The sequence below is a fragment of the Psychrobacter immobilis genome (assembly GCF_904846225.1).
GTDB classification, from domain to species: Bacteria; Pseudomonadota; Gammaproteobacteria; order Pseudomonadales; family Moraxellaceae; genus Psychrobacter; species Psychrobacter immobilis_F.
The window spans coordinates 1-57,671 of sequence record NZ_CAJGZJ010000005.1; the positions used below are offsets into that span (position 1 = coordinate 1).

49 protein-coding genes (1 of these 49 running past the window's edge) are annotated in these 57,671 nt (G+C 42.8%); 24 read left to right on the top strand and 25 right to left on the bottom strand.

What is annotated here, in order from left to right:
• Positions 1–500: 500 nt before the first annotated feature.
• The 4 genes from JMX48_RS05215 to tolQ form a co-directional block, all read right to left on the bottom strand.
• Entirely contained in the window at positions 501–1,793 is a 1,293-nt protein-coding gene (locus JMX48_RS05215) for a PD40 domain-containing protein (protein WP_201535176.1), read from the bottom strand.
• Positions 1,794–2,034: 241 nt separating this feature from the next.
• The gene (locus tag JMX48_RS05220; protein ID WP_227687908.1) at positions 2,035–3,042 is read right to left on the bottom strand and encodes a cell envelope integrity protein TolA; all 1,008 of its coding nucleotides are present in this window, start codon (positions 3,040–3,042) and stop codon (positions 2,035–2,037) included.
• Positions 3,043–3,102: 60 nt separating this feature from the next.
• A complete protein-coding gene (gene tolR, locus JMX48_RS05225; RefSeq protein ID WP_201535177.1) occupies positions 3,103–3,561 on the bottom strand; it encodes a protein TolR in 459 nt (152 codons plus the stop codon).
• Complete coding sequence (gene tolQ / locus JMX48_RS05230; RefSeq protein ID WP_201535179.1) at positions 3,558–4,298, bottom strand: protein TolQ; 741 nt, start codon at positions 4,296–4,298, stop codon at positions 3,558–3,560. Before tolQ ends, tolR begins: the two co-directional genes overlap by 4 nt.
• Positions 4,299–4,735: 437 nt before the next feature.
• Between tolQ and JMX48_RS05235 the strand changes: the two genes are divergently transcribed.
• The 3 genes from JMX48_RS05235 (at position 4,736) to JMX48_RS05245 (ending at position 10,738) form a co-directional block, all read left to right on the top strand.
• Positions 4,736–6,046: an NCS2 family permease gene (locus JMX48_RS05235; protein ID WP_413786348.1), complete on the top strand. Its 1,311-nt coding sequence runs from the start codon at positions 4,736–4,738 to the stop codon at positions 6,044–6,046.
• Positions 6,047–6,761: 715 nt separating this feature from the next.
• Positions 6,762–10,034 (top strand): bifunctional proline dehydrogenase/L-glutamate gamma-semialdehyde dehydrogenase PutA, encoded by a 3,273-nt coding sequence (gene putA / locus JMX48_RS05240; RefSeq protein WP_201535183.1) that lies wholly within the window; start codon positions 6,762–6,764, stop codon positions 10,032–10,034.
• Between the two features lie 11 nt (positions 10,035–10,045).
• On the top strand, positions 10,046–10,738 hold the full coding sequence (locus JMX48_RS05245; protein ID WP_201535185.1) for a 1-pyrroline-5-carboxylate dehydrogenase: 693 nt from the start codon (positions 10,046–10,048) through the stop codon (positions 10,736–10,738).
• A gap of 147 nt (positions 10,739–10,885) precedes the next feature.
• Here the strand turns inward: JMX48_RS05245 and JMX48_RS05250 are convergent, their stop codons facing one another.
• A complete protein-coding gene (locus tag JMX48_RS05250; protein ID WP_201535188.1) occupies positions 10,886–12,058 on the bottom strand; it encodes a cupin domain-containing protein in 1,173 nt (390 codons plus the stop codon).
• Positions 12,059–12,205: 147 nt separating this feature from the next.
• Here JMX48_RS05250 and JMX48_RS05255 point away from each other — a divergent pair, with 147 nt between their 5' ends.
• Positions 12,206–12,388: an NF038104 family lipoprotein gene (locus tag JMX48_RS05255; protein WP_201535190.1), complete on the top strand. Its 183-nt coding sequence runs from the start codon at positions 12,206–12,208 to the stop codon at positions 12,386–12,388.
• On the opposite strand, the gene JMX48_RS05260 is transcribed toward JMX48_RS05255, so the two are convergent.
• Positions 12,385–12,984, bottom strand: a complete 600-nt coding sequence (locus JMX48_RS05260) for a DUF2238 domain-containing protein (protein ID WP_227687909.1) — start codon at positions 12,982–12,984, stop codon at positions 12,385–12,387. The genes JMX48_RS05255 and JMX48_RS05260 overlap by 4 nt on opposite strands.
• 63 nt (positions 12,985–13,047) lie before the next feature.
• Positions 13,048–14,451: an adenylosuccinate lyase gene (purB, locus tag JMX48_RS05265; protein ID WP_201535193.1), complete on the bottom strand. Its 1,404-nt coding sequence runs from the start codon at positions 14,449–14,451 to the stop codon at positions 13,048–13,050.
• Between the two features lie 241 nt (positions 14,452–14,692).
• On the opposite strand from purB, the gene JMX48_RS05270 reads away from it, so the two are divergent.
• Together JMX48_RS05270 and JMX48_RS05275 are read left to right on the top strand one after the other, a co-directional pair.
• Positions 14,693–15,091: a hypothetical protein gene (locus JMX48_RS05270; RefSeq protein WP_201535196.1), complete on the top strand. Its 399-nt coding sequence runs from the start codon at positions 14,693–14,695 to the stop codon at positions 15,089–15,091.
• 160 nt (positions 15,092–15,251) lie between these two features.
• Positions 15,252–16,094 (top strand): hypothetical protein, encoded by an 843-nt coding sequence (locus JMX48_RS05275; protein WP_201535199.1) that lies wholly within the window; start codon positions 15,252–15,254, stop codon positions 16,092–16,094.
• 7 nt (positions 16,095–16,101) lie between these two features.
• On the opposite strand, the gene mnmA is transcribed toward JMX48_RS05275, so the two are convergent.
• Entirely contained in the window at positions 16,102–17,313 is a 1,212-nt protein-coding gene (gene mnmA / locus JMX48_RS05280; protein ID WP_201535202.1) for a tRNA 2-thiouridine(34) synthase MnmA, read from the bottom strand.
• 263 nt (positions 17,314–17,576) lie between these two features.
• Between mnmA and ispF the strand changes: the two genes are divergently transcribed.
• The 7 genes from ispF (at position 17,577) to JMX48_RS05315 (ending at position 24,084) form a co-directional block, all read left to right on the top strand.
• Positions 17,577–18,077, top strand: a complete 501-nt coding sequence (ispF, locus tag JMX48_RS05285) for a 2-C-methyl-D-erythritol 2,4-cyclodiphosphate synthase (protein WP_201535205.1) — start codon at positions 17,577–17,579, stop codon at positions 18,075–18,077.
• Between the two features lie 188 nt (positions 18,078–18,265).
• On the top strand, positions 18,266–18,616 hold the full coding sequence (gene grxD, locus JMX48_RS05290) for a Grx4 family monothiol glutaredoxin (RefSeq protein ID WP_025653310.1): 351 nt from the start codon (positions 18,266–18,268) through the stop codon (positions 18,614–18,616).
• Between the two features lie 213 nt (positions 18,617–18,829).
• A complete protein-coding gene (locus JMX48_RS05295; protein WP_201535206.1) occupies positions 18,830–19,369 on the top strand; it encodes a hypothetical protein in 540 nt (179 codons plus the stop codon).
• A gap of 240 nt (positions 19,370–19,609) precedes the next feature.
• Positions 19,610–21,508, top strand: a complete 1,899-nt coding sequence (gene mnmG / locus JMX48_RS05300; RefSeq protein WP_201535207.1) for a tRNA uridine-5-carboxymethylaminomethyl(34) synthesis enzyme MnmG — start codon at positions 19,610–19,612, stop codon at positions 21,506–21,508.
• Between the two features lie 178 nt (positions 21,509–21,686).
• The gene (locus tag JMX48_RS05305; RefSeq protein ID WP_201535208.1) at positions 21,687–21,896 is read left to right on the top strand and encodes a ChaB family protein; all 210 of its coding nucleotides are present in this window, start codon (positions 21,687–21,689) and stop codon (positions 21,894–21,896) included.
• A 130-nt stretch (positions 21,897–22,026) separates the two neighbouring features.
• Positions 22,027–22,986 (top strand): AEC family transporter, encoded by a 960-nt coding sequence (locus JMX48_RS05310; protein ID WP_201535209.1) that lies wholly within the window; start codon positions 22,027–22,029, stop codon positions 22,984–22,986.
• 66 nt (positions 22,987–23,052) lie between these two features.
• Complete coding sequence (locus tag JMX48_RS05315; protein WP_201535210.1) at positions 23,053–24,084, top strand: ornithine cyclodeaminase family protein; 1,032 nt, start codon at positions 23,053–23,055, stop codon at positions 24,082–24,084.
• Positions 24,085–24,269: 185 nt separating this feature from the next.
• On the opposite strand, the gene JMX48_RS05320 is transcribed toward JMX48_RS05315, so the two are convergent.
• From JMX48_RS05320 to katG, 5 genes are all read right to left on the bottom strand, one after another.
• Complete coding sequence (locus JMX48_RS05320; protein ID WP_201535211.1) at positions 24,270–24,422, bottom strand: hypothetical protein; 153 nt, start codon at positions 24,420–24,422, stop codon at positions 24,270–24,272.
• 45 nt (positions 24,423–24,467) lie between these two features.
• Entirely contained in the window at positions 24,468–25,472 is a 1,005-nt protein-coding gene (locus JMX48_RS05325) for an LLM class flavin-dependent oxidoreductase (protein ID WP_201535213.1), read from the bottom strand.
• Between the two features lie 260 nt (positions 25,473–25,732).
• A complete protein-coding gene (locus tag JMX48_RS05330; protein WP_201535216.1) occupies positions 25,733–28,363 on the bottom strand; it encodes a membrane-bound PQQ-dependent dehydrogenase, glucose/quinate/shikimate family in 2,631 nt (876 codons plus the stop codon).
• A gap of 198 nt (positions 28,364–28,561) precedes the next feature.
• Positions 28,562–29,491, bottom strand: a complete 930-nt coding sequence (locus JMX48_RS05335) for a LysR substrate-binding domain-containing protein (RefSeq protein WP_201535219.1) — start codon at positions 29,489–29,491, stop codon at positions 28,562–28,564.
• Between the two features lie 441 nt (positions 29,492–29,932).
• A complete protein-coding gene (gene katG / locus JMX48_RS05340; RefSeq protein ID WP_201535543.1) occupies positions 29,933–32,122 on the bottom strand; it encodes a catalase/peroxidase HPI in 2,190 nt (729 codons plus the stop codon).
• Positions 32,123–32,923: 801 nt separating this feature from the next.
• On the opposite strand from katG, the gene JMX48_RS05345 reads away from it, so the two are divergent.
• The 5 genes from JMX48_RS05345 to JMX48_RS05365 all read left to right on the top strand — a co-directional run bounded on the left by JMX48_RS05345 (position 32,924) and on the right by JMX48_RS05365 (position 39,208).
• Positions 32,924–34,573, top strand: coding sequence for an AmpG family muropeptide MFS transporter (locus tag JMX48_RS05345; RefSeq protein WP_201535222.1), 1,650 nt, complete (start codon positions 32,924–32,926; stop codon positions 34,571–34,573).
• 65 nt (positions 34,574–34,638) lie between these two features.
• Entirely contained in the window at positions 34,639–35,499 is an 861-nt protein-coding gene (prmC, locus tag JMX48_RS05350) for a peptide chain release factor N(5)-glutamine methyltransferase (protein WP_413786349.1), read from the top strand.
• Positions 35,500–35,640: 141 nt separating this feature from the next.
• Positions 35,641–36,435 carry a HesA/MoeB/ThiF family protein gene (locus JMX48_RS05355; RefSeq protein ID WP_201535228.1) on the top strand — a complete coding sequence of 265 codons (795 nt, stop codon included), beginning with the start codon at positions 35,641–35,643 and terminating at the stop codon, positions 36,433–36,435.
• A gap of 76 nt (positions 36,436–36,511) precedes the next feature.
• On the top strand, positions 36,512–37,864 hold the full coding sequence (locus tag JMX48_RS05360) for an ABC1 kinase family protein (protein WP_201535230.1): 1,353 nt from the start codon (positions 36,512–36,514) through the stop codon (positions 37,862–37,864).
• 93 nt (positions 37,865–37,957) lie between these two features.
• On the top strand, positions 37,958–39,208 hold the full coding sequence (locus JMX48_RS05365) for a YbfB/YjiJ family MFS transporter (RefSeq protein WP_201535232.1): 1,251 nt from the start codon (positions 37,958–37,960) through the stop codon (positions 39,206–39,208).
• 8 nt (positions 39,209–39,216) lie between these two features.
• Here JMX48_RS05365 and JMX48_RS05370 read toward each other — a convergent pair whose 3' ends face one another.
• Positions 39,217–39,705: an Lrp/AsnC family transcriptional regulator gene (locus JMX48_RS05370; protein WP_201535234.1), complete on the bottom strand. Its 489-nt coding sequence runs from the start codon at positions 39,703–39,705 to the stop codon at positions 39,217–39,219.
• Between the two features lie 218 nt (positions 39,706–39,923).
• Between JMX48_RS05370 and leuA the strand changes: the two genes are divergently transcribed.
• Both leuA and JMX48_RS05380 read left to right on the top strand, forming a co-directional pair.
• Complete coding sequence (gene leuA, locus JMX48_RS05375) at positions 39,924–41,702, top strand: 2-isopropylmalate synthase (protein ID WP_201535236.1); 1,779 nt, start codon at positions 39,924–39,926, stop codon at positions 41,700–41,702.
• Positions 41,703–41,956: 254 nt separating this feature from the next.
• Positions 41,957–42,577 (top strand): hypothetical protein, encoded by a 621-nt coding sequence (locus JMX48_RS05380; RefSeq protein WP_201535238.1) that lies wholly within the window; start codon positions 41,957–41,959, stop codon positions 42,575–42,577.
• Positions 42,578–42,735: 158 nt separating this feature from the next.
• Here the strand turns inward: JMX48_RS05380 and accC are convergent, their stop codons facing one another.
• From accC to JMX48_RS05405, 5 genes are all read right to left on the bottom strand, one after another.
• A complete protein-coding gene (accC, locus tag JMX48_RS05385) occupies positions 42,736–44,097 on the bottom strand; it encodes an acetyl-CoA carboxylase biotin carboxylase subunit (protein WP_201535240.1) in 1,362 nt (453 codons plus the stop codon).
• A 158-nt stretch (positions 44,098–44,255) separates the two neighbouring features.
• Complete coding sequence (accB, locus tag JMX48_RS05390; protein ID WP_201535242.1) at positions 44,256–44,690, bottom strand: acetyl-CoA carboxylase biotin carboxyl carrier protein; 435 nt, start codon at positions 44,688–44,690, stop codon at positions 44,256–44,258.
• 250 nt (positions 44,691–44,940) lie between these two features.
• Entirely contained in the window at positions 44,941–46,308 is a 1,368-nt protein-coding gene (locus tag JMX48_RS05395) for an MATE family efflux transporter (RefSeq protein WP_201535245.1), read from the bottom strand.
• A 318-nt stretch (positions 46,309–46,626) separates the two neighbouring features.
• Positions 46,627–47,670, bottom strand: a complete 1,044-nt coding sequence (locus tag JMX48_RS05400; protein ID WP_201535247.1) for a hypothetical protein — start codon at positions 47,668–47,670, stop codon at positions 46,627–46,629.
• A 141-nt stretch (positions 47,671–47,811) separates the two neighbouring features.
• The gene (locus JMX48_RS05405; RefSeq protein ID WP_201535256.1) at positions 47,812–48,303 is read right to left on the bottom strand and encodes an EVE domain-containing protein; all 492 of its coding nucleotides are present in this window, start codon (positions 48,301–48,303) and stop codon (positions 47,812–47,814) included.
• Positions 48,304–48,538: 235 nt separating this feature from the next.
• Here JMX48_RS05405 and hemW point away from each other — a divergent pair, with 235 nt between their 5' ends.
• Positions 48,539–49,885: a radical SAM family heme chaperone HemW gene (gene hemW / locus JMX48_RS05410; RefSeq protein WP_201535258.1), complete on the top strand. Its 1,347-nt coding sequence runs from the start codon at positions 48,539–48,541 to the stop codon at positions 49,883–49,885.
• 80 nt (positions 49,886–49,965) lie between these two features.
• Here hemW and JMX48_RS05415 read toward each other — a convergent pair whose 3' ends face one another.
• A complete protein-coding gene (locus tag JMX48_RS05415) occupies positions 49,966–50,106 on the bottom strand; it encodes an entericidin A/B family lipoprotein (RefSeq protein WP_201535260.1) in 141 nt (46 codons plus the stop codon).
• A gap of 250 nt (positions 50,107–50,356) precedes the next feature.
• On the opposite strand from JMX48_RS05415, the gene JMX48_RS05420 reads away from it, so the two are divergent.
• Positions 50,357–50,917 (top strand): tRNA (cytidine(34)-2'-O)-methyltransferase, encoded by a 561-nt coding sequence (locus JMX48_RS05420; RefSeq protein WP_201535262.1) that lies wholly within the window; start codon positions 50,357–50,359, stop codon positions 50,915–50,917.
• A 73-nt stretch (positions 50,918–50,990) separates the two neighbouring features.
• On the opposite strand, the gene JMX48_RS05425 is transcribed toward JMX48_RS05420, so the two are convergent.
• From JMX48_RS05425 to JMX48_RS05445, 5 genes are all read right to left on the bottom strand, one after another.
• Entirely contained in the window at positions 50,991–51,305 is a 315-nt protein-coding gene (locus JMX48_RS05425) for a TusE/DsrC/DsvC family sulfur relay protein (protein WP_201535546.1), read from the bottom strand.
• A 35-nt stretch (positions 51,306–51,340) separates the two neighbouring features.
• The gene (locus JMX48_RS05430) at positions 51,341–51,670 is read right to left on the bottom strand and encodes a hypothetical protein (RefSeq protein ID WP_201535264.1); all 330 of its coding nucleotides are present in this window, start codon (positions 51,668–51,670) and stop codon (positions 51,341–51,343) included.
• A gap of 181 nt (positions 51,671–51,851) precedes the next feature.
• Entirely contained in the window at positions 51,852–52,175 is a 324-nt protein-coding gene (locus JMX48_RS05435; RefSeq protein WP_201535266.1) for a hypothetical protein, read from the bottom strand.
• Between the two features lie 80 nt (positions 52,176–52,255).
• Positions 52,256–52,690, bottom strand: coding sequence for a sulfurtransferase complex subunit TusD (gene tusD, locus JMX48_RS05440; protein ID WP_201535269.1), 435 nt, complete (start codon positions 52,688–52,690; stop codon positions 52,256–52,258).
• Between the two features lie 67 nt (positions 52,691–52,757).
• Positions 52,758–53,789 carry an NADP-dependent oxidoreductase gene (locus JMX48_RS05445; protein ID WP_201535271.1) on the bottom strand — a complete coding sequence of 344 codons (1,032 nt, stop codon included), beginning with the start codon at positions 53,787–53,789 and terminating at the stop codon, positions 52,758–52,760.
• A 429-nt stretch (positions 53,790–54,218) separates the two neighbouring features.
• Here JMX48_RS05445 and glnE point away from each other — a divergent pair, with 429 nt between their 5' ends.
• Complete coding sequence (gene glnE / locus JMX48_RS05450; RefSeq protein ID WP_227687910.1) at positions 54,219–57,086, top strand: bifunctional [glutamate--ammonia ligase]-adenylyl-L-tyrosine phosphorylase/[glutamate--ammonia-ligase] adenylyltransferase; 2,868 nt, start codon at positions 54,219–54,221, stop codon at positions 57,084–57,086.
• A 242-nt stretch (positions 57,087–57,328) separates the two neighbouring features.
• A protein-coding gene (locus JMX48_RS05455; protein WP_201535273.1) for a branched-chain amino acid transaminase crosses the window boundary here: on the top strand, positions 57,329–57,671 show its 5' end (the start). It continues 587 nt past the right edge of the window; only the first 343 of its 930 coding nucleotides appear in the window; the start codon lies at positions 57,329–57,331; the stop codon falls past the right edge of the window.

Below are 57,671 nucleotides of genomic sequence, written 5' to 3' on the forward strand. Positions count from 1 at the left end.
GTAAGTCATGGTCTTTATGACAACAATTAGGTTTGATTATTAGTTTATAACACTTTTAAGTGGGCTTGGCTATAGTAGAAATACCTTTAACAGGAATGGGGCTGTCGACGAATTGAAAAGATTGGCAACCTGTAAAGAATAGGGTTGTGGTTAATATACAGGTTAACGTTAATGATTTCATAATAGTATCTCAAAAAGAGGTCAGCAATATTAGAATAGTGCTGATCATAAAAATAGTATGGCAGGCAATCATTTTTTTATAGTAAAGTAAAAATACTGCTGAATACAAAAAAATATCTGTCTTCAATATATGTATCTATTATGTACGCTCAAATACAATAATAATAGAGAGTAAGCTAAATTATTAAGTAGTATTCATCAGAAACTCTATAAAAATTATGGGATAGTTTTAACGCGTGTCATCATTAAAAAAGCGCCCGACAATTTATCGGGCGCTTTTTTGTGCTTCATTGAGCAGTAAATATGACGTGCTGAATAAATTATTTAGGACTAGATGACCATACTGGTGAGCGGATGACACCTTGTCCAGATTTACCAAATGACTCGCCACCATTAAGTGATTTGATGGTTAAAATGCCTTTACCACCTTGAGTGGAGGCATAGACCACGCGTTTACCATTGGGTGAAAAGCTTGGCGCTTCATCAATACCGGTATTGCCCAAATTGGCAGTTACTGCACCGCTACTATTCATTATGGCAGCTGAGCGACCACTTAAAAAAGCGATTTGAGAGCCATCACTACTGAATTGAGGACTGGTGGCATAACCACTATTTGATACTTTGGTCGTACGTCCTGAACCAAATTCATAACGATAAATCTGCGGTTTATTAAATCCTGCCCGATCACTGACAAATACAAAGGATTTGCCGTCAGGTGCATAATTTGGCTGTACTTCGCTGCTAGGCCAACTGGTGAGTTTTTTAGGCTGTCCACCGCTGGCGCTCATCTCATAAATATCAGCGCTACCTTCAAAGCTGCTTGAGAATAGTATTTTGCTACCATCAGGTGAAAACGAGGGACTTAAATTGCTACCTTTAAAAGGCGTTAATGCACTTGCTCCGCCGCCACTAACGTTTTGGACGTAGATGACAGGGTAGGATTTATCACGTTGTACGGAGTAGGCGATACGATTACCATCTGGCGACCATGTTGGTGAAAATATAGAACCTGCAACCTCGGTAATGGTCTTAGCATTTTCACCATCGGCATCCATAACTTTCAAGCGCGAGACTTTGTTTTTTCCAGCGCCAACTTCTTCAATATAGGCAATACGCCCTGAAAAATCCCCTGGAATGCCAGTAACAAGCTCATACACTTTATCGGAGATGACATGTCCTGCATAACGCATGCTTTCTTTATTATTATCCGCCGTTAAGCTTTGTTTGCCTTCAATAACGCGGCCAGATTTTACATCAATCACTTCGTAATCGGTCACTATTTTTCCGCGATTGCTGCGCGTACTACCGACGACTAGATAAGGAATCCCCATGCTTTGCCAAACGGGTAATGAACCTGCCAGCTCGCTACTATTATGCGGCTGCTGAGGTAGGTTTTGACTGGTGGCTTTGAGTTCGGTCTTACTCAAGTCGCTTAAAATGATCGGTGATAGAATAGAATCGCCAGCAAATGGCACAAAAGCGATTTGGCTTTGTTGGACAGGAATTTCATAATCCAGCTCTAAAACAACAGGTGCAGCAAACAAGCTAGGAGAAATAAGTAGAGTTGAGGCGCTGGTAAGTAAAGAGGCTAGTAGTTTCTTATGAGTACGCATGAGTTATTTGAGCTCCTAAAATAGTATTGTTGTCATTTTTATAAGGGACGAGCCAGTCATTACGATAAGATCATATATTATGCGGTAAAAGCTGCTTAACGTAACGTTATCAACAATATAAGATGTGAGCAACTTATACCGTTCAAAAAGAATAGGATTTGTAGAAGAACGAGTGCAAGTACGACGCCTTGTAGGCTAAACGAGTTTCACAAAACCAATCGTATTTTTTGGTTTGGTATTATTAATTGCTGCCCTTAAATTGTATCGTAAAGGTAGGATATTTAGGGTCGTCGGCATCAATCGGTAATCTGCCAGTTTCTAACACCGCTTGTTTGGCAGCTTCATTGACGGCGCTATCAGGCCCTGAAGCAGAGACGTTGACTATACTGCCGCTAGCATTGACAGTGATGGTTAAAGTGGCACTCTGAGTTGAGCCTTTCCCTGCTGTAGGTGGATTATAGTTGCGTTTGATTAAGCCAATAATTTCACTGTTACTTGCGCCCCGATTACCACTTGAGGCCGATTGGCTGCTACCTTTAGAGCTGCTAGACGTTGTCGTATCGCCAGAGATGCTAGATTGACCGTCTGACAGATTAAAGTTTTTACCCGAGCTACCAGTGGTGATTTCTATATTACGATCACTTGCGGTAGGGCGTGTAATCTTAGGCTGCGTGTTTTGCTTCATACGGTAATTGCCGAGCCGCTCTTGCTCTTCTGTTCGCTGCTCTCTTTTGTCGTTTTCAACTTGATCGTGCTCTTCTGTCACCGATTCATCTAGTTGCGCCGCCCATTCAGCCATCCGCTGTTCATAATCTTGATTTTGCTCAAGCAAGCGTTGATGCTGTTCTTCACTCATCAGCATAGGGCGACCAGAGGCATCATTAGATCGTGTAAAGACGGGGACGCGCTGAGAGCTTGTTTGATTGGGATTTTGTGTGCTAGCGCTACCATCAAAATTCTCAGTTTGCATCGTGCTGGTTGCACCACTTTCAGCCTGCATTGCACTGGCCGCTGCTGCACGATTGGCCAAAACCTGTCCTTGCATCTCAGCCAGTTGCTCAGGTGAAACCATAACAGTTTCAATGCTGCCAGTCGGCTCTACTTCAGTGTGCTGATAGGTATAAATGAGTATCCCAATCACAAGACCATGTGCCAGCAAACTGAGTAGCGTGGGCAACGTAAGCCCATTGCCTTCAGGTTGAGTTGGCACATAAACGATAGGCGCATTATACATAATAGGGATACTCAAGGACGAGGTTCATCAAATCATCTGCTTTATTATAACAAGTTGTGCTAGGAATAAGCGTCATTACAGTGAAGGTGTAGGCAGTGGCGCACCTGTCAATAGACCAACCTTTTGAATGCCTGCTTGTTGCAAAGTTGCCATCAGTGTCATGATAGCGCCATATTGATTGTTTTGGTCAGCATTAATCATGACTTGTAAAGGCTGAGCACCAGCATCGCTACTTTGCGTTTGCAGATTGGATAGAGTGTCAATCAGTTCAGGTTCGCTAATAGGCAAGTCGATATTATTTTCATAACTGATAAAAATCTCGCCGCTATCGGTTAAAGAAACAATGACTGGGAGCTGACTTTGGCTCATGGTGTTGGTCTGCTCTTTTGGCAAATCAACATCGACACCCGTAATCAGCATTGGTGCTGTGACCATAAATATCACGAGCAGCACCAACATCACGTCGATATAAGGAACAACGTTCATCTCCGCATTTAGTGCTTTTTTTTCACGGCGATAGGGACTTTGTTTCATAACCCTGTCACCTGACTGCTATTAGTTTGGGTGTCTCGACTGGCTATATTTTCTCGACTAACGATGCTTTCTGCACTGGTTTCACGCTGGAGCATGCCTGTCATTTCATCACAAAATAACGCACGCGAATCATATAAGCGACTAGATTTGGCCGTGAAGTGATTATAGGCGAGGACAGCAGGAATAGCGGCAAACAAACCCATGGCAGTAGCGATTAATGCTTCAGCGATGCCGGGAGCGACAGAGGCCAGCGTTGCTTGTTCAGTTTGAGACAACCCTAAAAAGGCATTCATGATGCCCCAAACGGTGCCAAATAAACCAACATAAGGCGCTACTGAGCCAATACTCGCTAGTGTGGTTAATCCTGACTCTAATAGTTGTTGCTGACGTCCTAAGCCGACTCGTAGCTTACGCTCAACACCATCGATGATGTCGTCTTTAGGCTGGCGCTTCTTATGCATTCTTAAGTATTCAGAAAACCCAACATAAAAGATTTGCTCAAGTCCTTGGCGTTCAGGCGAGCCTTGTACACCTTGATACAGTTTGGCCAAATCTTCACCTGACCAAAACCAAGTCTCAAACTGTTGATCGAAGTTTTTGGCCGTACCGAGCCGCGCACTCATACGAAAAATAATCACCCAACTGAGTAAAGAGGCTAATAACAATAACCCCATCACAATCTGTACCAAAAGACTGGCTTGGGTAATAAGGTCAATAATATTTAATGATTCAGGCATGTATGAGACTCATGGATAATTGATAATAACGGGCATGGTGCGACACGCAGACCAAATTGAAACTTTATTAACTAAAAATATAATAGGGCGATAATTCTGCACATTGATATCAACCGCTTAGTGTACTGCTAAATGCAGAAAAGGTCATTTATTATAGTGTTAAATATCCAATAATATTACTGATAGTTATACCGTTTTATCAATAAGATAAAGTCAGTTGATATAAATATACCTAAAACATTGTTTGGCTATCATTCATTAATAAGGGAGAAGGGCAGATTTGTACCCATAAGGCACTGGTAATGATTGAATTTGTACCGTAACTTCTCTAAAATGTTGCACTTTGTTACCGCTGCCTTTTGATAATGACGTCGCCATTCATTTGTTGACGTCATATTTATTTTAGGCACCAATAAATTTGTTCTTTCACTAGCAAGCTGGGCGCGCCACTTATGAATGCAATTGAACGCTATTTTGGGATCAACGGTGAAAACACCACGGTCAAAACGGAAATCCTTGCCGGTATAACCACTTTTTTGACGATGGCTTATATCATCTTTGTAAACCCCAACGTATTGGCTGAAGCTGGTATGGACAAAGGGGCGGTATTTGTTGCTACCTGTTTAGCAGCGGCAATAGGCTGCTTTATTATGGGCATCTATGCCAGACTGCCTGTGGCGCTCGCACCAGGTATGGGTCTGAATGCCTTTTTTACCTATGGTGTCGTACTGGGTATGGGGTATGCGTGGCAAACGGCGTTAGGCGCTGTTTTCTTATCGGGTTGTTTGTTTATTATTTTAAGCTTGTTTAAGATTCGCGAGTGGGTTATCAATGCTATTCCAATGAGCCTTAAACAAGGTATTGTGGCAGGTATTGGTGCGTTCTTAGCATTTATTGCTTTACAAAGCTCGGGCATCATCGTTGGTCGGGACGCGACACTGGTGATGCTTGGAGATATGACCTCGTTTTCACCTGCGATGGCGGCTTTGGGCTTCTTTATCATTATTGGCTTGGTGTACAAGAAAGTCCCTGGTGCAGTCACAATTGGTATTTTAATTGTTACCGTGATTAGCTTATTGACGGGCCATACCCAGTTTACTGGCATCATGTCCGCTCCGCCATCAATCGCACCAACGCTTTTGGAGCTTGATATTGCGGGCGCGTTTGACGTCGGTATGATTAGCGTCATCTTTGCCTTTTTATTCGTTGACTTGTTTGATACGACGGGCAGTCTGGTGGGCATCGCGAGTAAAGCAGGCCTAATCGATAAAGATGGCAATATTCCTAATATGGATAAAGCGCTATTGGCTGACTCAACAGCGACGGTTGCAGGTGCTATGCTGGGCACGTCATCGACGACCAGTTATATCGAAAGTGCGTCTGGCGTCGCGTCTGGCGGACGTACAGGTTTGATGGCTGTAACGGTCGGTGTATTATTCGTACTGAGTATTTTCTTTGCACCATTGGCGGGTATGATTCCTGCTTATGCGACGGCTGGCGCGATTTTTTATGTATCCGTGTTGATGTTGTTCACGCTAAAAGACATTAACTGGGAAGATTTAACAGAAGCCGCTCCGGTAGCCGTAGTGCTGCTATTAACGCCACTCACATACTCTATCGCTGATGGTATTGCGCTTGGTTTTATTACTTTCACTGCAGTGAAATTGATGACGGGTAAATTCTCTGAGATTACCGTCCCAGTTTGGGTATTAACCGCTATTTTACTTGCTAAATTGGTACTTTTATAAGCTTTTAACATCACCTTTTATGCAGTTATTTTTGATTTTAAGCCTTCTTTATTCTGAAATGATAAAGAAGGCTTTTTTGATTTAATAATGGGTCAAATCATGCTTTATTACCACAAGTGTTTGATTTATTAAAATAATTAATTTGCAACAGTAAATACCAAAATATAACCAAAGCGTCATAGTCGATAAGATGCTGATAACTGGTTGTTTTTTAGAAATATATTAATTTATTAAAATTATAAATATTATTAGTTTGAAATTTTTTTTCATGCTACCATGCCCAAGTTAAGCGCATCACCTCAATCAACGCCGTAGAGGTTTTTCTTACAGTGAATTAGCGTCATATAAGATGACAGATTTCGCGCCAATCAAAGCGATGTTTTACTCATCATTGTTTTGATTCAGCGATACATCTGACTATCAAACTCCTTTCACTACTAACAAGAAGAAGGCACTAATGCCGCTTAACTTTTGTTGTTGCCTTTGTATTGTTAACGTAGCCCGTTTAACACTCGAACGACCTACTTAACCATTTCCAGCCTGTGCTGGATTTTCCCGTTTTGTGATGGCGCCGTTTGGTCTTTTGATTATTGCTGTGAGTATCAGTTAATGAGCACTATTTAAGTTAATAGTACTTATAGGCACTTAGGCATGCGAGTCAGACTTCCTAAAGCATCATTTATTATGGTTTTTAAACGATAGTTATGGAGTTGTTATGAACCCAGTAAATCAGTTTACCCCGCAAGAGCCGATTTTATTTAATCCTGTCGATATGCTGTCGCCAGAATATATGACCCAGTCATTAGAAGAGCTACATGCGCGTATTTCGCCATTGTATAGCGTCGATGAAGAACGCTGGTTGTCTGAATTATTACCACTTGCCAAGCCTAGTGCTGAAGAACGTGATGCTGCTACTGAGCAAACTCGTCAGCTGGTTGAGCATGTACGTAATGATGGCAAAGCGGTCAAAATGGTCGACTCGTTATTGCTCGAATACAGCCTTGATACTCAAGAAGGTATCTTGCTCATGAGCTTGGCAGAAGCCTTGATTCGAGTGCCAGACAACTATACTGCTGATGCGCTTATTCATGACAAAATGAGTGTGGCTGACTGGAAAAAGCACATAAAGAACGACAACGGTTTTATGGTCAATGCCTCGTCATGGGGCATGATGATGACGGGTCGTGTCGTTAGTATTGATAGTAATACGACAGCGTCAGGGTTTTTGGATCGCATGACCAAAAAAATGGGCGAACCAGTGATTCGCAGTGCGATGCAAAAAGCCATGCGTATCATGGGGCATCAGTTTGTATTGGGCGAGACCATTGAAGACGCTAATAAAAACAGCCAGCCATATCGAAATAAAGGTTATACCTATTCGTTTGATATGCTAGGCGAAGCTGCGATTACTCATAGAGATGCCGCAAAGTACTTTGACGATTACTTGCATGCGATTAGAGCCACTGCCAGCATCAAAGTCAAAGAGGGCATGCCTAAACCGTCAGTATCTATCAAATTATCAGCGCTCCATCCTCGCTATGAGGCCACGCAAGAAACACAAGTGATGGGATTATTACGTCAACGTTGCTTGCTACTGATTGAAGCGGCACGTGAAGTCAATGTTGATCTTAGTATCGATGCGGAAGAAGCTGACCGTCTTGAGATTTCTCTAAAGTTATTTGAGTCTCTATACCGTGATAACTTGACGGCTGGCTGGGATGGTTTGGGTATCGTCGTGCAAGGTTACTCTAAGCGTGCTATCGCCGTGCTAGCTTGGCTTGCCCGTATCTCAACTGAAGTAGGTGACCGTATTCCAATACGTTTAGTAAAAGGCGCGTATTGGGACACTGAAATCAAACTTGCTCAGCAAAAAGGATTGTCAGGTTATCCTGTTTGGACACGTAAAGAAGGCACGGATACCGCGTACCTTGCTTGTGCACGTTTCTTATTGTCAGATCATCTACGCGGTCTTATCTGGCCACAGTTTGCTACGCATAATGCCCATACACTTGCGTCAATTATGACCATGAGTCAGCATAGAGATTTTGAGTTCCAACGTCTGCACGGTATGGGCGATGCGCTGTATGATCATATCCTGCAAGCTTATCAGATCCCTGTACGTATTTATGCGCCTGTTGGCGCGCACAAAGATTTACTACCGTATTTGGTACGCCGCTTGCTCGAAAACGGTGCCAACAGCTCGTTTGTTCATCAGCTATTAGATAAGTCTTATCCGATTGATAAGCTGACCGTGCATCCTTATGACAAGCTGCTTACTAATACAACGTTGCACAATCCAGATATCCCGCTACCATCAGAGATATATGGTTCGCGCCTTGCAAGTTTCGGCCCCAACATATTTATAGAGTCACAATGGCTACCGTTTAAAAATGCTATCGACAGCCATTTAGATAAAACTTGGTCAGCGACATCTATTGTCAATGGTAAAGCAATCAACGAATATCAGGCAGATGGTGAAACTCGTCAGCTTGCTACTCAAACGGTACTTGCCCCTTGGAATCATGCAGTGAGTGCTGGTGAAGTAACCTATGCCAATGCAGAAGTTGCTCGTCAAGCTATCGATGTGGCCGTTGCTGGACAAAGCGTATGGCAAGCTGTATCAGCTGCTGAACGCGCTACGATATTACGCAAAATCGCTGACCTGTTTGATGAAAACTACGCAGAACTAATGGCTCTATGCCAAGTTGAAGCGGGCAAGACCCTGCAAGACAGCATCGATGAAATCAAAGAAGCGGTTGATTTCTGCCGTTTTTATGCCGATGAAGCAGAACGTTTAGACACGAAAGTGCATGAGTTCACAGACTTGTCCGGCAAACAGTCTCGTCAAGTTTATAAACCGCGTGGTACCTTTGTTTGTATCAGTCCTTGGAACTTTCCATTGGCTATTTATACTGGCCAAATCGTGGCTGCACTAGCTGCGGGTAATACCGTCGTGGCAAAACCTGCCGAACAAACCAGCTTGATCGCACATTTTGGTGCACAATTGATGTATCAAGCAGGCGTACCAGCAGAAGCGTTGCAGTTAGTCATTGGAGCAGGTGATGTTGGCGGTGCATTGACAGCTGCTGACAATATCTCAGGCGTTATTTTTACTGGCTCAACCCAAACTGCCCAACGCATCAATCAAAGTTTGAATGATCACGCTCAGGCCAGCGGCGAATTGCCTGTATTTATCGCTGAGACTGGCGGTCAAAATGCCATGATTGTTGACTCAACAGCGCTGCCAGAACAAGTGGTTAGAGATGCGGTGTTGTCTGCTTTTGGTTCAGCAGGTCAACGTTGTTCAGCTTGCCGTATACTATGTGTGCAAGAAGAAATGGCCGATGATTTGATTGAGCTATTGCAAGGCAATATGGCTGAGCTGTCTGTAGGCAACCCTTTATATGCTGCCACCGACGTCGGCCCAGTAATCGATAATGATGCCAAGCAAGGCCTTGAAGCACATATCGAGCGTATGAGTGCTGAGTCAACGGCTCGTATTATAGCTCAGACACCGATGAGCTCTAGCTCGGTTGTCAGTCAAGATCAATCTACCTTTGTATTGCCAACAGCGATTGAGGTAAAAAGTATCGATGTGATTGGTGGCGAGCACTTTGGCCCAATTTTGCATGTGCTGCGTTATCAAGCACGTGACTTAAACAAGCTGATTGACTCAATTAACGCGACAGGATTTGGCTTGACCTTGGGTATCCATAGCCGTATTGAAAACACCGCTGAACATATTGAGCGTCGTGCTTTTGTCGGTAATACCTATATTAACCGTAACCAAATTGGTGCAGTCGTCAACGTACAGCCATTTGGTGGTTGTGGATTATCTGGTACTGGTCCCAAAGCGGGTGGCCCGCACTATGTCGCGCGTCTGATGCAATTAAGTACAGAATCTTTAGTTAATACGCCGCCAATGACTGAGCAATCAGCCATTAAAGGTAACACCACAGCCTCAATCACTCAAACAGAACTCGCATAAGGAGTAGCAACATGGCGACTGAATTCAAAAAAAATCATGCCCAGGTTTGCGAATCTTGGCGATTACTTGGCGCAGTGAATCGCGCCACTTATCTACAAGCGGCCATTCCAAAGCTGGCCTTGCTCACTGGTGACGCTAATAAAGCAAAGCGCCTGTTCAATCATTTGTTAAGTGCCGCACCTAGCTTGGATAAGATGCATCGCATGACTGGCGCGACTGGCGAGACCAATGATCTGTATGTGACGGCCCGTGGTAAAACCATGGTCATCGGTGGTGAGTCTGCTCGCGCAATGGCGGTCCTAGGACAGCTTATGGCAGCCTTATTAACGGGTAATGAAGTTATTTTGCATTGCCCAAGCCAAGATGAGATGTGTACTGAAGCGGCAAAAATACTTCATGAAACTGGTATTAGCGATGACGTGTTAAGCGTCGCTAACGATTCGCAAACAACCACGCTTTTATATATTGACCGTCTTGCGCAAGTCGCGGTTGCTGGAAATCGTAGTGAAGTGCAAGTCATTAGTCAAGAGCTTGCTAAAACAGATGGTATCTTGACGCAAGTGATTGCTGTCACCGATATGGAAGGTTTGTCAGAGATGCTGACGCCAGACTATCTGCATCGCTTTGTCACTGAGCGAGTCAAGACGATCAATACCACCGCTATTGGTGGTAATGCGAGCTTACTTGAGCTTGGTACAGAATAAGTATTTTAATGTCAATTTCGCTTAGTTTTGATAAAGGCTAAGCGATATTTATAAAAAATGAATAATAAAAAACCGATATCTGATTAGTATTCAGATATCGGTTTTTTTATGCTTGTGTGAAAATGAGTTGGTTTAAGTAGATTAAAACTATTCAGCGTGATTAACCCAAATCCAACCGTTTTCTAGCCATTCACTTAAATCATCTGGATCAACCGCTTTGACATCTTCACTGTCTAAATGCTCACCATTGGCAAAACGTATTAGGACAGTGATTGCAGCCTCATCAAGGCCATCAATGCGTTGACCATTGGCATACAGCGTAAAGCTATCATTGGTGCGGCGATAGAGCAAACGATTACTATAGTCAGCTTGTAGCGTTGCGCCTTCTAATAAAGCTTGCAACAGCTCATCAGTGTCCAATGTTTCTTCTGGCATGAGCGCATCATATTGACGCTTGCTAACCACTTCAGACACGGCTTGACGAATGATATGATCGCCTCGCTCAGATTGTATCATTTGCAATAATTGGTTCTTGATAGCTTCGATACTATCTGCTTGCAATTCACCTGACGCTTGCAACATTTGAGGCAATAGCATTGGGATAAACAAATCACTATCATTGGTGGCGATATCAGCCACGCTATCGATAATCTGCATTAAATTCGGACGACGACAGCCAAAAGAAAAAGTCAGGCAATCATCTTGTGCGACACCAAAGTGCGACAATTTTGGCGGTACATAAAGCACATCACCTGCTTCTAATATCTCGTCAAAAATGATCTCACCCATATCATCAAAAAGGCGAATCGGCTCGTCAGCGACAAATGCTGTTTCTTTATCGCAGAATTTACCCAGTTGCCAACGGCGACGACCATAACCTTGCGCCAAAAAAACATCATAATCGTCATAGTGTTTGCCAACCGAGCCACCTTTTGGCGCATAAGAAACCATAATATCATCGCGTTGCCACTGCGGAATAAAGCCAAATGCCTGCCATAATTGCCCAAGCTCAGGTGACCACTGCTCAAGATTCTGGACAAGTACCGTCCATTGCTCAGGTAGATTGTCAAAATCTGTTTCAGTCAATGGACTTTTTTTAAGCTGCCATTGAGGCTGACCATCTTGTTTGGTCGCCGCTTGAGTCAGTAGTCGCGCCGAGGCATCTTCTTCAAGTGCCAGACCGATCATATCGTCTGGTTCAAACATATCGATCAGTTGCGGTAAACCTTGTTTGATAAGTAGAGGCTTTTTTTGCCAGTATTCACTTAAAAACTGTTCAGGCGTGATAGAGTCTGGTAAACATAGAGGTATAGAGGTCATTGATAAATCCGTGTCTGCAAATAGATGTGAGATGAATTGGATATAAGATTAATAGTAAGGATTGCTTTATAGGACGGTTTTAATAGTTTATGATTACCACCTATCTGATGGCCATCATCAGAGCAGCCAATTACTCGTAGGAAATTTATGAAAAAATTACAAATAATCGCTCTGCTTGCCAGCATATTTTTACTACAAGCCTGTGTACATAAGCTAGTAACTGTACCAGTTAAAGTTGCTTACAAAACCACTAAAGGCGTGGTAAAAGGCACGGTTGCGGTAGGTAAAGCGATCATACCAGGCGACAGCGATGACAAAAAAGAAGATTAAGATTTAATTTGTTGATTCTGACGTTGAAGTAACAGAATACCTGCCGCAATCAGCCCACCGAGTAATGCTAAAGCCATGTCTTTGTGGGCATCCCAAACATCGCCTTGCTGACCGTTATAAGCTTCAGCAGCTTCTGGTGATAAGGTCGCTGCAATACACCATTCAATGAGCTCATAAAGCATACTTGATGACATATTCATCATGAGTGCGACAGCTATTAGTCGCTTCTTTGACTCAATATTAAAGAGTGATTTTGAGCTTTCAAACATGGCACTAAATAGTAAAAGCCCGTAGCTAAAATGCACGAGGCGATCATACATATTACGCTGCCAGCCAAATAAATCGTCTAAACCTATACTGAATAGTTGCTCTGTCCAATCATCGTAGGGCACATATGAGTACAAATAACGCGCCCCTATAATATGAATGATTAAAAATAACGAAGCAAATATATAAGAGCGCGAACCAATATACTGATAGCGATACGCGCACAGCATTAATGCCAAAAAAAGCAACGTGCCAAGCTGATGTAGCAGGTAGCTTGACCACTCTAGAGGCTTAATACTTGCCAGTACCATGACGATGAATACCGCCATAGTACTGACCATAATAGAATTAAAACGACTGCGCACTATGAATGCCTACTTATTTATTCGCCATTAAATCTTGGCAATCCACTCTTTAATCGTGCGTGCTTGTTCAGCCGCATTACCGATATAGGTCGCTGGTGTCATTTCGCGTAGGCGGGCTTTGTCAGCGTCGCTAACGGCAGACAATTCATCACTTTCAACGAAGGTCAGCATCGCTTCACGAGTCATGGCATTACCACGTGTCAATGCTTTAAGTTTCTCGTACGGATTTTCAACACGGTAGCGACGCATCACGGTTTGAATCGGTTCAGCCAATACTTCTTGGGCTTGATTCAGATCATCATTCAAGCGTTGCGCATTCAATTCAAGCTTACTGACACCCTTTAGACAAGCATCAAAAGCAATCATACTTTGTGCCAGACCAACACCGATATTACGCAGTACGGTCGAATCTGACAAATCACGCTGCATGCGTGAAATAGGTAGCTTTTCACCTAAATGGGCCAGCATGGCATTAGCAACGCCCAAGTTACCTTCAGAGTTTTCAAAATCAATCGGGTTAACTTTATGCGGCATGGTAGAAGAACCCACTTCACCCTCTTTTAGGCGCTGTTTAAAATAGCCTAAGCTAACATATTGCCAAATGTCACGGTTGAAATCGATTAAGATAGTATTAAAACGTTTGACCGCATCAAACAACTCAGCGATATAATCATGCGGCTCAATTTGTGTGGTATACGGATTGAAAGTCAGTTCTAAACGCTCATTGATGAACTTCTCTGCATGAGTTTGCCAGTCAACATCAGGGTACGCTGAAAAATGCGCATTGTAGTTACCGACTGCGCCATTGATTTTACCCAATAACTCTACTTTATTAATTTGCTTGATTTGACGAGCAAGGCGATAAGCCACGTTTGCCATCTCTTTACCAAGCGTCGTTGGGCTGGCGGTTTGACCATGTGTGCGTGACAGCATTGGCTGATCAGCATGCGTAATCGCCAAATCTACGATGCTATCGGTAACTTGCTGCATTTTAGCAACCACAATTTCGCGGCTGTCTTTTAGCATTAGCGCATACGATAGGTTGTTAATGTCTTCGCTGGTACAGGCAAAGTGAATAAACTCCAATGAGTCAATGAGTGCATCCTGCCCACGGAATTTGTCTTTGATAAAGTATTCAACTGCCTTAACATCGTGATTGGTTGTCGCTTCGATTTCTTTGATTGCTTGTGCATCCGCTTCGCTAAAATTATCAACGATGCTATTTAAAAAGTTATCAGTCTGCGTATCAAATGCTGCTAATTCACCAATAGCACTGTTTTCAGCCAATGACTGTAACCAGCGAATCTCAACAGCGACACGGGCTTTAATCAGTCCAAATTCAGACAAATAAGGGCGCAAGCTATCAGCTTTAGACGCGTAGCGGCCATCGATTGGGGAGAGGGCGGTCAAGGCAGATAAAGAGGTGGTCATAGTAATACCTTTAAGTTGACAATAAGTGAATCAGTGCATAACGCAGCAGAGAAATCTTAGCGGCACAATTATAGCAAAAGTCGACACAAAAGAGTCAGCCTTAGCACCTGCATCTGTTGATTATTTATTGAACAAAAAACAAATAAAATTTTATGTTTGTAACAGTATTGTATTTTAAATGTAATGGTGCTTTAATAAGCTGGTTTTAACAGTCAATAGTTTACTAAATGAGAATTAGATTATGAATAAATTCGTTAGCGTTTTAGTGTTAGGCTCAGCATTGGCGCTTAGCGCTTGCGGCGGTGACAGTGATAGTAGTGGTTCTTATGGCTCTTCTGAACCTATCCAGTTTCAAGGCTTATCAAATTGTGCAATCAGTGGCAATACTATTACTGTCAACGAGCTTGGTAGAGGGTGTTTGGTTAAAAAATCTAATATCAATAATGGTAAAAAGTTCTCATTGAGCTGCCGAATATCAGGTCTTCCACCTCGTGACGTTGCAAACTTTAATATAGGATATACAAACGACGGTGATGGCAAAGAAATAAAGAGCGATATAGAAAGTAATCCTAATGGTAAATACAAGTATATCTGCAAACCAATAAACAGTCAGTTTCCAACGAGTGGACTCTCTGGTTAAAATAGGTGTTTTAAAAATAACAAAAAGCCGTTTTTATTAAAGATAAAAATGGCTTTTTTCATAAAAAATGAAAACAGCTTAAAAGTAAAGGCCGTCCATATTAATAGCGCTTATTGAGCCAAACCCTATCACTCAAGTATCTTATCTCTAGAATATAACTATGAAAGACAAAACTTTATTTTTCTCATCCGTCCTTATTGCTTTCGTCTTTGGCAGTTTGAGTACTTATTTGCTCATGACCAAGCAACAAATGGATAAAGTGATGCAAGGTCAGGGTCAGGCGACCTTATCGCTACAGAATGATGCTACGCCAAATCTCAATCAACAGAACGGTAGTCTGCCCGAAGAGCTCCAAGCGCTTGAAAATCAGAATGGTAATAACATGCCAGCGACCAAGTCGTCACAAACAGGCTCTATGCATGATTATTCACAAGAGCAAGCGATGGATATCGTCAATAAAATGCCTGACTATATGCTAGGACAGTACATTGATCGGTTTATGTCACAAGGTGCAGGCGAGGCGCTTGTAGATAAGCGACAATTTGCCCAGCGTGCGGTTGAGGAGCTATACAAGAAAAATGACAATCAACCACTCGTTGGTGAAGTTAAATTGTCACTCACACCTTCGATGCCATCATCGTCAATGGACACCTCAAACATAGAGAAAAATGCCACTATATTTGCGCATCTTGATACCGCAGGGAAAGTGCCTGCCAGTCCATTCGTGTTTGTCAAATGGGTAAATAATCAGACAGGACAGGTGTTATTGTTTGAGAAAAAAGACATCGTTGCCAATAGCAATCAAAACTGGGTCAGTTTTAAGCCAGACGATGGTTGGACACAGGGCAGCTATGATATTCGCTTTTATCAATTCACATCAGAGCTACAGCCCGTTGCGCAATTGACTTATCAGATCTATAACATTGATGATAACAATTTAAATGCAAATGATGGTATGACAAGCGATACAGTAGCCGTTACTACTGCCACCGTCAAAAAATAAGCGCTCTCTAAAACCCACATGGTGCATCGATAGAGGCAATGACACCGCCACCCAAACAAACTTCATCAATATAAAATACCGCTGATTGACCCGGAGTCACGGCACGCTGTGGCTCATCAAATACCACGCGTACTTCACTACCGTCATCCTTCATTGCAAACACATAGCAAGCTTGGTCAGGCTGGCGATAACGAGATTTCGCCATACAGCGCAAACCATTTTCGCTAAATACATCAAAAGGTGGCAAATCATCGACCCAATCAAGCTTATAAGCGTGTAGCTCATTACTTAGCATCATGGGATGCTCATGGCCTTGACCGACGATCAAACGGTTTTTATCTAAATCTTTTGCTAATACAAACCACGGCGCCTCAACACGGTCTTTGACACCGCCAATACCGATGCCACCACGTTGACCCAATGTGTAATACATTAGACCGTCATGAGTTCCGATGACGTGACCATCATCAGTGACGATGTCGCCTTTTTGCGCAGGCAAGTACTGCTGTAAAAAATCCTTAAAGCGGCGTTCACCAATAAAGCAAATACCCGTAGAATCTTTCTTTTTGGCAGTAGCCAGATCATGTTCTTCCGCGATTTGACGAACCATAGGTTTTTCAAGCTCACCGACTGGGAATAGCGTTTTGGCAATTTTATCGCCGCCTACCGCGTGTAAGAAATAGCTCTGATCTTTATTGGTGTCAAGACCGCGTAATAATTGGGCGACCTCATCACCGTCTTTATTTTTATAATTCACACTGCGACGTGTGTAGTGTCCGGTGGCAATATAATCAGCGCCAAGGGTCAAGGCGTAGTCTAAAAACGCCTTAAATTTGATTTCTTTATTGCATAAAATATCAGGGTTAGGCGTGCGACCCGCTTTGTATTCTGCCAAGAAATGCTCAAACACCCGATCCCAATATTCCATGGCAAAATTGGCCGTGTGCAGCTTCATGCCAATTTTATCACACACCGCTTGCGCGTCCGCTAAGTCGTCCATCGCAGTACAGTATTCAGTACCGTCATCTTCTTCCCAGTTTTTCATAAACAGGCCTTCGACCTTAAAACCTGCCTGCTGTAGCAAGACGGCCGAGACAGAAGAATCAACGCCACCTGACATACCGACAATCACATGCTTGGCACTAGGATTATCGATATCGGTAAGTTTTAAAGCGCGATGGGCGATAACAGAATCTGAGTTTGGTATGAGGGCTGACATAGAACGGCTCAACTATTTATAGTTAATCCAAAACTTATAATGATACTAACCACTCATGCAGTGACAACGATTGATCGCTTCAGCATGTTGATAGTCTCAGTTTATCTTTTGGATTGGGTATTATGATAAAATAAGCGTCACATTATATCAGTTAATTGAAACTGGTGGCGACCCATGGCATTTTGCTTTAAGCAAAACTACTCTAAAAATTCAAATAGTAGTTTTGACTTATTTTAATCACGCCTAATGAATTTGGAAAAATAATGATAAAAATTGGTCAAGGTATCGACGTTCATGCTTTTCACAATAATGGTCAGCAGCAGCAATATGTCATATTAGCGGGCGTGCCTATCGATCACACTCACAGTTTATTGGCGCACTCTGATGGCGATGTGGTGCTACACGCGCTCGCAGATGCGCTATTAGGTGCATTGGCGCTTGGTGACATTGGACGGCATTTTCCTGATACAGACGCGGCGCACGCGGGTTTGGATTCAAGAGTGCTGCTACGTTATGTCTATAGTAAAATACAAGAGGCGGGCTATATGCTAGGTAATGCGGATATCACCGTCATGTGTGAGCGCCCAAAACTGGCACCTCATAGCCAAGCCATGCGCGACAATATCGCTAGCGACTTACAAACGGCAGTGAGTAATGTCAGCGTTAAAGCCACCACCACGGAAAAACTCGGTTTTACGGGACGACAAGAAGGCATTATGGCCAATGCCGTGGTATTATTGGTCCCTAATGTAACCCCTGTTTAATGGCTGTCAATTGAGGCAATATAACAATCCTGCTTGTAATATAGTGACAATCGCCCCATGTATCAGACATATTGTCACTCAGTGACTTTTCACGCAATGACGTTGCGATATGGCTAGCTATTTCCAATTTACTACCTTTTTTAACTTACTACATTTTTCAATATATCGACTTATCAATAGGAGTTTTTATGAGTGAGCAAACCCCAAATACCGCTGCAAATGATGTTGAACAACTGATCCGTGATCAAATCAAAGATAATAAAGTTATTTTGTATATGAAAGGCACACCGCAGTTTCCACAGTGTGGTTTTTCTGCTAAATCGATTGAGGTCCTTACCCAAATCGGTCGTCCTTTTGCCTTTGTAAATATCTTAGAAAATCCAGAAATTCGTGCTACTTTACCAAAAATTGCCAATTGGCCAACGTTCCCGCAATTATGGATCGACGGTGAATTGATGGGTGGATCAGATATTATTTTACAAATGTATCAATCAGGCGAGCTAAAGCCATTGGTTGAAGCAAACAGCCCTGCCGCTTAATAGTTCAGACGGTTTGTGGAACTGCTCTGACGTTATAATGAGTGAGTAATGCATAAATCAGTTTTACTATCAGCGCACAACGAACCCAAGTGGTCTTAATATGGCTATTTGGGTTTTTTGTGGCCTTTATATTTGATTGTTTTTATAGGTTTTGACCCCATATAGTGTTCAATATAAACAGAATGATAAGTACAATTATCAAAAGAGAGTCTTATGAATATCGAGGAATCTGACCAGCAACAAGCGCAAAAAGAAGCCGCTGAGCAAGCGCTTATCGAAAAACGTCGTGAGCGTTTGAAAAGCGAATCTCTGCGTATCATTGAGATTGCAAGCAATGAGGCAAACTCAGCACTTAAATGTATTCATCAGCTTAGTGTGGCGGGCGGCGCGACAGAAGCGACTTACATTGCCATCGAGCAGCGTATCGTCGCAGACCAAGATGCTGCCGGTGCTTATCATTTGGCTCTACTGGCACAAAGCACGCCAGATTTGCCGATTGATGCCCGCCAGCTTATTGAGTTGGTGGTTAATAAAGGCGACAATCAACAGCGTTTGGCCTTGCTCAAAAACCTGCCACTACCGCCAGTTGATATGATTAAAGATCAGATTTTAGCCAGTGATGATGGTGATGCGATTGGGCAGATGAATGCTTACTTGCAGATCAATCCAGAAGGTTATGGGAGTCATCATATGGTGACGAGTGGTCAATCAGATCAGATCGTACCGCTGAGTCCGGGCAACAAATTAAATTAATAATTTTGCTTTAGCCAAACGGTTATCATGGCGCATCTTTTATTACTAAAAATTAATTTTAACCGTTTTTGTTGTAACGTTTTTTAAATGGCAAAAAATTGTTATAATTACTGGTTATCTATTTAAGTTTTAATGACTTATCTCATCCGTTCTTAAAATAAGATTGGCGCAGATTTATTTAGTGGTAAGTTGCTATCAGCAATTTATCGTCAAAAAAATCGTCAGTCAAGCGAGGCATGCATGCAATATCCAAAAATTTATGACGTGGTAGTGATCGGTGGTGGTCATGCTGGCACAGAAGCTGCTTTGGCAGCCGCACGTATGGGTGCGCAGACCTTGCTGTTGACGCATAATATTGAAACGCTTGGACAGATGAGCTGTAATCCAGCGATTGGTGGTATCGGTAAGTCACATCTAGTACGTGAAATTGATGCGCTGGGTGGGGCGATGGCATTAGCAACAGATAAGGCCGGTATTCAATTTCGCGTTCTGAATAGCCGCAAAGGTGCCGCAGTGCGAGCCACTCGTGCGCAGGCCGATCGTATTCTTTATAAAGCGGCTATTCGTCATACGTTAGAGAACCAGCCAAATTTGGATATATTTCAGCAAGCGGCTGATGATATCTTGGTAGAGAATGGACGTGCAACGGCAGTGGTAACTTCTACTGGCATTATCTTTAAGACCGAAACGGTCGTATTGACTTCAGGAACGTTTTTGGGCGGAGTTATTCATATTGGCCTCGAAAATTCAAATGGCGGACGCGCAGGGGATCAGCCTTCTATCAAACTTGCTGATCGTTTGCGTGAGCTCAAATTGCCAGTCGGCCGTCTCAAGACAGGTACGCCAGCACGTATCGATGCGCGTAGTGTCGACTTTAGTGTCATGGCAGTACAGCCGGGCGATACGCCATTACCAGTGATGAGTTATATGGGCGATGTGTCTATGCATCCTGAACAGGTCAACTGCTATATCACTCACACCAATGCCCGTACTCATGACATTATCCGTGAAAACCTCGATCGCTCACCGATGTTCTCGGGCAAAATTGAGGGTGTCGGGCCTCGTTATTGTCCCTCTATTGAAGATAAAATACATCGTTTTGCAGATAAAGACAGTCATCAGATATTTATCGAGCCAGAAGGTTTGACCACACATGAGCTGTATCCGAATGGTATTTCGACCAGTTTGCCGTTTGATGTGCAGTTAGAATTCATTCATAGCATGAAAGGATTAGAGAATGCGCATATTACTCGTCCCGGTTATGCGATTGAGTATGATTACTTTGATCCGCAAAGTTTGAAGCCAACGCTTGAAACCAAATCTATTGATCGCTTATATTTTGCGGGACAAATCAATGGTACAACAGGCTACGAAGAAGCGGGCGTACAGGGTTTGCTGGCAGGTACGAATGCGGCATTGGTTACGCGTGAAAATAGCGAGTTTGAAACATGGACGCCGCGCCGTGATGAAGCCTATCTGGGCGTTCTCGTGGATGATTTGATTACGCATGGTACCAATGAGCCGTATCGCATGTTTACGAGCCGCGCAGAATATCGCTTGCTCTTGCGTGAAGACAACGCTGACCAGCGCCTCACTGAGACTGGTCGTAAGCTTGGTTTGATTGATGATGTGCGCTGGCAAGCTTATCAAGAAAAAATGGAAGCCATCGCTACAGAGTCTTCACGTCTCAAAGATATGTGGGCAACACCTGCCAATGCGTTGGGTCAAAAAGTGGCTGAGCAAACAGGTGAAGTATTATCAAAAGAAGCCACGGCTTATGATTTACTTAAGCGTCCGCAGATTCACTTTGCTGATATCGCAGCTATCACTGACTCAGAAGTTGATCCACAAGTGGGTGAGCAGATCGAAATATCTGTCAAGTATGCAGGCTATATAGACCGTCAGCAAGAAGAGATTGATCAAATGAAGCGTCTAGAAAATACGGCGCTACCGATTGATTTCGATTACACGGTGGTGTCTGGCTTATCAAATGAAATCGTACAAAAACTGACACAAGTGCGTCCTGCCACGCTTGCCCAAGCGGGGCGCGTCAGTGGCGTAACGCCTGCTGCTATACAATTACTAGCGATGACAGTGAAAAAACAGAAAAAAATAGCAATGGCATTAAATTTATCGTAAAAATTAATAAGTAAAAATACCAAAATGAGCTTATAACAATATTTTGTTATAAGCTTTTTTTATGCCCAATCCTTTAACAATGTCCAAACAACTTAAGAAGTCTTTATGCTGTTTTGAAAAGAAATAGTAGGTAGAATAGAGTATTGATGCTAGTTTGTTACTGAAAAGGAATGCTTTTATGCCTTATGATAAATTGTCAGACCTACCGCTTACGGTAAAAGATAACTTGCCCAAACACGCGCAAGAGATATTTCAAGCAGCTTTTAGTAGTGCAAGCAAACAATACAATGAAGAGTCACGTTGGTTTGCTACGGCATGGGCAGCGGTTGAAAATGTTTATGAGAAAAACGCTGACGATAAATGGGTAAAAAAACCCGACCATAAATAGAGGTTGTTATACGCCTTATATTGAATTAAAAAGATAAATTCATACCTGATTATTTAAATTAACCTATATAAGTATGTTGTCAGAGCTTTGAAAACATAGCTCTGAGAATATTGCTGATACGAGCTTATCCATGATTGAAGCCATTATTTTTGCCATTACTATTGTTCTGCCCAACCTTGCTTTGATGGGGTTGGGTTTTTTTATGCAAAGACGCGGTCAAGCGAGCCAGTCCTTTATTGATCAAGGATCATACTTTGTCTTTAATTACTGTTTGCCATGTCTACTTTTTTTTAGCGTGGCCGATAGTGAGGTCAATTATAGTAAGCAAATTACGCTGATAGTTGCTGGAATTCTTGTGACCTTTATTCTGTTTATGGGTGCAGAAATTTATGCCAAGTATTTTATTAGTAAACCTGCTGACCAAGGGGTTTTTGTACAAGGTATTTTTCGTAGCAACATGGCCATTATTGGTCTAGCGACTGTTTACAATGCTTATGGCGATGCAGGCTTAAGCATTGGCGCTGTATATATGGGCGTGGTCACCATCTTGTTTAATATTTTGGCTGTCATTACTCTGAGCCGCGTGTCTAAAAAGGTGGATGATACGTGGAGCAGTCGCATTATTATGGTCTTCAAAAAACTGACTACCAACCCGCTCATATTGGCTTTATTGGCAGCATTTGCCTATAAAGCGCTTGGCTTGCCGCCGATTACAGGTGTCGTTCATGTCACTGGTGATCTATTAGCAGCGGTGGCGTTGCCATTAGCCCTTATTTGTGCAGGTGCTAGTATTGATTTAAAGTCGATGCTACATCTATCAGGGCTGTCCATGCAGGCCAGTATCGGTCGTATTATTGTTGCGCCATTGGTAGCGATCGCCATTGGCTTGGCATTTGGCCTATCAGGTGTGCATATGGGTGTGCTATTTTTGATGGTGGCATCGCCCGCAGCCGCCGCTAGTTATGTGATGGCAAAAGCGATGGGTGGCAATGACGTACTGGCAGCCAATATTTTAGCATTTACCACAGTAGTAGGGCTGTTTGGAATGGCATTTGGCGCTGCGATCTTACGCGCTGTGGGGCTAATGTAGTCGCATTTTTACCATTATATAGCAAGGCGTGAGTTCGATATTAATACATAAATAGGGACACTTAAATTGCAATTATTAAATCAAAAATTCGTAACCGAACATCTTAATATACAAGCCGCTATTGATGCGATTGAAAAATTATTACACCAGCAAGCCAAGCATCCTAATTGGATTAAAGCACCGGAACGTTTAGTCATTAAAACCTTTAGTGAGGATGATATTCATAGCTCAGGCGCGCATTTATCAATGCCAGCAACGATTTATGATGGTGAGAACGAGTATGCCGTCGTAAAGTTAGTCACTATTTGTCCTGACAATCCAAGCCGTAATATGCCGACCACAACGGCGATTATCACTGTATCAAACAACGATACGGGCGCCATATTAGCGATGATGGATGGTGTTTATATCACACAAGTACGGACGGCGGCGTTATCAGGTATTGCCACCAAATATATGGCAAAACCTGATTGTCATAGCGTGGCAGTTATCGGTTGTGGTGGTATGGCCTATGAGCAGCTAAACGCTGTATTAACCGTGCGTCCTGATATTAAAAAGGTCACTTTGTGGAACAGAGGGATTGAAGGCGCTGAGATATTTAAAAAGAAATTCGCTTGTGACTATGGGCAGTGGGATGTTGAGATTACTGTTTGTAAAGAGATCGGTGATGCTATCCGTGATGCAGACATTATAAATATCGCCACTCGTGCTACAGAAGGCTTGTTTGGTCTTGATCAAATTAAATCCGATGTACATATCAATGCGGTGGGTGCCTATCAAGCTTCAATGAAAGAAATCAGCAATGAGGTCATTGCAGGCAGTGGTATGGTCGTCGTTGATGACTTGACTGGCAGTCTCCATGAAGCTGGCGATTTGATTCAAGCGCATGATGCTTCTGATTGTGCATGGACATGGAGTGATCTCAGCGGTGATTTGCAAGCAGTGGTAACAGGAGTGCTAAAAGAAAATATAACTAGATCCGAAAAAGGTATAACGTTATTTAAATCAGTAGGCGCTGCTAGCTTCGATGCAGCAGTCGCTTTGGATGTAGCAAAAAACGCCACACAAAATAGCCTAGGTTTATCAGTCGATTGGTAATATGTCTTATAATAACCATCGATAGTCAAAACATCCTAAAAAAGCTACGGTACTGCTGATAGCAGCCGTGCGTGATATATCGATATTACTTTTCACTGACTATATCAGGTTTTATAAAAAATTGACTGGCAGTTAACAGCATCAATAAAAAAGCCCTCTTTTCCAACCAGAAAAGAGGGCTTGTTTTATTTCACATTATCTCTATTGCGCTTGTCTTCTCGATGTTGCTTACGCTTTGGACTGGTGCGATATGTCAAATATCCACCGATAATCATCACTGCGATAATTGCAATGATATATAAAAATATTGATGAACCAATAAAAGTGGAGGTTTCCATAACCTTTTTCTCACTATAGTTTATCAATAATTATGCAAGTGCTGTTTATGATTGTAAAGTGAACAAGTTTAGCTGAGATGTAAGTTCAAGTGAACGTAACCGCGCTGCCTGATCATGGATATTAGCGGTAACGATCAGCTCATCTGGTTGGTGTGTCGCTAAAAACGCAGCAAGTTTCGGTTTGACCGTTTCAACAGAGCCGATAAAAGATACTGACAACGCATTATCCACCATCATTTTTTCTGCTTGACTCCAAATGCTATCCATATCGTGCGTAGGCTTTGGCATTTGACCAGTTTCACCTCGGCGCAAACGTACGAAGCTTTGCTGCGCTGAAGTAAAATGATAATGGGCGGTGGCATCGTCATCAGCAAGTAACAAGTTTGCGGCTAACATCACATAAGGCTTGTCTAAATATGCCGATGGTTTGAATTGTTCGCGATATGCCGTGATCGCTTGACTGAGCATTTGCGGCGCAAAGTGAGAGGCAAACACATAGGGTAAGCCAAAGTGTGCAGCCAAGGTCGCCCCAAAAAGAGAAGAGCCTAATATCCAAATAGGAATGTTTGACTTTGCACCAGGAAATGCCTGTACAGGACTGTTATCTGTATCATTGCCTAAAAAGTACATCAATTCTTGTACATCTTGTGGAAAGCGCTCAGCATCACTCATCTGTCGACGTAGCGCTTGAAACGTTGCACCATCTGTACCGGGGGCGCGGCCCAAACCCAAGTCAATACGATCGCCATATAATGCCTGTAATGTTCCAAATTGCTCAGCGATAACGAGCGGCGCATGGTTAGGAAGCATAACGCCACCTGCACCGATACGTATGCGTTTGGTTTGACTACCAATATGCGATAGTAGTACGGCAGTCGCAGCACTGGCGATACCTGGCATATTGTGATGCTCTGCCATCCAAAATCGGTTTAAGCCAAATTTTTCTGCTTGCTGGGCGGTCTGCACAGTTTGGGCAATACCTTCAGCAATGGTTTTACCTTCAGGAACGGGTGCTAGATCTAAAAAAGATAAGGGGATTGTGTTACTCATAAATTATCCAATAAAGTATTCATTATTTTCTATTGATATGCTCATTGTCGCTACCGATTTCAAGTAAATCTAGTAAGTGTTCATAAATCATAACAAACAAAGGCACTTTTATTCCTAAACACTTTTGGCGATTACTAATGCTTGTGTATGCGTGTCGTATTATGAATATCGTGATGCCAAAAAAAAGCAGATGACCTAAGTCACCTGCTTTTTAGAGTGTCTATTCATAAAGTAAAAGAATAGGATAATTAATTATGAGCTTACTTAGCTTTGTCGCCAAGTTTATAAGCCACAACATAATCACCGATTTTCGTACCTACTGAACCATGTCCACCAGCTACCAACACCACCATCTGCTCACCTTTAGAATTCAGGTAAGTCATAGGCGTCGCTTGGCCACCTGCTGGAATACGAACATTCCATAACACATCGCCATTTTTTAAATCATAGGCGCGGAAGTTGTTTTCAGTAGCCGCTGACAAAAATGCCACGCCGCCCTTAGTGATGATGGGTCCGCCAATACCAGGAACACCCAGCTCAAACTTCAATGGAATAGGAGACAAATCTTGTACGGTGCCGTTTCTACGTTGATAGGCAATCTCACCGGTTGCTAGATCTGCACCCGCTACTGTGCCCCATGGTGGCTGCTGACAAGGAACGCCTAGAGGAGATAGGAATGGTCCCAGCTCTACTGCGTAATCTGCGCCTTTATTTTCATTAACGCCTTGCTCGCCTGTATTGGTTTCTCCCTCACCAAGATTGTCTCTAGGAATGAGTTTTGAGGTAAATGCCAAATAAGTTGGCATGCCGAACATTACGCCATTTTCAGGATCAACGGCGAGGCCGCCCCAGTTAAAGGTACCGAAATTACCAGGATAGATCAAACTGCCATTCGTTGATGGTGGCGTATAACGACCATCATAGTTGAGTTGATTAAACTCAATACGGCACATCATCTGATCAATAAGGCTAGCGCCCCACATATCTTTTTCTTTCAACATCGGCGGCTCAAAGCTCAAACCAGAGTAAGGTTGCGTTGGAGCAGCATGTTCACCTGCAACCAAGTAACCTTGCGGCGCATCACGTTCTTTGATCGGTACGATTGGCTCGCCTGTTGCGCGATTCAATACATACACATCGCCTTGTTTGGTTGGAACAACCAGCGCAGGTTGAACCCCTTCTTTGGTTTTTAAGTCAAGTAAACTTGGCTGAGCAGGCGTGTCCATATCCCAAAGATCATGGTGAACAAATTGTTGAACCCAGCGCGCTTTACCTGTTTTAATGTCTAGAGCGACAACAGACGTCGCATATTTTTCTTCATCGGCAGTTCGATAGCTACCTAATTGATCCGGTACACGATTGCCCATAGGGAAATAGACCAAACCAAGTTTTTCATCCGCACTGGCTGTTGACCATGAATTTGGTGAACTGGTTTTGTACATCTGAGTTGGATCATTGACATCGAAAGGTGCTGTGTTGTCAGGATCGCCTGAATCCCAGTTCCATAGTAGCTCGCCAGTATTGACATCATACGCGCGAATAACACCAGAAGGTGAATCAACGTCGTAGTTGTCATTGACTGCGCCTGCCACAACAATCGTATTGCCTACCACTATCGGAGGCGACGTCGAATAATAATAACCCGCCTGTTTAAATGGCATATTGTGCATTAAATCTAAGGCACCATCTTCACCAAAATCTTGACAACGTTGCCCAGTGTTTGGATCAAGTGCGTATAGTTTGGCATCAGAAGTTGGAATGAATATCTTAGCATCGCATTGTTTAGATGCGTTTTCAAAGGTATTACCAGCCACTTTTTGAACCGGTGTATTGCTGGTCTTAACCGTTGTGTTAGTCGCAGCTACAGTAGTGGTAGTTGCGCCATTGATGGCACTATTGCTGTTTGTGTCATTATTAGCAACCAGAGGAGTACTATTTGTACCCGCTTGACCGGCATAATAAGACACACCTCGACAGCTTTGATGCTGACGTTGTAGGTTTTCTCCTACTTTAGGATCAAACTTCCATAAAGTCTCACCAGAGTCAGCATCTAACGCCAACACCCAGTTATGAGGCGTACACATATACAGAGCGTTGCCGATCTTTAATGGCGTTGCCTCATAAGTGGTCTCGCCGACATCATTAGGGCCTTTGATATCACCTGTTTGGATTTGCCAAGCAAGCTCTAAGTCTTTGACATTATCAGTGGTGATTTGAGTTAGAGGCGAGTAGCGTTGCCCATAGTCAGTACCACCATACGCGCTCCATTCACCCTCTGGCGTTTGCTCGCCATTTGATAACGGATCGCCAAGATTCGTAGGTGTTGCATTTTGATCAGCACCATCTTTGGCAGTTAAATTGAGTTCACCTAACTTATCGGTGGCATTATTAGCCATGCTACCAAAAGAGATCAGTGCGCCCACAACCACGCTAGCCAGCAATCCCCAATAGTAAATAGGGTTTTTTGAGTTATTTTTGGCTTCTTTGATTGGCGTTATAATGAGGTTTTCGGAATGTAAGCTCGGTGTACCGTTAGCAACCGAATTTTTATCAGAGCTCGTTGATACTCGAGTTTTATTACCCTGCATCTTATTAGATACCCATGGCAATAACATTAATAAACCAAATATCAGCGGAAAGCCCAAGCGAGTTGCCAGTGCCCACCAATAAAAGCCAGATTCCCAAAGTGCCCAAGCCAGCGTCACAACGATAAAAATAGCGTAGAGCCCATATGCGCTCCAGTGTCTTTTAAATAGCAAGAATGCTGTGACAAGCATCGCAATGCCAGCAACGACGTAGTAAGCGCTACCGCCTAACGAGAGTAAATAGGCACCTCCAATGAGCAAAGGTGCGGCAAAAACCGCCATAATAATAGCTATGAATTTTTCCATGAGCGGAACCACCTGTTTACATAAAAGCAGATTGGCATGCAATGATGGACGCCCAGTAAAAACTAGGCGTCCATCATTACATACATATATAATTAACAAATAAATCAAACGTTGAATAACGTTTAGGACTTTATTTTATCACTTATACCTAAGCTCCGTAAAGGTGGTGTAAGTTAAGGTTAGCTATTTAGCAATTTTTTAGCGGTCAAACTGCTTTTGACACAGCTCCATAAAGGCGCGTCCATACTGACGAATTTCGGCATCGTCACGTACCGCCATCCAACTGGTAAAACGTCCAAAATGATCCACTGGAATAGCGGTTAAGTTCTGATAATGGCTTGGCTCAAATGCCATTTCAGCGATAATACCAATGCCTAAACCAAGACCGACATAGGTGCTAATCACATCAGCATCAAGCGCTGCTAATACAATATCAGGCTCTAATCCGGCATCTTCAAAGGTTTTATCAATCGCGCCGCGTCCCGTAAAGCCACCGTGATAGGTTACGATGGGATAGCTGGCAAGGGTCGGCAAGTCAATAGACTCTTGATTGGCAAGTTCATGATCGCTTGGCACGATAACGCGATGCGTCCAGTCATAATATCGATAACATCTGAGATAATTATTATGAAGTAAAGACTCGGTTGCAATGCCAATATCGGCTTGCCCGCGTATCACCATCTGCGCGATAGTTTCAGGATCTGCCTGTTGTAGAATCAAATTAACCTTGGGAAAGCGCTCTTTAAATTCTTTAACCACTTGTGGCAATACATAACGCGCCTGTGTGTGAGTGGTGGCAATGGTCAATGTGCCGATATTCGGATTGTTATAATCAAGGCTAAGATTTTCAATGGTACGAATTTCAGCAAATATAGTTTCGATGTGTGGCATGAGCGCTGTGCCCATGGTCGTAAGGCCCGTCAGCCGTTTGCCTTGGCGTACAAATACTTCAGTCTTAAGCTGATTTTCAAGTGCGGCAATATGCTTTGATAAACTTGATTGACTGGTATGCAATACCGTTGCCGCTTGGCTTAAGTTATAGCCATTAATCACCGTATGCCAAACTGTCTCCAGCTGTTTAAGCTGAATTTGTAAATGCCGCTGATTGACTACTACGTCGATTGCCATAACTTAATCCTATTGGGTAAATATACAAACCCTGTCTGTATACATAAAATGAAAACGTGAAAATATGCCATAAAGCACCAGTGTAAAACATAGTTATTATTCTTGTATATAATAAATAGCTATCAATTTATAATATTTAGGAATATAGAGCTTATTATTTGAAATATAGAGAGAGTGAAAAGTAATATCAATACATCACGCGCTGCTGACATCAATTTTTCTTGCTTGCTGTGCCTACGCAGACAGAGGCTGCAAAAAATTAATATCAGCATTACTGTCGCGTTTTTAGGGTACTTTGACTATAAGTAATGGTTTTTTGAAGTAATGGTTTTTTGGAATAAGTCTGCATGATCAAACAAAAAAACAGCTACCTTCTAAAAGATAGCTGTTTGTATAAATGAACTTAACTGGCATTGCTTATTTTTGAATAGTCAACAAGCCCTAAGCAATATCAAAACGATCCGCATTCATCACTTTGCTCCAAGCTCGGACAAAATCATAAACAAACTTTTCTAGATTGTCATCCTGCGCATATAGCTCAGCATAAGCACGGAGTATCGAGTTGGAACCAAATACTAAGTCCACACGGCTTGCTTGCCATTTGGTCTTTCCGGTACCGCGTTCACGTACTTCATAGTTATTGGCCGTATTACTTGTACTGTCGCCCGTTGTGATGGGATGCCAAGTATGATTCATGTCCGTTATATTGACAAAAAAGTCATTGGTCAGCACGCCTGCACGTTCGGTAAAGACACCTTGTTGGCTTTGACCATAATTGGTATCTAAAACACGCATACCACCAATCAGGACCACCATCTCAGGCGCGGTCAATCCCATCAGTTGAGTACGGTCAAGCAGCATCTCTTCAGGAGAGACGGCATAGTTTTCTTTGACCCAGTTGCGATAACCGTCATGTAAAGGCTCTAAATCTGCAAAAGATTCTGCATCGGTCATTGCCTCAGTGGCATCACCGCGACCTGCTTTAAAGGGCACAGTAATGTCTACGCCAGCTTTAGTTGCTGCCTGCTCAATCGCCGCATTACCTGCTAAAACGATGAGGTCAGCCAAACTGATGTCTTTGTCAAATTCCGTTTGAATGCGCGTCAATGTTTCAAGCACACGTTGTAGTTGCTCAGGCTCGTTGCCGATCCAATCATTTTGCGGAGCCAGACGAATACGCGCACCGTTAGCACCGCCGCGATAGTCTGAAGCACGGAAAGTACGGGCGCTATCCCATGCAGTGATAATCAGCTCACGATGGCTTAGATCGCTGTCCAATATTTGTGATTTTAAATTCGCAATATCATCAGCACTCAAATCAGCATTCCCTCTCGGGGTAGGATCTTGCCATACAAAGTCTTCCGCTGGCACGTCTGCTCCCAAGTAGCGAGATTTCGGGCCCAAATCACGGTGAGTCAGCTTAAACCAAGCCTTAGCAAACACTTCATCGAAGTAGGCTGGATTCTGATGAAATTTCTCTGAAATCTCACGATAGATAGGATCTTTAACCAATGCCATATCCGCATCAGTCATGATTGGATTGCGGCGTACACTTGGATCATGTGCATCTAATGGACGATCTTCTTCTTTGATGTCCGTTGGTTCCCACTGCCATGCACCAGCTGGACTTTTGGCTAAGGCCCAGTTTTGGCCTAATAGTAGCTCAAAGTAGCCGTAATCCCATTGAGTGGGGTTGGTGGTCCAAGCGCCTTCAATACCACTTGAAACAGTATCGCCTGCATTACCACTACCGTTAGGATTGCGCCAGCCTAGGCCTTGCTCAGCCACATTGGCAGCTTCTGGCTCATCTTCTAATATTGTGGCATCGCCATTACCATGACATTTACCAACCGTATGTCCGCCAGCGGTCAATGCGACGGTTTCTTCGTCATTCATCGACATACGGGCAAAGGTAGTACGCATATCTTGTGCCGTTTTGAGTGGATCAGGGTTGCCATCGACACCTTCAGGATTGACATAAATCAAGCCCATTTGTACCGCTGCTAATGGATTTTCGAGAGAGGTGCGATCTTCATCACTGTCATAACGGTTTTTCGTTGCAGCAAGCCATTCACGCTCAGAACCCCAGTAAATATCTTTTTCTGGATGCCAGATATCAGCGCGACCACCAGCGAAACCCAAGGTTTTAAAGCCCATCGACTCGTAAGCCATATTGCCTGCCAGAATCATCAAGTCAGCCCAAGACAGCTTATTGCCATATTTTTTCTTAATAGGCCATAATAGGCGACGTGCTTTGTCTAAATTGACGTTGTCAGGCCAGCTGTTCAATGGTGCAAAGCGTTGGTTACCTGTGTTAGAGCCGCCGCGACCATCAGCACCGCGATATGTCCCAGCTGAGTGCCAAGCCATACGAATCATCAGACCACCATAATGACCCCAATCTGCGGGCCACCATTCTTGTGACTCAGTCATTAGGCTTTTTAAATCGGTTTTGACCGCTTCTAGATCTAGCTGCTTAAAGGCTTCAGCATAATCAAAATCAGCACCCATCGGGTTAGTCTTTTTGTCTTGCTGATGCAAGATATCTAAGTTCAAGCTATTAGGCCACCAATCGGTTGCTGCAGATGCGGTGGTAGTATGTGCTTGATGCATGACAGGGCAGCCGCCCATACTAGGGCGCTGCGGCGCGTGCGTTTGATCGACATTTTCACTATGAATCGTCGGGCCTTTATCATCCCCTTGGTCATAAGTTGTGTTAGTGGCTGCGTCATTATTGTTATTACCTTCATGATCAACAGGGCAACGTCCAGCGTCTAGCGCCGCGTTTTTGTCAGCTGATGTGGGGGTCGAGTTGGACATTGGATAACTCCTAGGCGGTAGTGAGAGAAAGAATAAGTAGCTAATCGTGGCAGATTTGACTTAAGTAAATGTCGTAGTAGATTTTGCTTATGTATCTGCTTATATTCAAATCATAACTAAATACGGGTTATTTATAAAACTAATATATAAGGATTATATGTTTTAAATAATCAATCATAAAATATCTCAAATACTTATCTCATACAATGGGTTGTCAATGCAATTACTTGTTGTCAGTAACGATACCCACGCTGATTTTATATTTACTAACATATTATAGATAAAAGAAACGCTATAGATAAGTGAATACATTATCAGATATTTTTAAAGATAGAAAAGGCTGAGTTAACTTTACATTAATGAAAGACTGTAAGACGCTGTGCTACCACTATGAAATACAAGCCATTTGAGTACACTACAAGCAATAAGTTAATGCAAAAATATCTAGTCAAGGTAGAGGTTCTCAAGTACCATAACTGGATTTTATGGTAATGATAATATTAGTGCAACGCTGAGCAATTTTTATCGATCCTTATTCTTGTTAACTGATTATAATGATTGATAAAAATTGTGCGCAGTTGTGTTCTTTGTTTTAATTGTTGGTGAGTTATTATGTCTGCTGTCAAATCTGTGCCACCCAATCAACCAATTCCCAAAAAGTCGTGGGGAGAGGCGGCGAAAGCCTATCTGGATCGGCGTGCGATTATTATGTTGTTTTTGGGTTTCGTCGCTGGCATTCCAATCCTTCTTATTTTTTCGAGCTTATCATTGTGGCTGCGTGAGGCAGGTATTGACCGCGGTGTGGTAACCATGTTCAGTTGGGCAGCCTTGGGATATTCCTTTAAATTTATTTGGGCGCCTTTGGTCGATGCAGTACCGTTACCAATATTAACTAAATTGCTCGGTCGTCGGAGAAGTTGGATATTGGTCTCGCAATTGATGATTATCTTTGCGATTTGTCTAATGGCCAGCGTCAATCCAATTGATGACAGTAGCTTGTTTTATATGGCAATCGGGGCAGTGTTGCTAGGCTTCTCATCTGCGACCCAAGACATTGTCATTGATGCGTACCGTATTGAGCTTGCGCCGCCCAGTTTACAGTCAGTGCTGTCGGCGATGTATACCGCTGGTTATCGTCTAGGCATGATTGTTGCGGGTGCAGGCGCGTTATATTTGGCAGATTACTTTGGCTCTACCGAGGCGCTCTATAGCTATGAGGCGTGGCGTAATACGTATTGGATTATGGCAGGCGTAATTGGAATTGGTGTAGTGACTACTTTAGTGATTCACGAACCGATCAGTGAGCAGGTGCGTGTACCACGTAAAACATCAGATTACACTCGTTTGGTATTAGTATTTGCTTTATCAGTGGTCGGCTTTGTACTAGTGTTTGCTAATATTGGACAGTTATTACCAGAAACTGAAAGCGCCGTATTCGGCTTTTTAATTGAAATTGTACATTTGGCACTCAGTTTGGTCACTGCTTTGATTATTGGCTATTTTTTAGTGAAAGTCGGTTTGGTTCAAAAACAAGTGGCTATGGCTACTTGGATCGAGCCTATTGCAGATTTTTTCCGTCGTTATGGCAAAAAAGCTTTATTGCTGTTGGCACTAATTGGTCTTTACCGAATCTCTGATATTGTTGCTGGCGTGATTTCTAACGTCTTTTATTTAGATATGGGCTTTACTAAGACAGATATTGCCAATGCTGTTAAGTTGGTCGGCGTCATTATGGTGATTGCTGGTGGGTTTTTGGGCGGATTAATGGCACAAAAGCTGCGCATGATGCAAGCCATGATGGTGGGAGCGATATTGGCTGCAGTAACCAATTTACTGTTTGTGTTACTGACTTACCATCAAGGCAGTTTGCCTTATATGTATTTGGCAGTGATTTTTGATAACCTTGCTGCTGGCTTGGCAAGTGCAGTGTTTATTGCCTTTTTATCTGCGCTAACATCCATCAGATTTACTGCAGTACAATATGCTATTTTTTCCTCTTTAATGACTCTATTGCCTAAAGTGTTGGGCGGTTATTCAGGAACTATCGTTGACAATATGGGTTATCCGTTCTTCTTTATCTTCACTTTTGCTATTGGGATTCCCATTCTAGCGCTGATTTATTTCGTTGATAAGCATATTGTCATCGGTGATAACGATGATATCTACGGTGATAATAATGACGGCAACGACATTGGTGATAAATTAACCAAGGCCAATCCGAACCTGACTGATACCAAAGAGCCACCACGCGCATCAGAGTAGCGTAAATATTATATTATTACCTTATCTATCACACAAAGTATCTTTAAGAGCTAACTATGACAGCAATGACCATTCGTCAAATAAAGCAGCAAATCCAGCAACTGACGAATGGTGATACGAGTAATCAGATTCCCTCGTTTTGGCTAACTGATTGGCTGTTATATGTCATTGATAAGCCCGTTATGAGTTTAATTGCTGACGACGACTATCGGCTAACTGACAGTGAGCTTAAGCAATTCAATGCGGGCGTGGTTAAAATGCAATCAGGCATTCCTTTGGCCTATTTGACGGGTCATCAGGGATTTTGGTCGCTTGATTTTAAAGTCAATGAGCACACTTTGATTCCTAGACCAGACACTGAGATTTTGGTCGAGCAAGTGTTAGATTGGATAAAAACGCATCCTACGGACAAAAAGAGCAAACGCTTGCTGGATCTCGGTACTGGTTCAGGCTGCATCGCGATTAGTCTAGCGCATGAATTAAAGCATAATAACTGGCAAGTGGTTGCCGTCGATCTATCACTAGAGGCGCTCAACGTGGCGCGGCAGAATGCCGTTATAAATGATGTGACCAATATTGAATTTATGCAAAGCAGCTGGTATAACGAGCTTTCTACTCATGAGAAAAATTCATTTGATATCATCGTCTCCAATCCTCCTTATATCGATGAGGCAGATGAGCATTTATCACAGCTAAAAGCCGAACCTATTAGCGCGTTGAGTGCGCCCAAGCAGGGTTTGGCTGATATCGAATATATCATTCAGCAGGCATCGCTGTATTTACATGCAAAAGGATTGCTAGCGATTGAACATGGATTTGATCAAGGCGCTGCTGTCCGTCAGTTATTTTTGGATAGTGGTTTTGAGTCCGTAGCCACGGTACAAGACTATGGTGGCAATGATCGCGTGACGCATGGCTGCATTTAGTAGCACTCTCAAAAAATATGATTGGCAGTATCAAGCCCGCTCAATACTATATTTATAGTACTTTTACCCGTATTCCTTGTATCTAAGTATCTTGCACCGACTATAGTCATTCGATTTTTTAATAATAGGTTTTCAATAAATATGTCGCATTCATTAAATGTCGAGCAGTTATTAGATGAAGAGCTGCTGCGTTATGCGCGGCAAATATTGCTCGATGGCTGGGATATTGATGCTCAGTTACGATTAAAGTCTGCACGCGTAGTAATCATTGGCGCAGGCGGACTGGGTTGTCCAGCTGCTGAGACCTTGGTACGTGCGGGACTGGGACAAGTTCATCTGATTGACGATGATGTGATTGAAGCCAGTAATTTACAACGTCAGACGTTATTTTTACCGGATGATATCGGTAAATCTAAGGCGCTAACGGCTGCCCAAATGCTAACACGCATTAATCCTTTGATAACGGCGAGTGGTACAGTGGCACGATTGAGCGAAGACAACGCTTATGAGTTGCTCGGTATGGCGACAGGTAAGCCTGATTTACTGCTAGATTGCACCGATAATTTTGCCACGCGTGATATTATCAATCGCATCAGTGTCCGTTATCAGGTTCCGTTATTATCGGCGTCAGCGATTGCGATGCAAGGGCAGCTGGCGTTGTTTGAACCGCATTTGGATACAGGTTGCTATCACTGCGTGTTTGGTTCGGTGGTACTTGATGCCGAGGCTGATGAGCGTACTTGTGCCAGTTCAGGCGTGCTCGCCAGTACCACTGCCATTATGGGTAACTTACAAGCCAATGCGGCCTTACAATACTTAGGATTAACCAAAAATCCACTGACAAACAAGCTGCTATTATGGGATGGTAAGCAGATGCAGCAACGGCTGATGGGTTATCGTAAAGATCCGCAGTGTCCCGTCTGTAGCGATCATTAATCATTATTGACCGCTGACTGTTTAACGCATTCTTAGCTATTCTCACATCCTCTTTTTATTAGCATAGTTGTTTTTTATGAAAATTCATCGTCCGCATTTATTAAAGCACACTTTTAATGTTGTCAATCGTGTTCGCCAAACAGCTAGTATTGCTGGTCTTTCGGCACTAAGAGTCGTAAAAGGTGAAAAACCTGACGCTATACTGCTAAAGGAGACTTTTGAGCAGTTGGGCACGACTTATATCAAAATCGGCCAGTTCATTGCCAGCACGCCTTCTTTATTTCCACGTGATTATGTCACCGCATTTCAGAGCTGTTTGGATCAAACGACGCCTCTATCTTATGCGTATATCGAACAAGTATTAACAGAAGAATTGGCAATTGATGGTCTGACGCTTGCTGAGATGTTTGCACACATCGACTCAAAACCGTTAGCATCAGCTTCTATCGCTCAAGTTCATGCGGCGCGTTTACATAATGGTGATGAGGTCGTGTTAAAGGTGCAAAAACCTGGCGTCGAGACCATTATGCAGACGGATTTAGGCGTATTGCACGGCGTCACCAAATTGCTTGAACTGCTAATGCCATCGATGAAATTTGCCAGTATCGCGCCGATTATTGATGAGATTCGTCTGCGTATGCTTGCTGAGACAGATTTTATCGCTGAGGCACAAAACATTCGCGATTTTCAGCAGTTTTTAGCGGTATCAGGTAATACGCGTGTGGTTGCACCAGAAGTGTATGAGGCGCTAACGACTAAGCGTGTGCTGACCATGAGTCGTTTATATGGTGTCTCTATGGTCGATGAGTCGTTGATGCGTCAATACTGTGCTGATCCTGCGCAAGTCATGGCAGATACTCTCAATACGTGGTTTGCCAGCCTCATGCTGTGCAATAGTTTCCATGCTGATTTGCATGCTGGTAATTTAATGCTGCTGACGGATGGTCGTATTGGCTTTTTAGACTTTGGTATTGTCGGTAAGTTAAAAGCGGAAAGTTGGCGCGCATGTATGGGTATGATGCAAGCCATGCAGGACAATGATTATCAAGCGATGGCACGTCATATGATTGATATGGAAATGACTCATGGTGGCAATCAGGTTGATGTGGCAGCATTGGGAAATGATTTACAGCGTATGATGAAGAATATCATGGCAGAAGACAAAGCGTTTACGAGCGGTGTGCCTTTTAATAGCAAAGAGCAAGCCGATGAGCTGAATAAAATGATGCTTGAGATTGTTGATGTTGGTAAGCGTCATGGTATCCACTTTCCACGTGACTTTGCCTTATTGACCAAGCAGATGTTATATTTTGATCGGTTTATGCGTACGCTTGCGCCTGATATGGATATGTTCAGCGATCAGCGAGTACAAATGCTCGGACAAACAGAAACTGAGTTGAACACAGCATCAACGTTAGACGTTTTTTGATTTCTAATAATACTTTAAATCATCTACTCACTACTGCTTTTGACTGTTCTAACACAAAGGATTGTGTGCTAATTGCCACAAAATGGCTCTGTCATGATGACTACTTTCAAAAGCCGTACGTTTCCTACTATTACCAATGAAACAGCCATTGCCTGTATTGGTCTTTATTGCATGGCAGTGGTCATGGGATATGGGCGCTTTTTATTTACTGCCACCTTGCCTGATATTATGGAGCAATTGTCACTAACGACGACCATTGCAGGCTGGCTAGCTTCTATCAATTACATCGGTTATTTCATCGGTGCACTTATTGCGATGTTTGTCCCTCAGCGTTCGACATGGCAAGCGATGATGCTTTGGACCATTGTGAGTATCGTCACAACCATGCTGCTGGTTGTGCCTAATATGTCGCTAAATGTGTGGTATGTCATTCGGCTGTTGGCAGGTATTGCCAGTGGGGTGGCTATGATTTTAAGCTCATCCTTTGTTATTCAATGTTTGAGTCCTGCACGCCGATCTGTGCTCTCAGCAGTACACTACGCAGGGATTGGTGTTGGGATTAGTGCTTCTGCCATACTGACTTGGTGGCTATTATTATTGGGCTATCATTTTGATATTATTTGGCTAGTGGCAGGACTGAGTAGTCTCCCGCTTTTATGGTTGCTTTATGCGATAAAACCAACAAACCCCGACCTTTCGGATTCGAATCATCCCAGTCCGCGTCTATCGATGTATCAGACGTATTTGAGCTTTAAAAAATCTGTGTACGACGCCATTACTGGTCATCAAAAATCCATCGCTTTATTGCTGGCAAGCTATGTGCTGGCAGGTTTTGGTTATATTACGTCGGCGACTTTTTTGCCAGTCATGGCAGCCCAGCGGTTAACGACACAGACTTATGCTGGGCTAATAATTTGGCTGGTTGTTGGGGTTTTTGCGACGCTCTCTAATCCTTTATGGGGCGCACTTGCTAAACGAATTGGCGAAATAAAAACTTTAATAGGTTTAACGGTGTTGCAAGCGTTTGGGATGTGCTTGCCCATATGGTTCGATGGTGCTGTTGGTCTTTATGGTAATGCAGTCATTTTAGGGCTGACTTTCGTTGGTATGGTGTCAATGACGTTGAATTTGATTAAAAATATCAATCCCATTTACTCAAATTTGCTGATAGGACTGGCAACGTTAGCCTATGCGCTAGGGCAGTTTTTAGGCCCATTGGTAACGGTCGCATTAGCAGGGCAGGACGGCAATTTTAATGCAGGGCTACTGGTTGCTGCGAGCGGGCTGATTGCTGGATTGATGTTGCTGTTATTGTTTCGTCGGCAGTCATCGATGGTTGTTTAGTACACTTTTTAAACCACACTACGGCTAAACACTTCTCGCAATTCAAAACTGGTATGGACTTGAGCCACACCATCAATACGATTCAGTCTATGTAATAAAAACTCTTCGTAATGCGCCATATCGCGTACCCGCACTTTGATCAGATAGTCCTCAGAACGACCAGTCACAATACTACAGCTAATCACTTCATCAAAGCTTTGAATCTTCGTTTCAAATTCTTCAAAACGCTCGGCAGTATGACGATCCATACTAATAGCGATAAATACCGCTAATGGGTAGCCCAGTTTCTGTGCATCGGTTTTGGTATGGTAGCCGGTAATAATCCCTGCATCTTCTAAACGTTTAATACGGCGCGCGCAAGGGGTGGCTGACAGATTGATACGTTCGGCAAGCTCGGTAATACTCATACGTGCCTGCGTCTGTAATAACCGTAGTAATTGTCTATCCGTCTCATCTATATCGCTTAAATGTGCATTATCAAAATGGTCGTTTGACATAAATTATTTTCTTATTAGTGGATTTATCTAATTATAGTCGTTAATACAGGATTTTTCACTAAAATAGCGTTAAATTTAATAAAAAAAAGCTGATTTCTGTTCTATTAATTTTGATATTATAATGGCATAGATAAGTATTATCTCGTATTATAAATAAAGATCTAATCGTCAAATATTTCGCTAAAAATATAAATTATCATGTCATCTAAGGATTGATTATGTCTGACCAAGCCACACGCCCGGTAGTACCTACCACGACCAAAATCACACCCAAAAGTGCCGCTTTTGATTTCCGTAAGTATCGCCCATTTGCCTTTGCGCCGTCGCTGACAGATCGCACGTGGCCGAGCAAAACGATTGAGAAATCACCAATATGGGCAAGTGTGGATTTGCGTGATGGCAATCAGGCGCTGATTGATCCGATGACTATCGAACAAAAAATGCGCTTTTTTAAAACGCTAGTAGACGTTGGGTTTAAAGAAATTGAGATTGGCTTTCCATCAGCGGCGCAGGTTGAGTTTGATTTTGCTCGTAAATTAATTGAAGAAAACCATGTACCTGACGATGTGACATTACAGGTCTTGGTGCAAGCTCGTGAGCATCTAATCGCCCGTACTTTTGAATCCTTAAAAGGCGTGAAGCGTGCAGTTGTCCATGTATATAATTCAACGAGCCGTGTACAGCGTGACAAAGTCTACGGCAAAGACAAAACTGATATCAAAGAGATTGCTATCACGGGCGCCAAGTTATTACAGCAGTATGCCGCAAAATACCCTGAGACAGATTGGGTGTTTCAGTATTCACCTGAAAGCTTTAGTCAAACAGAGACTGAGTATGCGGTAGAAGTCTGCAATGCAGTTTGTGATGTTTGGCAACCACAGCAAGGACAAGAAGTGATTCTTAATTTGCCAGCGACCGTTGAAGCTTCTATGCCCAATGTATTTGCGGATCAGGTTGAGTATTTCTGCCGAAATCTTGCCCAGCGTGAGCATGTTATTATTAGTTTGCATACGCATAATGACCGTGGCTGTGCCGTCGCTGCTGCTGAACTTGGTGTGCTTGCGGGTGCCGATCGTATCGAGGGTACGTTATTAGGCAATGGTGAACGTACGGGCAATATGGATATTATGGTGATGGCGATGAACTTGTTTAGCCAAGGCATCGATCCTGAGCTTGATTTTAGCAACATGAGCGAAATCGTACAGGTGGTGAGTGAGTGCAATAATTTACCACTGCATCCGCGTCATCCTTACGTGGGTGAACTGGTCTTTACCGCCTTTAGTGGCTCTCATCAAGATGCGATCAAAAAATCTCTCGATTATAATGAAAAGCACCAAGATGAGACCGACAATGTTTGGGATGTGGCCTATTTGCCGATTGATCCTGCACATATTGGTCGTAGTTATCAAGATGTGGTTCGCATCAATAGTCAGTCTGGTAAAGGCGGCGTCGCGTATATCTTGCAGCGTAATTATGGTTTTAACTTACCGCGCTGGATGCAAATTGACTTTAGTGGCGTGGTACAAAAGCAGGCTGAGACAGTAGCGCGTGAGTTACAGAACGATGAAATCTTGCAGACCTTTGAAGATACCTACTTGCAGCAAGGCAAGTTTGAGCTACTAGATTATAGTATCAATAACAAAGGCAGCGACGTTTATTTCAGCGGTCAAGTGCAAATGAATGGCGACACTATCAATATCGATGGCAACGGTAATGGTCCATTATCATCGTTCATTGATGGTCTTGCACAGCATACCGGTAAGTCATTGCATATCATTAACTATGCTGAGCATGCGATTAATCCGCACCATGATAACGGTATCGATGATGACACCAATAGTGACAACAAAACCAATGCCAATGCCGCGGCTTACATTCAGCTAAATGTGGATGGTGAGGTTTACTCAGGCATCGGCACTTGTAGCAGTACAGTATCGGCAATGCTTAAAGGCGCATTATCAGCCTTTGCCCAAGCAGTAGGTACGACAGCCGCTTAAAACTTATGATGGTTTAACGGTTTTAGCTGTACATATTGATGACACCATCGCTTCTTGTCTCTAACAAGTAAAGCGATGGTGTTTTTTTAAGGAAAAAATACCGTTAATTTGAGAGGCTTATAATTTATTGATTATTATCTAATTGGTCATTGATTGAAGCATCACCACCAATAGCATAATGTTACTTGTGTTTTTGGTGACTAAGACTTACGCTAATGTATACAACGCATATTATTATAAACAAAAGGTTAATTATGGAACCTATATCATTTGCTTCATTTTCATTAGCCGCACTTTTGGCTTCACTGCCAATGAATGGTGAAGTTATTAGTAAGCCAACTATTACTACCCACATTAGTCCTGCTATTGCCGGACAGTGGGAGATAGATTTAGATAGTGGTATCACAATGACAAAAGAAGTGGCAGCTGAGCAAGCGGCTTCAGACGGTAGCCGGCAAACAAAAAATGACGAGCCTAAAGTGATGGCTGGTACAGAGGGCGGTGTACTTACTCAAAATGAAAATCGTCTTCTTAGTATTTCACCAAATGCCAAAAAACCGCTAATGGCATCTGCTAAGAAATCTAGCCAATGCCGTGAGTTATATAATTTTGGTGCAGACAATGAAATGTGGTCGGTCAGTGGTAAGGAGCAGACGTATGGTCGCTACTTAATCACGCACCGTGAAGAAGGGCTGCCTGTCATTGCCCTTAAAACAATCTATGACAATAATGAAGTAGATTGCTCTGGTAACCAGATTGATCAGACTGATGAAGTACTGATTGCATTTGTAAATCATGATGGTAACCAAATGCAGTGGTGCGCAGACCCTGATGGTAAAGAGTGCTTTATGGAATTTAACAGAGTTTTGCCTTGATGCATTGCTCTAACTAAATCACTGTCATCTTTCAAAGTATAAACAGCTTGCATAAAAAAACCGCTATTTGATAGCGGTTTTTTTATGACAAAAATTTGTTTTAATAATGCATTAAGACTGAGTTTGCGAGTAAATTAAATATTGCAAAATTGCTTGAGCTACGCTGGCTTTTTAGCTTTGTGCGCTGTCAATAACTCTCTTTCCAAGTAGTGAATGTTTTGTGCTTCTTGCACAAAATTATTATCCGCCAAAATCACATCACGATGCAGTGGTATGTTGGTTTTGATACCTTCAATCACTAACTCATCAAGTGCATGCAGCGTTTTAGACACGGCTTGCTGGCGAGTTTGGCCATGGCAAATAAGCTTTCCTATTAATGAATCATAATAGGTCGGTATCTCATATCCAGGGTATAAATGTGAATCAAATCGAACACCAGCACCACTGGGAGCAAACAACTGATTAACTGTACCAGGGCAAGGCATAAAGGTCACTGGATCTTCAGCATTGATACGACATTCAATCGCATGACCTTGAATCTCAATCTCGCTTTGACGATATGATAAACCATAACCAGCCGCGATTTTAAGCTGTTCAACGACCACGTCAATACCAGTAATCATCTCAGTAACGGGATGCTCAACCTGTACGCGTGTATTCATTTCGATAAAGAAGAATTCGTTATTTTCAAACAAGAACTCAAAGGTACCTGCACCGCGATATTTAACCAGCTCACAAGCTTTCACACACGCTCTTAATATAGGTTCGCGCACATCATCAGGAATGTCAGGAGCAGGGGCTTCTTCTAATACTTTTTGGTGACGGCGTTGTAGCGAGCAGTCACGATCGTATAAGTGAATAGCATTACCGTTACCATCACCAAGTACTTGTACTTCTACGTGGCGTGGATTTTGTAAATAGCGTTCCATATAGACGGTATCATCGCCAAACCATAGCTCAGCTTCTTGTTTTGCCGCTTGTACTTGACCGATAATATCTTCAAAGCGCTCAACAACTCGCATACCACGACCACCGCCACCAGAAGCAGCTTTGATCAATAAAGGAAAGCCGATATTGCGCGCTTGCTCTTCAGCATTATGTAGCGTCACAGCACCAACAGAGCCGGGTACCGTTGGTACGCCCGCTTTTTTCATAGCATTAATAGCTGAGACTTTATTACCCATTAAGCGAATATGGTCAGCGTTAGGCCCAACGAAAGTCAGACCTGCTTCTTCTACTCGTTCAGCAAATTCAGCATTCTCTGATAAAAAACCATAGCCGGGGTGGATGGCATCAGCCCCTGTGATTTCAGCAGCGGTCAAAATGGTATTAATATCGAGATAGCTTTGATTGGCATTAGGTTTGCCAATACAGATTGCCTCATCAACAAAGCGCAAATGCATCAAGTTGGCATCAGCGGTAGAATAGACACCTACCGTTTCTATTCCAAGAGCTTTACAGGCTCGAACGATACGTAGGGCAATCTCACCTCTATTGGCGATGAGCAGTTTTTTTATCATGGGTGCATCCTTGTCGAAGCGGCAGTCATTGATAGAGTCACTATTTTTTGCATCATTAGTTCAAGCTATCCTCAATCTAATATAGATTAAATTACGATATCTTATAAATGATAAAAAGCGCTCTATCACAATGAGGTAAAGGGTGGCGAATCTTGTCGTTATGCTTTATAGCGTATGACAGGTTGGCCAAACTGTACAACTTCAGAGTTATTAACCAAGATTTCGTCAACGATACCGCTTTGAGTCGCTTCAAGAGGATTCATGATTTTCATGGCTTCGATGATACCTAAGGTGTCACCAGCCTGTACTTTTTGTCCAACTTTTACAAAAGGTGGATCATTTGGAGTAGGGGCTGAATAATAAACACCAACCATTGGCGAGGTTTCAATGTCACCAGCTTTTACCGACGCTGGCACTGCATCAGTAGAGATGGATGCAGTGCCAGCAGTAGTAGGAGCTGCCATCATCGTTGGTGCAGGTGCATCATAGTGACGAGTTAAACTGATATGTTCATCGTCTGAACTGATTTCTAAATTAACCAGTTCACTTTCTTCCATGAGTGCAATTAGGGTGCGTATTTTTTCGATATCCATAATATTAATTTTGCCTTGTACTAAATTCGAGAAATAGTGTAACTAAATATTGTGTAGATAGTTGCTAATGATACCTATTTTCATGGCAATGAGCAATCGATGTACAGTTGTTAACTGAGTTTTTTTACATATTATGACGTAATCTATCTTAAGCGTAAGAAAATCCCAACGATTTATCATAGTCTATGTGACCGTATATCGCCAGCAAATATCATGGCGATATAGCGTTTGGATAAATATGACCAAACACTCAACCCCACGCCGCAGTTAAGCGCTTTTGTTGATATCGCAGTCGTAGGGTCAACAGGATAGATGATAAGAATAGTCCTGTAATCAATGCCATCCAAAACCCTTGCGCACCAATGTCAGTAAAGCGCACTAAGTAGATACCAAGTGGTAAGGCAACCAGCCAATAACAAAAGAGAGTAACCCACATCGGTATGGTAGTATCTTGCATACCGCGCAGGATACCAGCCACATTTACCTGCCAACCATCAAATAACTGATAAGCAAGCGCAAAGATAAGCAGGTGCATAGACTGAGCCATGACCTCAGGATTATCAGTAAATGCAGCCGCTAACTGTGGTCTAAACAGCCATATTCCAAGCATACAGACGAGCGCAATAAATACCGTCCATATCAAACCAGTAGCTTGTACTTGGCGCAGCGCCATGAGGTTTTTTTCACCAAAGCGATTGGATATCATAATGGTTAGTGCCATGGCAACCGATATGGGTATCATGAACAGCTGTGAGGTCACTGACAATGCGACTTGATGCGACGCGGTTGCCAACTCTCCCAATGGACTGATAACCAATGCCCCCAAGCTAAATAGACTGGCCTCAAAAAAGATAGATATGCCAATAGGTATACCAAGTTTAAGGAGCTTTTTGATTTGAGCACGATTAGGACTGGCAAAGGCATAAAAAAAGCGAGTACTGGCAAACTGATGCCGTTTGGTGAAGCTGGTATAAGACGCAAGTAATAGGACGTTTATCCATAAAACCAATGCAGTCGCGACCCCGCAACCTGCACCGCCAAGCTCAGGCATACCAAATAAACCATGGATAAAAATATAATTCAGAGGAATATCTGCAAGTAGACCAATGATACTGATAACGGTCACCGGCTCAGGTCGTCCAAGCGCTTCACAATAACTGCGTAGCACGGCATAGACAGCAATCGCAGGAAAGCCAAACGATACCCCATGCAAATATTGGGTGGCGATGGGCTGGATGTTTGCAGGCACGCCCATTACTCCAAGTACATTTGGTGCTAAATTGACGACAATAAAACCAAGAATACCAAGAGCACCTGCCGTCCATAAAGATTGCTGCGTGATATGTGGGACTTGGTTATGCTGATCTTTACCTATCGCTTCACCAATGAGCGGCGTGGTTGCGATTAAAGTACCAGTGGCCAATAAAAATAAGGGAAGCCAAATACCAGATCCAACCGCCACAGCAGCCAAGTCAAGCGCGGAAACTTGACCTGCCATGATAGCATCTACCACACCAAGCGCTGCTTGGCAAAACTGGGTAATTAAAATAGGTATCGCAAGCACGCCCAAACGTAAGCTGTAGCTTTTGAAGTCTCTAAAAGATAATGGAAAAACCATAGTGAGCAACTTTTTATTCTTTGAGGTAATGCTTCTTTGAAGCAATTATTAGTGATGGGCAAATATAGCCATCAATAAATTGATAGCGAGACAGTAAGACAAGCATAGTGTAAGACAAGCATAGTGCCGATGATAATACGCCGATAAATAATATGAGCAAGCCCATATCAACAGAGTAAAAAATAAAATAAAAGGCACAGAAATAAAAATGATCCGTTCATTCAAAAGGTGAATGGACGGATCATTAGTAAATAAGATAGTAAAGAAGCTAAACTACGATGTCAACGCTGTAGACACGTCTGATAAGATTAAAATCAATTATAATGATTCAGGCAAATCTTGTACCACAGCTTGATAGCCGATCAACGTATTGTTTGCATCAAATGCTTGTACGACGATCGCATAGTTGGTTGAGTCAGTAGTAATAACAGGGGCAAATTGGGTTTCAAGGTTTCTCAGCACCACGTTCTGTACATAGCCGTTAGCGCCAGACTCTGCTTTATTGACATCGATTTGGCTGACCAATACGTGCTTAGTATTAGTAGGATTCTGCCAAATAATATTTTTTTGGTTACCATTACCAATGATATCAAGGTTCATCTTGCCAAGTTTATAATCAAGCGGATAAGTTTTAAAGTTGGAGCGATCACTAATAGTGTAAGTGACATTGCAATTGTCTTCGCCACTTGACAGCTTCTTACCGCCTAAACCATCTTGATATTCAAAACTGCCTTTCCATGGCGCGCCTGCTTCTTTTTCTTCAAAGCTACCAGCAAAGGTGGTTAATAAGTTTGGTGTCTCTATCCCTAGATCATTGACGTATTTGACATCTAAAAACTCTAATGTATCGAGGCTACCCGTCACTTTTCCAGCGATATAGTTGTCTATTTTTAGTGCTGAATTAATGCCCAAAGCGTTGTTTTCTTGACAAGCTTGCTGCTGATAACTAAAGCTGCCATCGACGCTGCCAACGCCATCTTTACTGATATCAAAGTATACGGCACCGAGGTCAATATCGTTGTTGTCGCCATCGTCAATTTCAACGAAATGTCCGACATAAAGACCACCACGACCGCCTTCTGGTGTTAGCTTATCCAAGAACTTATCAAGCGATTCCTCTGGTAAAAAGACTGATTTCAAGATCTCAGCCATAGATTTTTCATCATTACTTAACTTATCTTCGACCTTTTTATATTTTTCTTTAACTTTATCTTCCAAACGATCGTATTCGTTGTTTACCTGATCTTCTATACGGTCATACTCTTCTTTGACTTTATCTCCGTCGCTGCCACCGCAGGCACTGAGAGTGAGGCTGAACATACTTATAGTGAGGGCAGATAATAGTAATTTGGGTGCGCTCATAACTGAATCCTGATGCATGGCTGTTATAAAGAAGGTGAAGTATAGTCGAGGTATTATAAAAATAACATAGCGCTACTGGAATGAATTTTGCGCAGCCTCTGGAAACGCAGCTAGTCAGTAAAATTTATGCAATGATTAAAGTCAATAGTTTGCCTCATTTGGCAACAGCTCAAGTGTTTCTGCCATATCTATAATCGCGTACCAATGCTTTGGCTCTAATGGAATAACGGTAAGCTGCTCACAGCCTTTTCTCAGTAGTAACGAGTCTTCAAGTGCTGGCAAAAACTTAAGCTCTGATAAGGGTAGGACGTCCGCAAAAGCCTGATCAAAAGTGACATCTATCATATACCAGCGCGGTTTCTCTTCGGTTGCGAGCGGATCATAATGACGATGCTCAGGATGAAACTGTGAAGGATCAGCGTAGCCCGCTTTGCTGACGGTCATTATACCAGCCACGCCTGATGGTTTGGCGCTAGAATGATAAAAGAAAATCTTGTCACCAACATTCATATCATCGCGCATAAAATTGCGGGCGCGGTAATTGCGGACGCCATCCCAGCTGTCTGTCTCTAACCGCTGCAAATCTTCAATACCAAAAAATTTTGGGTTGGACTTCATTAACCAATAAGCCATATGCTTTATCCTTATATTATTATCAATATACAATCATTATTTATTTATGATAAAAGTAATATTTAATACGCTGCTGATATTTTGCCTGTAAGCCTGCTGTTTTAACATCCGTTTTTGTAAATGGTATTATTAGTAATTATATTATCGCTATGCTTTTCTTTACGTCGGCTAGCCGTTATCCTAGCGCAACTCTCTGCTAATAACAGCAGCGACTCATTTATAGATACATTCGTTTATGCCAAATACTAAATCTGTTCATTCTTCAAACGACATTAGCTCATCAAATGATTGTACTAAAGGTGCGCTAAAGGTGAGAGATATTCCATTAGCGTTATATATACATATCCCGTGGTGCGTAAAAAAGTGTCCTTATTGCGACTTTAACTCGCACGAGTTGCCGGCAGATATGCAGCTGTCCATGTATGATGAGTACGTGGATGCGCTATTGTTAGATGCCAGTATGCAACAGTCATTAGCGCAAGGGCGCGAGATTGGCTCAATATTTATTGGCGGTGGTACGCCATCATTATTACCAATTGCACAGTATCAGCGGTTATTTCTTGGTTTACGCAATATTTTTAGATTGGCTGAGGACATCGAAGTGACGATGGAGGCTAATCCTGGTACGTTAGAGCACGCGCCTTTTGCCGAGTATTTGAATGTGGGAATCAACCGTTTATCGATTGGTGTACAAAGCTTTGCCGCTGATAAGTTAACAACGCTGGGTCGTATACATGATCCTGCTCAGGCATTATCAGCGATTCGCGCGGCCCGTGCAGCTGGTTTTGAGCGGGTCAATGTAGATTTGATGCATGGGCTGCCGCAGCAAACCATGGGTGAAGCTATAAATGACATTCAAATGGCGCACGATGCGGGCGCAACGCATATCTCTTGGTATCAGTTAACGATTGAACCCAATACCGTATTTTACCGTAGCCAGCCTATTTTGCCAGATGAAGACAATTTGGCAGATATTGAGCAAGCAGGTCAGGCTCTATTACAGCAATTGGGCTATGACAATTATGAAGTATCCGCTTGGGCAGGCGCATCAGATAAACCATGCCGACATAATATCAATTATTGGCAGTTTGGGGATTATCTAGCGATTGGTGCTGGCGCGCATGGCAAAGTGACGGTTGATAATAGCGAATCAGGTAACAACGCATTGCTATTAAGTGAGAGTACACTGAAAACGTTAGATAAGCATGAAGATCAAGGTAATGAGTTAGTAGCGGAGTCAGGAATTTATCGTTTTAGTAAGTCGCGTCTGCCAAAAGATTATGTGGACGATAAAGAAGACAATGCATATTTTGGTATCAGCCAAACCCCACCAAAGATGATTGGCTGGCAAGAAATTGCGAGTGATGAACTGGTGAGTGAGTTTATGCTCAATGCATTGCGTTTACATAATGGTGTTTCTTGGGAATTGTTTGAGAATCGAACAGGGCTCTGCTATGAAAATATTGCCATACAAGTGAATAAACTGGTCAAGCAGGGTTTATTAGTAGACAATCCTGAGCAGTTGCAGCCGACAGCATTAGGTAGTAGATACCTGAATCAGATATTGCGAGCGTTTTTATAATTGAGAAATGTGTTTATAGTAAATAAAAAAGGGCTTATCAAATAATGATAAGCCCTTCAAACTGTCTAAGAAATTAATACTTAGATTTTGTTTTGAACGTCTTGTGCTGTGCCAGTTACTGCATCACCAGCGCCAGATACGTCTTGGCCTAAACCTTTAAAAGTGTTGCAACCAGTTAGAACAAACATAGCAGCCAAAGATGCGATAATTAATTTTTTCATAATGATATCCTCAAAAATAAACGGGTGGTTATAAACATTAACAGTGATGCTAAGAACGATGCTTAAGCCTCACTGAGGGTATTAGATATGCTGACAATGTATAAGTATCATCTCTATATCTGCTACAGACATCATAGTGAAAGTTAAAAACCCTGCACAGTATCAAAATGTAATTATTGCAAGTAAACTGTAACTTTTCATTACACTTAGCCCATAAGGTCAATCAGTTTTGACCACTTAAGGATTTAGTATGACCATTCATATCGTGCTAGTGGGCCCCAAAATGCCTAGTAACACTGGTAACATTATTCGTTTGTGTGCTAATAGTGGCGCGCAGTTGCATTTGGTCAGACCGTTAGGGTTCGAGCTTGATGATAAAAAGCTGCGCCGAGCAGGCCTCGATTATCACGAGTATGCGCATCTGCAAGTGCACGATGACTGGATAGCGGCGAGAAAATCACTGCAATTGGCTGACTGTCAGATTATTACAGCACTGACGACCAAACTTAGTAAACCTTTTTACGATTATGACTTTAGCGGACAGAATATCGCTGAACAAACAGATGATGCTTTGATGCCTAATATCGCGCTGGTTTTTGGTTCTGAGACAGCCGGATTGGCCGATGATATCCGTGAAGATATTGGGGCTAGCAATTGGTTAAGATTGCCCATGCTAGCGGACTCACGTAGTTTGAATTTGTCTAATAGCGTGGCAATATGCTTGTATGAGATTTGGCGTCAGCAAGGGTTCGCAGGCGATGAAGGGCGTAGTATTGGGTATGAGACATTAACCGTTTATGACCCAAAATAGCAGTTGATATTCTTACTGATTCTGATTAAACGTCTAGACGTAGGTAGCAATCAGTGCTGCTTTATAAACAACTTTATAAGCAATTAGGCGGCTTCGGTAGCCCAGCAAGACGATTAACGTGGCGGGCAACCAAGCCAGTATTGAATAATTGCTGCAATTTTTGATTGCTAATATCGTGCTCTGGCAAGGTCTTTTGTAGCCACTTAATGAGCGGCCTTGTCGCTGGCGCGTGATTAAACTTAACAAAAAACGCTCGTACTTGTTGTAAAATCTGTAAATGCTCAGTATCTAAATTCACGTCTAAAGTGTCCGCCAGCTGCTGAGCGATATCAGATGTCCAAATAGTATGATCAGATAAATGACCGTCTTGATCCAATTTAACATTCATAACGGTTATAGTGGCGGGAGTTACATTATCGTTATTCATAAGGCAATAGTCACTACTTTATCAAATTGATTGTCTTGAGTCAGTTGGACCCATTCTGCATCTGTTAAAATGCCATTTAGTTTGGCGTTTAGGTTTAGCTTGCCGCTGGTATTGGACGTAAGCTGAGCGATATCATTCGCTAGCGCATAGATACCAGCGATACCCTGTATCTCGCTATCACCCAAATGTGCATTAAACCAATCGATAAAAGCGACCGTTGTGCCCAGTAGGATAACGCTGTCACCCGCGCGCCATGTGCGCGCCATCTCTTCAGTACTGCGTCCAAGCGTATCCATCGTGCTATGTAATTGATATAAAGTTGCCATAATAGAATAATATCCAGTTACTGTCGTCATTTTAGTATAGTCAAATCCCTATAGACCCGCTACATCGTCACCCACGCTTGATGTACTATTTGTGCGTGGCTTCCTTGTATCGAAATTATTTGGCTTCGACTATATCAAACACTAAAGCTTATATCTGTTTATCCAACAAGAATACCTGCCGTCAAAACCTCAAAATCTGCTTAAAATCTTGCGAGTTCACAACGTCTGGTACTAACGTCAGTTGTGAGACCAAATCAGCTGGTAACATCCCCATGATCCAACCACTAAAAACGTCATCAGGTAGCCAAGCGGCTGACATATCGTACAGCTCAAGTGACTGAATCATGCCATGCAAACGCGACTCAGGCTGCATCAATAAACCAAAGACAGGGGCGTCCAAATACAGCTGTACTTCATTGCCAAAGGTGGCCAGCGTTAGTGCGAGCGCACAACCTTCATAACTGGCCATTTCAGTAGGGGTATGCAGCTGAATTAATAATTTCATGGGTGATTCCTAATCTGATTGGTCACTGACTATTAGCACTGTGGCCACTTTATAGTGGATCGACTACGGTATTCATTTTATTAAAACTGCATTAACTGACGACTGTCTTGCATCATCATGGCAAGCTCGCTCAGTCCGACCAAGGTAAACCCTGTGGCAAGATTGTCGGTATCAAGCTGATGGCGGGTACTATTATCAGTGTCGCTGACACCGCGGCTGAGCGCGGTACTGACGCAGACGGGCAGTAGTAACGCATACTGTCCAGCAAGGTTTTGCCATTCTTTGGTCAAATTAACTTGGTCTGCAGATTGCCAGCGTAAACGATTGGCAAGATGGGCTGCATCTCCATAAAAAAAGATATTTAAGACAGCTTTTTGTTCAGTCGCATCGCTACCCGCTGTATCATTATTGATAACGGTGCTCTGAAGATAAGCTTTGGCATAACGTAGTGCTAGATGAGCCAGCGGGTGACTGGGATCGGCGGTAATCAGGAGTAGCGGGGTATCTGTAGTCATAAATATCGTATCGTTATTTGGCGTTTGTTGATGGATAAGGGTTCGCTGTCAACTCTGAGAGGTGGTCTTATTCTACATCACCTACTTTGATCATTTGTTTGCCGATATTTTCACCTGAAAACAGACCGATAAAGGCAGCAGGTATGTTTTCAAAACCTTCGATTAGGTTTTCTCGATATTTGATTTGCCCGTTATTATACCATTCTGCGATTTGTTTTTTTGCCTCATCGAATCTGTCGTTAAAGTCGTAAACCACAAACCCTTCTATACGGGCACTTTTTTTGATCAACGTGTGCATCGGTCTGACACCTTGAGGAGGATGCTCTTTATTATAGTCAGCAATTTGACCGCAGATGACCATGCGACCATATGTATTGATGTTGGCTAAAACGGCATCAAATAACGCTCCGCCAACATTATCAAAAAATACATCCACACCATCAGGGCAAGCCTGTTTTATCGCTGCTGTCATATCGTCAGTTTGCTTATAATTGATACCTTTATCCAATCCTAACTCATTTTCGAGATAGTCTATTTTTTTTGCAGAACCTGCGATACCGATGACTTTACAACCCTTTACTTTCGCAATTTGGGCGGCGATACTACCGACTGAGCCAGCAGCTCCAGAGACAACCACTGTATCCGTAGCTTTAAGTTGTCCGACATCTAAGATACCAAAATAGGCAGCCAGCCCAGGGACGCCAAGCATACTGACGACGGTAGAAATAGGCGCAAGCTCAGGATCTACAATGTCAATATGACTAGTGCTCACGTTTTGATATTTTTGCCAAGCAAAGCGGCCATGGACAATATCACCTTTTTTAAAAGTGTTATCGCGACTGGCAATAATTTGACCAACCGTTCTGCTAGTGATTGGTTTATTGAGCTCGAATTTATTACCAGCAGCATCGTCATCGCCTTTGTCCATAAAGCCGCGCATACCAGGATCAACCGACACATAGATGCTTTTTATTATAACTTCGCCTGCATTGAGCGTTGGCATCGGTATATCATTGATTTTAAAGGTATCTTGGTTGGGCACACCAGTAGGATGGCTGGCAAGTACAATCTCTTTATTTTGCTCGATCGAATCGCTCATTGTACATATCCTTTTATTATTGATCTTATTGATCTTATTGATCTTATTGATCTTATTTACTTATCCTACAATCGTCTAATAGGTTTTTATATTAGGCGACTTTATTCTTTACGAAATAATTTTTACAGATAGCACGAGTGTTATCGTCGCTTCCCAAAATGATAATATGTTGTTCAGCATCTCTTTGAGCACAAAATTTTCATGCTATTATAAAACGCTCAGTGCTTCATTTCCCCATATTCAATATATCAGCAGAACCTTTTTTTATAATTAGTAAAATGTTTGGTTTTTGGTGTTTTATCTTTGCTACGCTAATGGCATTATGACCAAGCCGTAAAAAAAACCACTAAAGCCTGCTGCTAGATTCAGGTAGTCTATTAATAAGAATAACACTCGCTATCATTCATATTGTAAGGAACGTTTATTACTATGCCATCATCTGCGACCAATAGTATCGATTATCAGCCGACAGCAGAGCAACTGCAAGTTTTGCAGACGGCAAGTGAGTTTGCTTATCAAATTTGGCAGAGCCGAACGGTGTTTTGCCAGACGTTTTTACGCAGCTATCCATTAGATCAGACCTTAACACGTCAGCAAATCGATGATCTTATACAAGATTATACGTTGGATGAAGACTATCAACTCGTTGATGAAGTTAAGGTTATGAGTGGTCTGCGAAATCTGCGTACGTTACTGATGATGCGTTGGATTTGGCAAGATGCCTTACATATGATAGCACTTGAGCAATTAACCGACGAGCTCTCTGAGTTTGCAGATGGCTGTATCTCCTTTGCCAAAGATTATACCTATCAGCATTTAATTAAACAGTATGGCGAACCGACCTTTGTGAATGCACAAGGTAATACGCAGATTGATGATATGGCAATTATGGCCATGGGTAAGCTTGGCGCTCACGAGCTGAATTTATCGAGCGATATTGATCTGATTTTTGTCCATCAGGCACGTGGTGAAACCAATGGAGATAAAGCGCGCGGCACACGCAGTATAGATAACAAGCGTTTTATGACTCGACTTGGTCAAGGTATTATTAAGTTACTCGATAACAAGACGGCCGATGGTTTTGCCTTTCGAGTCGATATGCGTCTACGTCCTTGGGGTGATGGTAGCGATTTGGCCATTCATCTTTCTGCACTACAAAAGTATTTTTCTTTGCATGGGCGTGCATGGGAGCGCTTTGCTTGGCTAAAAGCTCGGGTAGTAGGACACATAGAGTCGCCGTTCTATGATGAGCTGCAAGCACTTATCAAGCCATTCGTCTTTCGTTATTATGTCGATTATAGTGCGTTTTCTGCTCTCAGAGAGATGAAGTTTCTGATTCAAAACCAAGTAGCGCAGCGTGAGGATTTGGATAATATTAAGCTTGGCGCAGGCGGTATTAGAGACATTGAGTTTATCGTACAAGCGTTTCAATTGATCTATGGCGGTGCGCATCCACAGCTACAGATTAAGTCTTGTCTACAAGCGATGCAAGTATTGCACGAACTTGGGTATTTAGAGCTGTCAACTTATGAGCAATTACAATTGGCTTATCGGTTTTTGCGTCGGCTTGAGCATGCGATTCAGGCGATTAATGATCAGCAAACTCAACGTTTACCCCATGATCCATACTGGCAACACAATTTAGCGATTACGCTCGGGTTTGACAATTGGAACGCACTGTTAAGCGTACTCAATCACCACCGCAACAATGTCAATGTTCCGTTTGAACGTATGGTCACCGAACGCCAAGTACCTGATCAGGAAGACACGCATCTTGAACCAGAAAATCTAGATGAGCAAATTGTACGTCTGAATCAAGTGCTCACAGAAGACAATCGTGAAATACTACAAGGTTTTTGGCAGTCAAAATTAGTCGCTAATTTAAGTGAAGAGGCAAGAGAGCGTTTGGACGATGCGTATCCTGTAATCGTGCACGCATTATTAGCGCACCAAGATCAGCAGCAACTGGCCAACACGGCCTTGCCACGTCTCATTGCATTGATTGAAGCCATTTGTCGTCGTTCTATATATCTGGTCATGATTGCAGAAAATCCCAATGCAACGATTGAGCTTATTCCGATGCTGTCAGCGAGCCCTTGGATTGCGAAAGAGCTGTCATATTATCCAGTGCTACTAGATAGCTTTTTGCAACAACGTTATCGTCATCTGCCCGACAAACTAGAGCTGCGTGATATTTTACGTCAACAGTTATTGCGTGTAGAGCCCAATGATGAGGAAGAGCTACTCAGCGTCCTACGACTGTTTAAAAAGAATCAGATATTGGCGGTTGCTGCCAGCGATGTATTGGCTGAGCGCCCGATTATGAAGGTATCGGACTCTTTGACGTACATAGCAGAGGTGGTATTGGAAGCAGCGTTAGAGCGTGCTTTTTCAGAAATTGTCAAACGCTATGGCTATCCTATCGGTCAAGATGGCGATCCAGTGACTGAAGCAGATTGCGGTTTTGCTATCATTGGTTATGGCAAACTTGGCGGTCTAGAACTGTCGTATTCTTCAGATTTAGATTTGGTGTTTTTACATAAGGTAAAAGAGCAGGGAATGACCACTGGTGAAAACTCAGTGAGTGGGATGAAGTTTGCTGCGCGCTTGGTACAAAAACTGATGAATTACCTCAATACCCAAACTCGAGATGGCCGCGCTTATGAGATTGACATGCGTCTACGCCCCTCAGGTAATGCAGGTATGATGGTGGTCTCTTGCCATGCGTTTGAGACTTATCAGTTTGATAAAGCATGGTCTTGGGAGCATCAAGCGTTGGTCCGAGCGCGGGCGATTTGTGGGGACAGACGCGTCACTGCGCAGTTCTGCGATATTCGCCGAGAGGTGTTGGCATTGCCGCGCACGATTGAGCAAGTACGTTCTGAAGTGACCAGTATGCGCATAAAAATGCAAAAGCATCTGGGAACCAGTCAAGGTCAACAACAAGCTGGCAAGTTCCATCTTAAACAAGATGCAGGCGGAATCGTAGATATTGAGTTCTTGGCGCAATTTGCCGTATTGGCTTATTCTCATGAGTACCCAAGTTTGACTAAATGGAGTGACAACGTTCGTATTTTTGAAGAAGTTGCTTCATTAGGTATTTGGGAGGCGCAAGTTTGCCAAGATTTGACAGATGCCTATCTAAGAATTCGTGCCGCCACCCATCAGCTAGCGTTATCGGAGCAATCATTACTGGTTGATGAATCACTATGGAAAGATACGAGAGCATTATTACACGCGCAATGGCAACATTTGATGGGCGTCGATTTGTCAGACAAGGACTGGCCGACACCTTAATAGGACTTTTTATGATAAATAATAGCCTGCTAAGGGCTAACCAAAAGATTTCATTTGCTCGCACTGCTGGTGATATAATCGGTCACACATCGTAATCTCATTAGCAGTCGGTCGTAATAATGAAGTTGGATTTTTAACCATAAAATTTGCTGCTGCGGTGTTATCATATGATGTTGAAAAATACTGTGAAATAAAACCTACCTAAAAAAGTTAGACGTTAGCGCTAACATAAGGACTATAAAATGAATATGGCAACACAAGATGGTAAGCTTTGGATGAATGGCACGATGATTGATCAGCCAGATGCGAAAGTTCACGTACTTACGCATAGCCTGCACTATGGCATGGCTGTGTTTGAAGGTGTACGTGCGTACCAAACGGCTGACAATCGCACCGCTATTTTCCGCCTAAAAGAGCATACCGAGCGTTTACTCGGCTCAGCGAAAATCTTTCAAATGGACGTACCTTTTGATGCAGCTACACTAGAGCAAGCACACAAAGACGTGGTCAAACAGAATAATCTAGCAGAAGCTTATATTCGTCCATTGATCTGGGTGGGTGCAGAAAAGCTAGGTCTATCTTCAC

Excerpts from the sequence above, each read along its gene's own strand:
- JMX48_RS05270 (WP_201535196.1), top strand. The coding sequence starts at position 14,693 with ATGAATAAATTCGTTAGCGTTTTAGTGTTAGGCTCAGCATTGGCGCTT.
- accC (WP_201535240.1), bottom strand. The coding sequence starts at position 44,097 with ATGATAAAAAAACTGCTCATCGCCAATAGAGGTGAGATTGCCCTACGT.
- JMX48_RS05215 (WP_201535176.1), bottom strand. The coding sequence starts at position 1,793 with ATGCGTACTCATAAGAAACTACTAGCCTCTTTACTTACCAGCGCCTCA.
- JMX48_RS05330 (WP_201535216.1), bottom strand. The coding sequence starts at position 28,363 with ATGGAAAAATTCATAGCTATTATTATGGCGGTTTTTGCCGCACCTTTG.
- JMX48_RS05250 (WP_201535188.1), bottom strand. The coding sequence starts at position 12,058 with ATGACCTCTATACCTCTATGTTTACCAGACTCTATCACGCCTGAACAG.
- JMX48_RS05395 (WP_201535245.1), bottom strand. The coding sequence starts at position 46,308 with ATGGTTTTTCCATTATCTTTTAGAGACTTCAAAAGCTACAGCTTACGT.
- katG (WP_201535543.1), bottom strand. The coding sequence starts at position 32,122 with ATGGGCGGCTGCCCTGTCATGCATCAAGCACATACTACCACCGCATCT.
- JMX48_RS05245 (WP_201535185.1), top strand. The coding sequence starts at position 10,046 with ATGGCGACTGAATTCAAAAAAAATCATGCCCAGGTTTGCGAATCTTGG.
- JMX48_RS05370 (WP_201535234.1), bottom strand. The coding sequence starts at position 39,705 with ATGTCAAACGACCATTTTGATAATGCACATTTAAGCGATATAGATGAG.
- leuA (WP_201535236.1), top strand. The coding sequence starts at position 39,924 with ATGTCTGACCAAGCCACACGCCCGGTAGTACCTACCACGACCAAAATC.
- JMX48_RS05435 (WP_201535266.1), bottom strand. The coding sequence starts at position 52,175 with ATGAAATTATTAATTCAGCTGCATACCCCTACTGAAATGGCCAGTTAT.
- JMX48_RS05360 (WP_201535230.1), top strand. The coding sequence starts at position 36,512 with ATGAAAATTCATCGTCCGCATTTATTAAAGCACACTTTTAATGTTGTC.
- JMX48_RS05295 (WP_201535206.1), top strand. The coding sequence starts at position 18,830 with ATGAATATCGAGGAATCTGACCAGCAACAAGCGCAAAAAGAAGCCGCT.
- ispF (WP_201535205.1), top strand. The coding sequence starts at position 17,577 with ATGATAAAAATTGGTCAAGGTATCGACGTTCATGCTTTTCACAATAAT.
- JMX48_RS05275 (WP_201535199.1), top strand. The coding sequence starts at position 15,252 with ATGAAAGACAAAACTTTATTTTTCTCATCCGTCCTTATTGCTTTCGTC.
- mnmA (WP_201535202.1), bottom strand. The coding sequence starts at position 17,313 with ATGTCAGCCCTCATACCAAACTCAGATTCTGTTATCGCCCATCGCGCT.
- JMX48_RS05365 (WP_201535232.1), top strand. The coding sequence starts at position 37,958 with ATGATGACTACTTTCAAAAGCCGTACGTTTCCTACTATTACCAATGAA.
- JMX48_RS05305 (WP_201535208.1), top strand. The coding sequence starts at position 21,687 with ATGCCTTATGATAAATTGTCAGACCTACCGCTTACGGTAAAAGATAAC.
- grxD (WP_025653310.1), top strand. The coding sequence starts at position 18,266 with ATGAGTGAGCAAACCCCAAATACCGCTGCAAATGATGTTGAACAACTG.
- accB (WP_201535242.1), bottom strand. The coding sequence starts at position 44,690 with ATGGATATCGAAAAAATACGCACCCTAATTGCACTCATGGAAGAAAGT.
- tusD (WP_201535269.1), bottom strand. The coding sequence starts at position 52,690 with ATGACTACAGATACCCCGCTACTCCTGATTACCGCCGATCCCAGTCAC.
- tolR (WP_201535177.1), bottom strand. The coding sequence starts at position 3,561 with ATGAAACAAAGTCCCTATCGCCGTGAAAAAAAAGCACTAAATGCGGAG.
- prmC (WP_413786349.1), top strand. The coding sequence starts at position 34,639 with ATGACCATTCGTCAAATAAAGCAGCAAATCCAGCAACTGACGAATGGT.
- JMX48_RS05310 (WP_201535209.1), top strand. The coding sequence starts at position 22,027 with ATGATTGAAGCCATTATTTTTGCCATTACTATTGTTCTGCCCAACCTT.
- JMX48_RS05420 (WP_201535262.1), top strand. The coding sequence starts at position 50,357 with ATGACCATTCATATCGTGCTAGTGGGCCCCAAAATGCCTAGTAACACT.
- JMX48_RS05445 (WP_201535271.1), bottom strand. The coding sequence starts at position 53,789 with ATGAGCGATTCGATCGAGCAAAATAAAGAGATTGTACTTGCCAGCCAT.
- JMX48_RS05335 (WP_201535219.1), bottom strand. The coding sequence starts at position 29,491 with ATGGCAATCGACGTAGTAGTCAATCAGCGGCATTTACAAATTCAGCTT.
- JMX48_RS05260 (WP_227687909.1), bottom strand. The coding sequence starts at position 12,984 with ATGGCGGTATTCATCGTCATGGTACTGGCAAGTATTAAGCCTCTAGAG.
- putA (WP_201535183.1), top strand. The coding sequence starts at position 6,762 with ATGAACCCAGTAAATCAGTTTACCCCGCAAGAGCCGATTTTATTTAAT.
- JMX48_RS05430 (WP_201535264.1), bottom strand. The coding sequence starts at position 51,670 with ATGGCAACTTTATATCAATTACATAGCACGATGGATACGCTTGGACGC.
- JMX48_RS05405 (WP_201535256.1), bottom strand. The coding sequence starts at position 48,303 with ATGGCTTATTGGTTAATGAAGTCCAACCCAAAATTTTTTGGTATTGAA.
- glnE (WP_227687910.1), top strand. The coding sequence starts at position 54,219 with ATGCCATCATCTGCGACCAATAGTATCGATTATCAGCCGACAGCAGAG.
- mnmG (WP_201535207.1), top strand. The coding sequence starts at position 19,610 with ATGCAATATCCAAAAATTTATGACGTGGTAGTGATCGGTGGTGGTCAT.
- tolQ (WP_201535179.1), bottom strand. The coding sequence starts at position 4,298 with ATGCCTGAATCATTAAATATTATTGACCTTATTACCCAAGCCAGTCTT.
- JMX48_RS05320 (WP_201535211.1), bottom strand. The coding sequence starts at position 24,422 with ATGGAAACCTCCACTTTTATTGGTTCATCAATATTTTTATATATCATT.
- purB (WP_201535193.1), bottom strand. The coding sequence starts at position 14,451 with ATGACCACCTCTTTATCTGCCTTGACCGCCCTCTCCCCAATCGATGGC.
- JMX48_RS05355 (WP_201535228.1), top strand. The coding sequence starts at position 35,641 with ATGTCGCATTCATTAAATGTCGAGCAGTTATTAGATGAAGAGCTGCTG.
- JMX48_RS05345 (WP_201535222.1), top strand. The coding sequence starts at position 32,924 with ATGTCTGCTGTCAAATCTGTGCCACCCAATCAACCAATTCCCAAAAAG.
- JMX48_RS05380 (WP_201535238.1), top strand. The coding sequence starts at position 41,957 with ATGGAACCTATATCATTTGCTTCATTTTCATTAGCCGCACTTTTGGCT.
- JMX48_RS05255 (WP_201535190.1), top strand. The coding sequence starts at position 12,206 with ATGAAAAAATTACAAATAATCGCTCTGCTTGCCAGCATATTTTTACTA.
- JMX48_RS05325 (WP_201535213.1), bottom strand. The coding sequence starts at position 25,472 with ATGAGTAACACAATCCCCTTATCTTTTTTAGATCTAGCACCCGTTCCT.
- hemW (WP_201535258.1), top strand. The coding sequence starts at position 48,539 with ATGCCAAATACTAAATCTGTTCATTCTTCAAACGACATTAGCTCATCA.
- JMX48_RS05415 (WP_201535260.1), bottom strand. The coding sequence starts at position 50,106 with ATGAAAAAATTAATTATCGCATCTTTGGCTGCTATGTTTGTTCTAACT.
- JMX48_RS05400 (WP_201535247.1), bottom strand. The coding sequence starts at position 47,670 with ATGAGCGCACCCAAATTACTATTATCTGCCCTCACTATAAGTATGTTC.
- JMX48_RS05425 (WP_201535546.1), bottom strand. The coding sequence starts at position 51,305 with ATGAATGTTAAATTGGATCAAGACGGTCATTTATCTGATCATACTATT.